This is a genomic window from Bacillus sp. A260 (genome assembly GCF_009861435.1).
Classification (GTDB): Bacteria; Bacillota; Bacilli; order Bacillales; family Bacillaceae_G; genus Bacillus_A; species Bacillus_A cereus.
The window spans coordinates 2,401,253-2,458,923 of sequence record NZ_CP046398.1; the positions used below are offsets into that span (position 1 = coordinate 2,401,253).

Consider the following 57,671-nt stretch of genomic DNA (forward strand, 5'->3'; position numbering starts at 1 on the left):
TATGTTTTGTCAAATGAACCTACTTACCATACTTTCTCACCTTGAACAGTCTGTTTATGAAGGGAAGGTATACTTAAATAGCTTTAGAGAGGATGAATTTAAAGTAAATCAAATTGAACTTGAATTGGGGAAGTATTCTTCTATATACAATGAAGTATTAGTAAACCATAAAAAGACCTCTCATAAGGTACCACCTGTAATGTATCAGGCTATAGACTTATTTTTAGAAATGTTAACAGAAGATAATGCAGTAATGAAATTCATCTCTAAAAATAAAGATTTATCAACTCGTGAATTATTAATAAAGTTGTTTTATCTTTTTCCAACAATCGGATATGGAGATACTCAGTACATAGAGCTGATTAATAAAATAAAGAAGAAAGCTACACCAAAAATATAGGTGCAGCTTTCTTCTTATAATTGCTCAAGTAATTCTAATTCTTTTTCTACAAATAGCATTAGTTCTTTAATTGTTTCACCAGAAAAATCAAAACGAATACCGGCTGCATCATACACTTCTTTTATAGATTGCGAGCTTCCTAGTGATAATGCCTTTTTATAATTTTCTAGCGCTTGCTTAGGATCCTCTTTATATTGTTTATACATTTGTAATGCACCAAGTTGGGCGATCGCATATTCAATATAATAAAATGGTACTTCAAAAATATGGAGTACAGGTAGCCAACTCGTTGCTATCCAGTTTTCGTAGCCATCAATATGTATGACGCTAGACTGATAATGTTTTTGAAGTTGTAAGTATTTTTCATTTCTTTCTTCAGAAGTATGACTTGGATTTTCATACAGCCAGTGTTGAAATTGATCGACAATAAGCATAATAGGTAAATATGAAATAACATCTTTAAAGAAGTTAATTTTTGCTTGTTTTAAATCTTTTTTGTCTGTATAGAAGGTATCCCAATAATTAAGCGAGAATAACTCCATTGTCATACTGGCTAGCTCAGCTGTTTCAGCTGGAATTTCTATATACTGTCGTAATTTTAATGGTTTTATGAGTTCGTTATGAATACTATGACCCATTTCATGTATAAAAGTGACAATATCATCTTGTGTATAATTTAAGTTCATAAAAATATAAGATAATTGTGAAGCTGGTAAGTACTCACAAAAGCCACCAGCTGCTTTTCCTTTGCGGCTTGTTAAATCAAGACAATTGTGTTTATACATTCGGGTTAAAAGTGCTGAAAATTCAACATCTAGTTTATTAAAGATATGAGTGCTCTTTTCAATTAAATCATTTTCATTTGCAATAGGTTTAAGTACTTTTTGATCTGGAGTTACAGCTGATACATCCCACGGGCGAAGTGTATCCAATTGCAGTTTATCTTTTTTCTCTAGCAATATTTTATCTTTAAGAGGCACAACATACTTACGTATGGATTCAGCTAGTTCATAGCAATCTATCGCTGAATAATCAAAACGCTCGTATTTTTTGAACATATAATCGCGATAATTCTCTAGTTGAATATTTTTTGCTTTTTGATGGCGAATTTCAATTAATTGATTTAATATGTTTTGGAGTTCTTTTTCAACAGATAAAAATTGTTCAGAAATAATGGTTTTTGCCTTTTTACGGGTGTCACGATTCGAATCTTGTAAATAGGATTGTAATTCTGTTATCGTTTTTTCTTCTCCGTCCCAAATTCCACTTAATCCTCCAGTGATTTCAAAGTACTCTGTGACTAATTTGTCTTCCTTTATTTCTAATTCGATATTTTCCTCACAAAATAACTTTTGAGCATTTTTTATTTTTGTATCTAATAAACCATATACGTTAGAATCTAATTCCATTCGAAAAGGTGACTCTAAATATTTATTATCCAATAAATTTTGGTACCGCTTTAAAAGTGGCTTTACAAATTGTTGATCATGTTCAAAAGTATCCTTTATTTCTTCATCATCCGTATTACATTGAAAGGCGATGTAATGTGATCTTAATTGTTCTTCGATGTCCCAAATTACTTTTGACTGCTCTTTTAACCAATTTTCAAGGTCTAGTTTTGAAGAAATCATTTTATTTAATAAAGTCGAAAGAGTTTTTTCCAATTGTAGTACATTACTAATATCAATCGTATTTACATGTTGCATTATATATCCCTCACTTTTTATTTATTCATAGAGATATTCTATTTAATAATTGTAATTCCCTTGTTAAGTGGGGTAAATGTGAAATAATGTTAAATTTAATAATTAAAGAAGGTATTTATATGTCAAAGTAAAAAGTTTATCGTAAATGAAAATATATGGAGGGGTGCTGCATGAGAAAGGGAAAGAAGTTACTTGTATTTTTATTTCCACTTGCTTTATTATGTGCCTGTGAGAATGACATTGAAGATGCTAAAAGTGAAGATTCTATAGTGATGGATATTGCCACAGCAGCGGTAAAGGAGGAATCTTTTTTTAGTGCTGCTATAAGAGATGAAAAAGAAAGAATATTAGATTTAGAGATTGCTGATAGCGAAGATAGTAACGAAATAAAAAATGATATTAATAAAAGATTGGTGATACAAGGTGTAACGTCTTATAAAATCAATATAACTCAAAGAAATAGAGAAGTTGTAAAGGCAGAGAGTAGATGGAATCAAGTTTTTGGACATATATTTGATGACGTATTCAGAAAAAATGGATATGAAGGGTTTGGTATTCAGCAAATAAATTATAAAAAGAATCAACCTGTTACCATTGATATAAAAACTAAGATTAGCGATGATGAAGTAGGGGCGAGAGAACTTGGACAGAAAATAGAAAAAGAAGTTGAAGTTGTACTTAAAACAGAAGCAGTAAAGAAATGGATTGAAAATGATTCATATGCTATTGGGATTTACGATATAGATGATCGGAAAATTAACTAATTGAGGAATGAATGCTATATGAATGAAAAATCGATATAATTAAATATGGAATTACTGAAGGAGGTGTAAGATGTATAAGTATTTACATATTTTAAACGACATAGAAAATATGATTCAAAATGGAGAAATAAGAGAAGGAAAGAAATTACCGTCTATACGGTCACTCGTTACGCAATATGAATGTAATAAGGCAACAGTTATACGTGCGCTTCATGAATTAGAAAAGCGTCACATTATATATTCTGTCCCTCAAAGTGGATACTACGTTGTTAAAAAATCAGAGAGTACTATAGAAAATAATGAGATAATTGATTTTGCCTCCTCAGCACCAGATCCAGATGTTTTTCCGTATTTAGATTTTCAACATTGTATTAATAAGGCTATTGATACGTATAAAAATGATTTGTTTGTATATGGAACGCCGAAAGGCTTACCATCTTTAATACCAGTTATTCAAAAACAACTAGCAAATTATCAAGTCTTTACAAAAGAAGAAAATATTTTTATAACATCAGGTGTTCAGCAGGCACTTGCTATATTAACTTCTATACCATTTCCGAATGGAAATGAAACTGTATTAATTGAACAACCAACATATCATCTATATATTGATTATCTAGAAATAAATAAAGTTCCTGTAATCGGTATTAAACGTACGAATGAAGGTATCGATTTGAATGAATTGGAGCAAATATTTCAAACCGGAAAAATAAAATTCTTCTATACGATACCGAGATATCATCATCCGCTTGGAACGTCTTATTCTAAAGATGAGAAAGAAAAAATCACACTATTGGCTAAGAGATACAATGTATTTATAGTGGAAGATGATTATTTAGCAGATTTAGAAACTGATTCAAAAGCAGATCCATTATATAGCTTGGATAATTGTAGTCATGTCATATATTTGAAAAGTTATTCGAAGATTATTTTTCCAGGTTTACGGGTTGGAGTTGCGGTCATTCCACCATCCATTGCAAATGCGTTCTATACATACAAAAAGATACTAGATATTGATAGTCCGATGATTTCTCAAGCGGCTTTAGAAATTTATATAAAGAGCGGTATGTTTGAACGTCATAAAAGTAAAATTAATTCTTCCTACTATAATAGATCAATAAAACTAGCAGAAACATTAGAAAAAGTGCAAAATGAAGATCCATCATTATTTACATATAATAGACAAAACACATTTGGAATACACACTTGTTTAGAAATGCAGAAAAACACAGTTACAGAAACACTTATACAAAAATTAGGTGACAGGCAAATAAGTGTCGATACTATTGATAAGAATTATATGAGGAATTTTCCTAAAGAAAAACTGTTAAAGTTAAATGTTTCGAATGTAAAAGAAGATAAGATTGAAGAAGGTATTCGTAAAGTAATTGAGGAAATCAAGCAATTAAGACAGTTTAATTTTCAGTTTAGAAAAGAATAATTTGAATTAGGAGGTTCGTTGTGAGGCGCAAAATCATTCTCTTGTTTGTATGTAGCGCTATAGTGGCAGGTGCAATTGTTGTGATTACATATTATAAAAAAGAGGATTAATGCATAGCAGTTGCAAAGTATTCAAGAGGTATTATCGTAGATTAAAATAACGAACCTATAACTAATGTGAAAATTTATGAAGATTCAATTGAAAGTAAGATGCGTAGTATTTCAAATGCACAAGGTGAATTTGAAATACCACATGGAGTTTGTGGTGAAATTGCATTAAAATTAGTTACTCAGAATGGGGAAGTCTATACGAGAAAATATGATAAGAATCATGTGTAAGAAGAAAACTAAAGGTGAATAAAATGAAACCATTACAGAGAAAAGTAGCAGTTGTGGACGGAGCAACTATATATGTAACTGAATAACTATATGTTTTTTAAGAGCGCTCTTAGAAAAGAGTGCTCTTTTTCATTAATGTAAATATTTACTTAGCATCTTTTTAAAATGATTTTTATCATAATTTACATATTGCGTAGCTGTATTTCGTATTGGATCTCCGGCATAAAATCTTTCATACAATTCGTGTCTAGATCCTAATGGACTTCCAATGATATCCCAGGCTAACTTAAATAATTTTGTGCGTTGTTCGGCATCTATATTCGTTCCTTTAAAGTGCTTTTTCAATAAATTAGCTATCGGACTTTGGAAGTCATTCGAGCTCGAAGGAAGTTGAATGAACCCACCTGCTCCAATTAATTGTAAAATTTCTATTGCACGGGGATAATATTTGGAACCAAGATTCCTTGCAGTTTCAATATATTTAAAATTCGGCAAATAAGTTTTCGTTTCATTTGTAGTACCTTCAACTTCTGCAGCAATTAAAAGTGCGCGAATTGTTTCGATTTGCATAATTAATTCCCCAAGCTTCTCTTGAACATGCAAATAAGTAGTAGCACCGATCGCTTCAGCAATTTCACAAGCAATTGCAGTTATAAATTCTAGCTTTACTACTAATCGTACAATTGCTTGGTGATAAGCTAAACTACTAGAAGCTACATCTGACTTTATTGCCCATAACGCTTCAGGGTTGTTATATAGTAAGACTCGTTCCCATGGTACAAATACATTATCAAAGATTAATAGTGCATCCATTTCATCGTACTGTGAGCTAAGAGGGGAATCAACTGTAATTGAATGTGTATTCGCAAATGGTTCTCTACAAACCATATGTAATCCAGGGGAATTGGCTGCCACGATGAGAAAGTGAGCTAAATCTTTTTGAGTATCAGTCAGTTTTGCTAATGGATAGATTAATAAATCATTTGAATAAGGAGAAGCAGTACCAATCATTTTAGCACCACTTAAATAAATTCCATCAGAAGTTTTTTTCGTAACTCTTAGTAATCCTAAGTCGTTTGTATTCAACATTGATTCTGTAGATCGATTTATTTGTGGATCACGTTGAACTACGCTTAAGAATAAGTGATTATCTCTTGCTTCTTCATAATAAGATGTAATTTTATCTGGAAACTGTGCATCGAATTTTTTATAAAAATATTTTGATACGTACCAGCCAGTAAGTCTCGATCTTGCGTAATCAGATAGTCTACTCATTACACCGTCTGTAGCATAACTCCACGTTTCAAAAGCGGTTCTCCTCATTAATAATTCGTTATAGGAATTCGGAACTAAAAAGGCTGTATGGACAAATTCTTTCGTTTTTGGACTAACATATCCAACAGAATCTCTTCGTATTGGATCATCAAACAATGTAAATAAATTAGAAATGGTACTTAATGTTCCTGCAAAATGTTTGTCTGTAGTTACATCTACTTTTTGTCCATAGAGCCAAACGTTACGACCATCTTGTAAGCTCTTTATATAGTAATCTTTCAAATTTTGCATATTTCCTCCTTCTAAAGACTATTCATATATTTGGACATCTTTTAATGGTGGGGAATATACGTGGAAAGTTATTACTGCTGAATCTGTAGCATTATACATTTTATGCACAGTATCTTTTTTTACTGTGAAAATATTTCCCTCTGTAAACTCTTCAATCCGCTCGCTATTATTTTCGTACGTTATATTTTGTAACGTACCATTGACTATTAGTATACATCCTACAGATATTCCATGATCGTGCACAAAGGTCTTTGCTTTGCTGGGGAAATTTAATACTAAAATCTCTACGAATTCAGACTGATAGATAACGTTCCTTCCGTATTCAAGATTAACTGCTGAAGTAATAAAAGGAGCTATTTTATGAAGTGAAATATTTAATGATTGAATAGTGTGTATTAAATTGAACGTATCGTAGTTACATAGGTTATTAAATGCCTTTCTTATGTTATGAATCAATTGCATGTACAACTTCCTCCTAAGCATTTGCAGTGAAAGAAAGTAATCTCCTATTATATCGTGTGTAGTCGATTACATAACATTGTATTGAATAAATTCAAAAAGGTGACTGGTTTTAATTTGGTAATATTTGCTCTGGACTACATGGTAATTAATTCCTTTTTTATGGTATGCTTGAACTATAGCCCGCTTTCTATTGGAAAGGTGATGAAATAAATGGCAGTTCTTTTAGTGGATAATCTATATCAAATGTCTATTGTTTTACTGATCTTATGTTCATTTTGTTTTTATAGATATTTAAAGAAAATAAAAAGGGAAAGAAAGCTTACAGGTTTTGAAATTACGATGTATATCGTGACGCAACTTGCGTATTTCATTTGGGCGGCAACGACTTTTCTTAAAATGTTATCAGAATAGTAATCTTGAAGTATTAGACGCTGAACAGAAAGGTACAGGAGCATTAAAGGTATAAACGTGGGCAAGGGTAATTTATCATCTATTAGGTAAATAAATTTAGTCGAAATTTAGATGGATAACAATATTACTTATAACATCTTTATAAAAAGAGAGGATATAAATGGAACAATATAAGTTAATTGTAAAAGGGCCTAAACAACTTGAGTGGGAAACAAATGAAATTAAGGACATACAGGACGATGAAATTATCGTTAAAACAATCGCAGGATCGATAAGCATTGGGGCCGAGTTACCACAGTATAATGGATCCGATGTTACAGATCCGCATCCTTTTTATCCAAGAAAAACTGGATATGAAAGTTATGGTGAAGTGATTGAAGTTGGTAATCAAGTAACACATGTAAACGTAGGTGATAAAGTAGTTTCTTTTTATGGACATGAAACGATAGGGATAGTTAAGGCGCATAAAGTAATTCGAGTGCCTAGTTCTATACAACCTAAAATTGCTTTATTATCTATTCTTTCATGTGATGCCGCTAAAGGAGTATTGAAACTAAACCCGCGACAGGATGAAAAAGTACTTATAATTGGAATGGGAGTTATTGGTTTACTCGCTTGTTATTTCTTAAAATACTATGTAGGCATTGAGCACGTGGATGTTGTTGAGCCTAATAAAAATAGAAGAGATTTTGCAAAGAAGTTTGGTACGAAAAACATATATGATTCAGAAGAGAAAATAATAGAAACATATGATTATGGTTTCGAATGTTCTGCTACAAATAGTGGGTTCCATACTTTGCAAAAAGCTCTTAAAACTAATGGTAAAATATGTATACTGTCTGATGGCAATATAGAAGAACTAACATTAACTGCTAACTTTTATCAGAAAGAATTGCAAATCATTGGATCAAGTGATGGATACGATTATCAAAAGCATGCAGATTGGTTTTTTGAAGAAATAGGAAAAACACCATTTATAGAAGAGATCTTTCAACATGAAATACATTATACTTCACTCATACAATGCTTTGATGAATTGAGTTTAGGGATAATTAAACCATTAAAAGTATATGTTTCATATGAATAACGAAAAAAATGAGAAAATATTTGTCACATACCTTACAAATGTTTCGTCACATTTATGATTACTAAATGAGGAGGAACATATATGAAAATATTTGTAGCAGGTGCAACGGGTGTAATAGGACGTTCTTTATTGCCAATGTTAATAAAAAATGGGCATACAGTTTTTGCGATGATCCGTAATACTTCGCAAGTAGAAGCAATGAAAAAGGTTGGTGCCATACCAGTAATAGCTGATGTATTTAATAGAAAGGCTGTATTTTCTGTATTAGAAGAAACAAATCCCGATGTAGTTATTCATCAATTAACGTCATTATCTTCATGGGATTTTGAGGATAATGCAAAAATTAGAACAAAAGGCACTCGTAACCTTGTCGATGCAGCTAAAAATGTAGGGGTACAGAAAATAATCGCTCAAAGTATTTCATGGGCGTATGAACCAGGGGATACATTTGCGACTGAAAAAGATTCACTACATATTACTGCTTCCATGCCTCGACAAGTCACTGTTAATGGCATATTGAAATTAGAAAAAGCTGTTACTGAATTATCTGAATCGGTAATACTTCGTTATGGCACATTATACGGACCAGGAACATGGTATGCGGAAAACGGATTAATAGCAAATCAAGTTCGTAATAATGAGATTATTGCATCAGACGGGATAATCTCGTTTATACATGTCGAAGATGCTGCAAGAGCTACTATGCTATCCCTTAATTGGCCTTCAGGAATCGTAAATATTGTAGATAATTATCCAGCAACTAGTAAAGAATGGTTACCAATATATGCAGCAGCGATAGGGGCACATAAGCCTAAAGTTCAAGATGGGAAAAATAGTTGGGAAAGAGGAGCTTCCAATAATAAAGCACGTAAAGAGTATGGTTGGATACCTTTATTTCCATCATGGTCTGAAGGATTTAACAACTTAATAGGTAAGTAAAACACACCTTTAATGGGAATGATAGTAAAATACACCATTAAAGGATTGGGTTATTATGAATATAATTTGGGAAAGTATTATATTAACTTTTACTGGAATAATTGTTTTGAAAATGACAGGTAGTACATCTGTGAGCCAAATGACAAGAGCTGAAATCATTATAGTTGTATCAATTGGCCGTATTATTGTAGAACCTGTATTAAGTAGAAAAGTAGTCCCATCTATATTCGCGGCTATCATATTTGCAAGCATATTACTTATCATTCATTTCTTTGAATTGAAATTAAGGAAGGTGGAACAATTTTTAAATGGAAGTAGCATTATAATTGTTGAAAACGGAGAGATTGTAAAAGAGAATTTGATGCAGGCAAAAATGTCGGAACAACAACTTTATATGCAATTAAGAGAAAAAGGGATTCATGACGTAAAGAGTTTACAGCAAGTTACAGCGGAACCGAATGGTCGTATTGGTTATCAATTAATAAAAGAAGCAGAACCAATAACTTTAGAAATGTTAGAAAAAGTATTAGATCGGTACAATATAAAAAGATAATTTCTCGTGAGAAAAAGCCAATACTATAACGGAAGTATTGGCTTTTTTATTTTTCTACAAACGTAAGGATTAATAAAATAGGGTGGATTTTAAACCAATCATTATAATAGATATAGGCTTATAATTGTGCTATATTCAATGGACTTATAGTGAATGTGGTAAAAAACTAATTTGGCATAGGTAGACGCAGCGTTAAAATTTATAAGTTTTTAATGTGATACTAAAAATGGATTGAAAATAAGGAGATAGATACATAATGGAATTTTGGGAATCAAGTTTTATCGAAAAACAAACGATGTGGGGATTTGAACCTACAGAATCTGCAATTTTGACAAAAGATTTTTTTCTTGAAAAGAACGTTAAGAATATATTAGTTCCGGGTATTGGATATGGAAGAAATGCAAAGGTTTTTATCGATAATGGTATAAATGTAACAGGTATTGAAATTTCGAAAACAGCGATCGATTTAGCAAGAGAAAACGGACTAGAAGATGTTAGTATGTATCACGGTTCAGTAAACGAAATGCCTTTTGATAATAAACTGTATGATGGGATATTTAGTCATGCACTTCTTCATTTGTTGAATGAACAGGAAAGAGAGAAATTTATTGAAGATTGTTATAATCAGTTAAAACCAGGCGGATATATGGTTTTTACAACTGTTTCTAAAAAAGCTCCCATGTACGGAAAAGGAAAACAATTGGATAAAGATTATTATGAGATAATGGAAGGTGTAAAAATGTTCTTTTATGATTCTGAATCTATAAAAAAAGATTTTAATCAATATAGATTAGTACAAGTTTCGGAAATTGATGAACCAAATAAGAACATGGCAAATAAACCTTCAATCAATTTCTTAATGATAAAATGTAAGAAAGAACGATAACTAAAAGTTATTAAGAATGATTAAAGATGTTTATATATTGATTATGCACAAATAAAAAGGACAAGCATATAATATAAATACCTTTTAACTTTAAGTAACCTTAACTTTCGTTAATAGGGTATCTCAAAATCCCCAAAAGAGCACTTGCGGAAACAAGTGCTCTTTTATTTTTTGTTTCATAAATATTTATAGTTGCAAATTTCGTGCAATAAAAATAAATCTGAGAGAAATAATCATATCTTTATTATACGATTATTTCTGAACTACAAACGATATAGCATTTGTTTTTAATTGAATGTGTCTTTCATTTCGAACAATATCATAAGCTAATTCTTTTATTTCAACTTTTAGTTCTTTCCATTCTTTATAAATGCTTTTTAAAGTACTTATCATTTCTTCGGTTGAAAGATTAATTTCAATTAAAGCTTCTAATTCTTCATTCGTTATTGAATCAATTTCTTGTATGTTAGAGTTAATAATTAAACAATTAATACCGTCGTTTTTTGTACCTCTTTTCATAGAGTGGAGTACATTTTTAAAATCTTCTTCTGATCTGACATGTTCTAAACTTGATACTGCAACGATATAATCATAAGCGTTAGAGTCAATATGATAGTTTTCAATTGCTGCTTCTTCTGTTTTTATAACCTCGAATACATCATGTTCTTTGCTATAAATTTGTAGCTTTGTTAAAGCGGAATTAAGTAAATCAACACATGTAACGGTGCCGCTAGTATTTTTTATTTTTTTTGCAATTGGAATGCTATTTCTCCCAACGCCAGAGCCAAGGTCAAGTACTTGCAAGTTGTTTTGTCCGTCAAAGTGGTTCATCAAGTCCATAACCGTTTTAACTGGTTTGAAAAGCCAAGAGCCAGCTTCAAACAGTTTATATTGTTCATAGCAAAGGTCGTGATATTTCTTTTCTTCTTGTCTTATGTAATCGATACGGTTCACATTGTTTCAGCTCCAATATTTTTATTGCAAAATGAATAGGTGGGACAGCCTTTAACATTTGTTTGAATTCGAAAAATACCACCAGCATGTGGATACTCTTTTAATTCGTTATCACTCATTCTTGTTCTGGCTGTTGTAACATATAAATCTGTTAAATTAGGCCCACCAAATGTACATGATGTTACATATAACGCGGGAATTGGAATGCTTAATATTTGTTCTCCAGTAGAGGGATTCCATCTAGTTATTTTTGAACCTCCCCAATGTGCAATCCATAAACAACCTTCTTCGTCAATTGTCATACCATCAGGTAGACCATCATTTTCAGAGAAATTGATTACATCACTTGGATTATGAATGTCTCCAGTACGTATATTATATTGATAGCGAACTACTTTTTTAGTAGGTGTATCTATAAAGTAAAAGTATGTATGATCAGGTGACCAAGCAATTCCATTTGATGTATTTACATGTGAAACTTTTTTCTCTACACTTAAATTATGATGTAAACAATACAAGGAACCTGCAGCATTCATACCGTATGTATCTGTAGAACCTGCCCAGAAACGACCAGCTGGATCACATTTTCCATCATTGAAACGATTTTCTATTAAATGTGGTTCAGGGTCAAAAATATGTGTCAGTTTTTCTGTATTTACATTAATAGAATAAAAGCCGTTTTCCATAGCTAAGAGTAGTACATCCTCTAAATATGGAACAACACAGCCAATTTGTTGATTGAGAACAATTACTCGGTTCGTATTAGCGGTAGGATTATATATGCATAATTTTCTCTCCATAATATCAACCCAATATAAAAGTTGCTTTTTTCCATTCCAACATGGTCCTTCAGCTAAACTTGCTTTAGCATCTAAAACTAATTCTATATTACTGAACAAGATGTTCACCTCGCGTTATAAGATATTAATATAATTCGATAAGAATAGAGGTAAACCTTTTAGTCAAAGGATATTAAAATTTATACTGTAGAAAAATGACCTTCTCAAGTGATTAAAAAAGTGTATAAACAAGGAGAGGAAAATGCATATGATGTTTTATGAGATTGTTTGCTTTTCTTGTAAGAATATATTTCGTGTTTACGAAGGCAGTGAAAAATATAAGCGATTTAAAGAGAAACCAAAAGGGGCATATTGTTGTGATGAGTGTAGCCACAAAATTCAATTAGAAGCGATAAAGAATTTTTTTAGATAATTTTACGATTTCGATTCGGAAAAGTTTGACAATAAAAGTGTTATAAATTATCATATTAAAAAACTAATATTTAAGGCATAGAAGAGAAGAGTAGTTAAGAAAGAATACGTACAGAGAGCTCTGGTAGCTGAGAAAGAGCGGTATACATCTTAATGAAAAAAGACTTGGAGCTGCGCAAGGAACTAATTTATTTAGGGATGGTGCGACGGGTTCTCCCGTTATAGAGATAGGGTATAAGCATATTTTGCCGTACCTGAAGAGGTTAATATGGTGACATATTAACAAACTGAGGTGGTACCGCGAAGCTAACAACTCTCGTCCTCAAGATGAATAATCTTGGGGGTGGGAGTTTTTTTGTTGCATAAAACTGGAAATGAGAAACAAAAAATAATTGAGGTGAGTAATATATGCATTGGGCGTATGAAGTAGCACATGAATTAATTAGGAAACATCCAAATAAAGAAATGTTTGTTTGTGCATCTGGAATTAGTCCGTCAGGTTCTGTTCATATTGGGAACTTTCGTGAAATCGTAACGACTTATTTCGTAGTAAGAGTACTTCAAGATTTAGGGAAAAAGACTCGTTTTATATTTTCGTGGGATGATTATGATAGGTTTAGAAAAGTTCCAAAAAATATTGATCCATCTTTTGCAAAGTATATTGGTATGCCATACTGTGATATTCCAGATCCGTATGGATGTCATAACTCGTATGCGGAGCATTTTGAAAAAGAGTTTGAAAAATCGCTTCAAGCATTTGGAATTGAAGTAGAATTTATTTATCAACATGATGAATATAGAAGCGGAAGGTATAACGAAAATATATTAGAGGCCTTGTATAAACGAAAAGAAATATATGATATTTTAATGGGTTTTAAAACTAGAGAGTGTAGTGAAGAAGAGCGAGAGAGCTTTTATCCAGCTACATTATATTGTGAGAGATGCGGAAAAGATACAACAACTATTACACATTTTGATGAAGTATTAAAAACAGTCCGGTATGAATGTGAATGCGGAAATGAAAAAGAGTTATCCGTATTAAATACAAATAAAATGAAACTAAACTGGAAAATCGATTGGCCGATGAGATGGATGATAGAGGATGTTATTTTTGAACCGGGCGGTAGAGATCATTCATCAGAAACGGGTAGTTATAATGTATCAAAAGAAATTGCAAGGAAAATATTCAATCGAGAAGCACCTCATTACGTTGCTTACGATTTTATTGGTATTAAAGGGAATCATGAAAAAATGTCTAGTTCTTCAGGGAATAGTATTACACCAAGCAATTTATTGAAAGTGTATATACCAGAAGTAATTCTCTTTATGTTTGCAAAATACAAACCAGGCGCTGCTTTTTATATTGGGTTGGATGAAGATGTGATTCGTAATTATACAGAGTATGAGCGATTGAAAGATAGTTATGAAAATAAAACGCTCAAAAATGAAGATTTATTTGATGCAATTAAAATCTCTAGAGTTGATAGTGAGATTAAAGAATATCCGAAATTTAATCAAGTAGCAGGAACGTTACCATTATTAAATTTTGATTCAACTATTTTACAGGGGATATTAAAGAAAATAGATAGGAGCTATGCATTAGATGAAATGAGAGCGATAAGTAATCGCGCAGAGTATTGGATAAGAAACTTTCAATCTGAAAAATTAATCGCGGTAAATGAGGAGAAAAATGCAGAGTTTTACTACACATTAGATGAAAGGCAGAAAGAATGGCTAGTAGAAGTTTGTAAAATACTTCGTTCTAATAAAGATTACTCTAACTTAATGGAGCAATTATATGCGATTTGTCATCATGAAAATAAAAAAATAATGAAAGAAAATCAAAAACAATTATTCACTATTATATATAAGCTCATTATGAATCAATCAAATGGTCCTCGTATACCATTATTAATACATGTAGTAGGCATAGAAAATTTCATCACACTATTAGATTTCTAAAACACAGTTAAAAGCAACGCAAGTACCAAAATTTCTAAGTACTTGCGTTGCAAATTTTACTATCGTGAATACATTTTCGGACATTCATCACCACTTGGTTCATAAAAACAATGGCTTTTAAACTGTCCTACAAATGGCTGATTATACCATTCAGGCGGACAAGCTCCAACTGGACGGAAATACCAAAGAGCCCATCGTGCAGGCCAGCGCCATTGACCTTGTAAAACTTTTCGTGCGATTTCTTTTTCTGATTCACGAGCACGTTGATAAAAATATCCATATTGTACTGCTTCAAATCCGCCGGGGCTTTGATATACAGCGTCTCGTACGGTACGGAGTTGTTTAAAATCTAAGCAATCACAAAATACACGGTTTACTACAACGCATCCAACTAACTCCTCACCTTGGCGACCTTCGCCTTCAGCTTCAGCACGAATTAATCGAGCTAGTAAATCAACATCACTTTCGTTGTATGGAATAAGGGGCATAGTGATACCACCTTTCTGTTATAGTAAAGAGTGTATGTTATAAAACAATCTGCGTGCTTTTTTACATAAAAATAACATTTAATTTTAAGAGGAGCTTGTATAAAAAAAGCTAATTAGTAATAGTAGATAAATATAAAAGGGAGAGGTATTATGTATCGAATTCATAAAGACCATATTATTTACGCGATGTCATCAGAGAATAAACCATGTATGGTGTAGTTTTGAAATAAAGTTGCGATGCTGTATCTCTTTAATCAAAGAATTGTAAATATATGATCAAACTTTTTTATAAAACATAAACCTGCTGGATAAGAAACCATTTGGATTAAACTTTTTTCAAAATGGTTTCTTTTTATTCAACATAGAATACGGTTTAACACAATATTTTTAATCAAACTTTATTTTAAAGCCACACATTGCTTTTTCTTATGGTGAATTTGTTTCTTAGTTATTTCCTGCATTTTATATCATTCACCAATCATGTAATGTTAAGGGAGATGACAAAAGAAAGGAAGGATGTACAAATGAGTATAGTAAAAAACGGAACATTGCAAGTAATTGGAGCAAGCATCTATTATGAGGTGCGTGGCTCGGGTCCAATTCTTCTTTTGATTCATGGTGGGGGTGGTGATGCCGACAAGTTCCATAATATTGCCGACCATCTTGCTAAATGGTATACCGTTGTTACTTACGATCGTCGTGGTCATTCCCGTAGCAATCTCGTCAATAAAACTGAGGATTACCATGTGCAAACACATAGTGAAGACGCTCACCGGCTGCTAGCCAATTTGACCAATGAACCGGCTTATATATTCGGAAGTAGTTCTGGTGCTGTCATCGGACTTGATTTGTGTATACGCCATCCTGGGCAGGTACAGTTACTAATCCCACACGAACCGGTTTTATTACAACTTTTACCTGAAAATGAGTTGAAGCAGGCTATAAATTTCATGGAAGACCTTAAAGGGAATCATAAAAGTGAGGTCATGAAGTTATTGTCAAATATCGATGATAGCAATTCCGGACTATCGAAGGATATGCTAACAAAGCGACTACTCGGCAATTCGTTTTATTTCACTGAGTATGAAATCCCGGGAATTCTCAGCTATACTTTAAACATCGATGCATTAAAGCGCTCATTAAAACCTGCATCGATACAGGTACGTCCAGCCGGTGGAAGTATTTCACGAGAATTTTTTCCTTACCATTGCGCATTCAACTTGGCAGAACACCTCGGAACAGAATTCGCAGAGTTTCCAGGAAACCATGTGGGCTATAACACAGTGCATCATAAAGAGTTTGCTGAGAGGTTACACGAAATTCTTGAGAATTAATCCGGAAACGTATCAATCGGTAGTGTATGAGCACACCAAAGAGTTATAAGACACTTCGTAATTTAGGGTTTTGTCTTTATGTCTAAATTATAATACGATGCATGTTGTTCAAGAAAAGGGCGCGTTTGTTGAAGAATAAAGATAGAAAATGACCAAACTTTTTATAGTATAGAAACTTAAATTTGTTAGATAAGAATTCATTTTGATCAATCTTTTTTCAAAATGAATTCTTCTTGTTTACCATAAATTACGAGTCTGTGAGGTATGTTTAATCAAAGTTTATTTCAAAGCAACATATGGAAGTAGAAATTGGGAGTCGTCTTATATTTGGAACATATGATTGCTTTGAGAATCAAATTGACTCTGAAGATGTTGCGTTTCAAGAATTTGATTGAAACCGAATTAATCCGACGACTGGACCTGTATATATCAGTGGTGCAGAACCTGGTGACATATTAGCTGTAACGATTGAAAAGATAAAAATTGCAGAGCAAGGTGTTTTAACTACAGGGGTGAACCTTGGCGTAATGGGTGAAGATCTACATGAAAATACAATAAAAATCGTCTTAATACATAATGAACATGTTTTGTTTTCAAATGAACTACAAATTCTGATTAATCAAATAATTGGTGTAATTGGTACTGCACCGAAAGAAGAGAGCATTTCATGTGCCACACATCAGCTGCCGGTGATTTAAAAGTTTGTCAAGTTGTGGATCCACTTAAAACGGCACGAATGGAACTAAGTATGGATTATGTGGAGAAGCTAGGTTTTAATTGCAGTAACTTTCATATTAAGTAAGAATAATAGAAGAAGGATACTTTTGTATAAAAGCATCCTTTTTTTAATTTACGGATTTTGTGAAAAGAGGTAGTATTTATTTTATATAAGTATATTTGAGATTGTGGATTAAAAAGGAGTTCAATAATGGTCAAAATTATGATTGTAGAAGACGATATGAAAATTGCAGAACTATTATCAACATATGTTGCGAAATATGGTTATCAAGGAGTTATTGTATCGGACTTTCAAAATGTATTAGACATTTTTTTAGATGAACAACCAGAGTTAGTTTTATTAGATATTAATTTACCGAGTTTTGATGGTTACTTTTGGTGTCGTCAAATTCGTAGTGTTTCTACATGTCCGATACTATTCATTTCGGCTCGTGAAGGTACGATGGATCAAGTTATGGCGTTAGAAAACGGTGGCGATGATTTTATTCCGAAGCCTTTTCATTATGAAGTTGTAGTGGCGAAAATTCGTAGTCATTTAAGACGTGCATATGGAGATTATGCACCGAAACTAGAAGAGCGAATGATTGAGCAACAAGGCCTTTGTTTATATCCTGAAAGACTTGTATTGAAACTTAGAAACGAAGAGATTGATATAACGAGAAACGAAGCTATTTTATTAGAGACATTAATGAAAAATTATCCGCGTGTTGTGAGTAGGGAAGTGTTGTTAAATAAATTATGGGATAGCGAATCTTATGTTGATGATAATACATTAAGTGTAAATACAACACGTGTGCGTAAAAAGTTACAAACGTTACATATAGAAGGTGCGATTGAAACGATTCGTAGTGTTGGATATAGATTGCATATTACTTGGGATACTGGTATAGAAAAATGATAAGGTTGTTTATACGTGATCATATACCACTTATTTGCTTTACTATAATTCAACTACTAGCTATATTTCTCGTATATTGGTTTGATGGGCATAATCATATTACAACGGCGTTATATGCAATGTTTCTAGGTGTTTTCTTTATGGGAAGTTATTTAGTGTTTCGTTATTTTACACATCGTTCTTTTTATGAGCGCTTAGCAAACCCGATGCAATCTTTGGATGAATCTGTTCAAAAATCTGATTTTGCAGCTGTATCGGCTGCTCTTCAAGAACTACTTGAGGTGCAATATCGACATTATCAAAATCAGCTGCAAATGCAAGAGAGAAAAAATAATGACCATTTAACCTTTATGAATCAGTGGATTCATCAAATGAAAACACCTTTATCTGTAATAGAATTAATTACACAGGATGAAGTAGATTCACGTTTTGAAAGTATAAATGAGGAAACTGATCGATTAAAAAAGGGATTAGAAATGGCTCTGTATGTCGCACGTTTAGAAGCATTTACACAAGATTTTTATGTAGAAAGAGTACAACTATATAAAATAGTGAATGATTCGGTACATGAGCATAAACGGTTCTTTATCCGGAATTTTGTATATCCAGAGCTTGAAATTGATAAGGACATTACAGTAGAAAGTGATGCGAAATGGTTACAATTTTTAATTGGACAAATACTATCGAATGCGATTAAATATTCATCTGGTAGTAGAGAGAAGATTAAAGTGAAAGCTTGTAAGGAAGGTAATAATGTTATACTTGAAATTGCTGATAATGGTGTAGGAATACCGAAGCAAGATTTACCAAGAGTGTTTAAACCTTTCTTTACAGGAGAAAATGGTAGAGATTTTAAAGAATCAACTGGAATGGGGCTATATCTCGTACATGAAATTACGAAGCAATTAGGACATAGTGTAGAAATCCATTCAGAAGTTGGTAAAGGTACCGTTGTACGTATTAAATTTTAAATGTGTAAAAATGACTCAGGCTAAAGAACTTTTGAAATAAGTTTTTTAGCCTTACTTTATATGGATTAAATAAAATGATATAAAAGACTGGTATGATCCTAATAAAAGGTCGTGTAAGTATGTGTAATGACACAATAATAAATAAGGCTGTTAAATGAGAGGTTTTTAATAATTTATTAATATTTAAATAGTTTTTTGTAAGAAAAAAGCTCGCCCTTTGATAGAGCTAGCTTCATGAATTTTAATTAAGTAAACAAACTTAATAATTTATATCCAATTAATCCTAAAATAGTGATAGGAACCATCATTAAGAAAGAAGAAATTCGATTAGCATTAGAGCGTTCTAATACAAGAATCAAGATAATCCCGACTATGACTTCGGTATATCCAACAGGTAACATGTGACTATAGTCTTCAAAATTTAAAAGAATATGAAGTCCATCCGTTACAAAAACGCCACTAATAAGCGCGCTTCCGAATTTATGAAGTGGATCCGTAGTATCTTTCCATAGAAAACCTGCAACTCCAAAGATAGTTCCTCCTATACATGCACATACAATCCATACGGATATAAAATAAATAGAGTGAGCTACATTTTTAATAACTATTGCATAACCATAGTAGCCTAATACCATACCGAGTAGTGCAAGGATACCAGAAAGTATAGCTGTACGCTTAGAATAACTAAAGCTAGCCACAAAAAAGGATGGAACTAACCAAACGCTTCCTAGATTAGCTAATGAATTCCAATGTCCAGGAAGTATACCTTGCCCCAATTTAGTTAGTATACCAACAATTATCCCTACTATAATCGGGACGAGAAAAATCCTTAAAAACATATTTAACTTTGTGATTTTTAATGTCCTGTCCATAAATTCAATCCTTACATTAATATTTTCTGTAAAAATATAATAGCTTATTATAAGGGAATAATCAATAAAAATTTATCGAAAAACAATAAGTGATTATTGGATAATGAATAACATTTTGTTTTTATACAAAATTTATCCCGCTTTAATGGGCAGTAAGACCCCCACCTCAAAATTCAGCGAAAGCAAAGAAATTAGGTGGGGGTCGGGCTGCCCATTAAAGTCCGATTGGTTCAACTAATAATCAGTGGGGATGAAGAAAACCCCCACTGATTAAAGTTTCACTTTATATAATAGAGAGTGCTTAGAAGTTTACTACTGGGGAAATCTAAAGGACGTATTACAATCAATGTAACTTGTGCTTATTCAACATGAAGTTAAGGAATGATAAATAAACCTAAAAGAAAGCAATCTTTTTAACAGCACATATAATTGCATTTACTCATACAGTACTAGTATGGTACAATATGGTTATTAACGACGGAAAGGAATGATGGGTGGACGATGATTAACTAATCTTATTTTTAAATGTTGAAATTCAATAAATTTCAATTTCTAAAAAATAGGATTAGTCTGCCCAATTTCCATACAACGGTATTGCTATTTATATTGCGCAATAGCTTATTTGGGTATAAATAATGTAATGACTAATCCTGCCAAATTTATTTGGGAGGATTTTTTATTCTCCCTTAATGAAAGGGATCGGTATTTATGAAAGAACTATTAAAATTAAATGATGTTTATGTTGAAATAAAAGAAAATATGTTGTTAGAGAAAATGAATGTGACAGTAAAACAAGGGGATGTTATCGGATTAATCGGTAAAAATGGTGCTGGTAAATCAACGTTACTTCAATTAATAAATGGGAAGATTGAACCTTCAAAAGGTACTGTTGAATGGATGCAAATGAATATGACAACAGCATATGTTGAGCAAGAAATAGAATCTTTTATTAGTAATGATGTAATTGCAAAAGAAGCAGAACTTCTTGCAAAATGGGGCGTGCCAACGAACGATTTTCATACTTTAAGTGGTGGTGAAAAGCTGAAAATTCGATTAGCAAAAGGATTTGCTGAAAATCCTAATGTCTTAATATTAGACGAACCGACAAATCATTTAGATGAGATCAGTACGGGATTTCTCATTAAACAAATAAAAAACATGAAAGGTACAGTTATCGTTGTATCGCATGATCGATATTTTTTAGATGTTGTCGCAACAAAAATATGGTCAATTGAGGACAAAAAATTAATTGAGCATAGTGGTAATTATACGAGCTACATGAAAGCACGTGAGCAAAAAAGAAAGTCGCAGCAGCGTGAATATGAAAAGCAGCAAAAAAAGATAGAACAAGTAGAAACACATATAAAAGAATTGAGTTCATGGTCACAAAAGGCACACGCACAGTCTACAAAACAAGAAGGTGTGAAAGAATTCTATCGTGTAAAAGCGAAGCGAATGGATGCACAAGTGAAGTCAAAACGAAAACGACTTGAAAAAGAGCTGGAGAAAGCGAAAGTAGAACGTGTGAAAGAAGAGTATTCAGTTGAGTTTTCTATTCAAGCGAACAAAAAAGTAGGAAAACGTTTTTTAGAAGTGAAGCAATTAAAAAAAGACTTTCATGGGAAAGTATTATTTGAAAACGTTAATTTTACAATTCAGCACGGTGAGAAAGTTGCGATTGTTGGACCAAACGGTAGTGGGAAAACAACATTACTGAAGATGATTATGGGAACGGAAACTGCTGAAGGAGAAATATGGATTTCACCATCTGCGAACATCGGCTATTTAACACAAGAAGTTTTTGATTTACCGCTTGATAAAACACCAGAAAATTTATTTTTTAAAGAGACGTTTGAAGAAAGAGGAAAAGTCCAAAATTTAATGAAACATTTAGGGTTCCAAGCTTCTCAATGGAAAGAGCCGATTGAGCATATGAGTATGGGAGAAAGAGTAAAATGTAAGCTAATGGCTTATATTTTAGATGAAAAAGATGTACTCATTTTAGACGAACCGACGAATCACTTGGATCTACCTTCACGTGAACAACTTGAAAATACATTAGCTGAGTATAACGGAACATTAGTAATTGTATCTCACGATCGATATTTTTTGGAGAAAACAACTAACACAAAACTCGTGTTTTCAAACAATACGATACAAAAGCAGCTAGAAGAACCTACGAAAACAAGAGATGATATTGAAGAGCTACGTTTAACGTTAGAAACAGAGAGACAAGAAGTACTAGGGAAATTAAGCTTTTTAACTTCTAACGACAAAGAATATAAAGCACTGGATGAACGGTTTATGGAACTTACGAAGCAGATTAAGGCACTATAATGTATTTGTAAACGTGATTAAGGGGGATGGTTACATTCCCATCAAGCTAATCAAGTAAATTACTAGATACGAAATGCTTCTTGTTTCAAAACTAGTAAGTGATAAAAAAGTAGGCATGCTAAAGAAGCCTATTAAAAAGTGATTTTTCGCTAGGCAGCTTGTCTATGCTTCACCGTCGTGTTATACACAATCCCTAGAATATCAAAGACGTTCATATTCTTATGTCTATGATATTTACGACCGTTCTTTTTGAGCAGTTGATAAAGGCGATGCAGAATTTTTAAAAGTTCTTCTGTGCCAACGGCTATCGCTTGAAACAGTAAAGGAAAGTAATCTTTAATCATATAAATCGCTTTGTATTCACTCAGTTCCTGCTTTTTCTTTTCAAGCAGAAACTGTCGCATTTGAAACATTGTAGAAGAACAAAGGAGAATACCTATGAGTTGCCCATATAAATGACACTCTAGGTGTTCTCTTTTTATATTTTTACATTCATCAATTTCAAAGAATGACTTCCGCGTTTTAAACAAAATTTCAATCTGCCAACGAAGTGAATATAATGAATGCACGTAGTTCGTCGGTACTTCTTCTAGCGACGTGTTCGTGATATATACATTCATGCTCATTAAACGTTTACTTTTATCCTTCATGACAATGCCTTTCTTCTTTTCACGTATTGCTTGGTTTTTCAGACGTATTTGCGTTTGATCATCGGTTAAACGATGGATAATAACACGTGCTGGAAGTTTCTGATTTTGACCAATGTATGCCTCGGGGATTTCCATCGTTTCACCAGGGATTAGACCAGACAGCATTTGTGTCATATCAAGCTGGATGTATTCCGTTTGCTTTTTTAACGTACCATTGTTGTAATATTGGCTTACGTTAAGCTTGTGAAAAAAACATATTCATGTATAATACAATTGATGTATGATACATTAGTTGTAGGAGGGTGACCTATTTGAAAAGAGAAGATGCCTTAAAACTAAGAACAGATATTAAGAAAATGATTATAATAACTGGGGTTTTTGAATCTCAAAATTTGCCCAATGGGCTATTTGAAAAACCTTTACCAACTTCTCAAATGATGGCGTTAGAGGAACTAGAGGTGGAAAAATTAACTGTTTGGCAACTATCCAATAAACTTAGATTAGAGACTTCAACTGTAAGTAGATTGGTAGATAAGTTAGTAAAAAAGGGGCTTATTTATCGTGAAGTAAATGAAAAAAATAGAAGAGAACTTTTTCTGCACCTCACAGAAAAAGGTCACATAACTGTTAATTGCTTAAGAGAGCAATCCATTACATTTTATCAAAGTATTCTCAATAATTTATCAGAATCAGAACAAAAAATAGTTGTGGATGGTTTTGAATTATTTATTGATTCTATTTCTAAGTCTTTTGATTAGAGTGAGGTAAATCATAACATTTGGAGGGTAAAATGAGTTTGGATTTTGAACGTCCTATTATTGAATTAAAAGAGAAATTTGATGAATTAAAGAAAATTATGAAAGAAAATAATGTAGATTTATCGCCAGAAATTCATGTATTAGAAAAACGTTTAAATAAAATGCAAGATAAAATTCATTCTAATATTACACCTTTTCAACGAGTTCAAATTGCAAGGCTACGTAACCGGCCCACGACATTGGACTATATACCTTTATTGTTTACAAACTTTCTCGAACTTCATGGTGATCGATTATATGGTGATGATAAAGCAATGATAGGTGGTATTGCAAAATTTAAAGGGATGCCCGTTACGGTTATTGGTCATCAAAGAGGTAGAAATACAAAGGAAAATATAGAAAGAAATTTTGGAATGGCACATCCAGAAGGTTATAGAAAAGCGCTAAGACTTATGAAACAAGCTGATAATTTTAATCGCCCTATTATTACATTTATTGATACAATAGGCGCCTATCCAGGGAAAGGGTCTGAAGAACGTGGAATTTCTGAAGCGATAGCTCGAAATCTATTTGAAATGGCTACACTTAAAGTGCCAATTGTTTGTATTGTAATTGGAGAGGCATCAAGTGGTGGAGCTCTTGGCATTAGTGTCGGTAACCATATCCATATGTTAGAGTATTCATGGTACTCGGTAATTTCGCCAGAAGGAGCAGCATCTATCCTATGGAAGGACGCTAAGTATGCTCCAGAAGCTGCTGAACATATGAAAATTTCAGCAAAAGATTTAAAACATTTAGGAATTATTGATGAAATCATTCCTGAAATTAAAGGTGGAGCACAAAATGATATAAAATCACAGGCAAAAGTGATTGAATCTGTAATCGAATCATCTCTGAAAAAATTGATACTATTATCCTCGGAAGAGCTTATACAACAGCGGTATGAAAAGTATAGACAAATAGAGAATTATAAATGAAAATATTTAAAGTCCGTATTACATTTCGGAGGATTCTCGCGAAAAAATTCTAAATATTTCGTAATCAGCTTCTTAAACTGGGATATGCTGATACTATTACTCTACAAAAGGTGTGTGATTGGTATGGAAAAGGAAAATTTGTTCAAATGGATGCATTATCACATACCCATCAACTTAAGAAATTGATTGTTCCCGAAAACGAAAAAATGAGCTGAATTCTCATAAATAACTGTAAAAAGGTGAAAATTTCGGTATGGGGGTATCTCAAAAGCTTAGGTTGATGGCAATGGGGGATGGTCATGGAAATAGAAAATTCCGCTAAGTTATTTAGGCTAGATTGTGGTGAAATTTACTTACAAGAGTTTTCCACTAAAGATGCAGAGAGTATTTATAACATATCCAATCAACCGGAAATAGAAAAGTTTTTACCGGACTGGAAATCGACGAAAGAACAAAGGGTTAATTGGGTTGTAAATTATGAAATACCAGAAAATAAAGCGTTTCTTCATGCAGTGAGAACTACGACTAACATAGATGATCACATATTAAGACTAGGAATATTTAAGAAAACCACAAATGAATTTATTGGATGGTGCTGCACAGGTATGAAAGAAGAACTCCCTTCACCAAACAGAGAGATAATGTATGCTATCTCAAATGAACATCAAAATCATGGCTATGCTACAAAAGCGACTAAAGGTTTAATTGACTTTTTGTTTAAAGAAACAAATTTAAATGTCCTTAACGCAATTGCTTTAATTAACAATGTAGCATCAAATAAAGTTATTGAAAAATGTGGGTTTATTTATAAGAGCCAACAGAGGATAGAAAATCAAATATATAATCATTATATATTGAGAAGATCTGAGTGGATAAAAATATAACGTTGGGTAGTAAAAGACCAATAAAGCAATCGGTCTTTTCTCATTTATATAATAAAGGTTTCATATACTTTGTATTTCCTGCTACTATACAATTATTATAAGATAGTTATGCGTTAATTTCAGTTTAAAAAAAGTTTTATTATCAGTTTTTTTAGAAATCTTACAAGCGTGTAAGATAAATGAAAGACGAATCAATATGAGCTGTAAGACAATTCATTTACACTCTGTTATGAGACGTGCAAATGAAGGGAGAATATACATGGAAATTTTACATGCAAAAAGTATTAGTAAAGTATATAAAGGGAAAGTACCTTATAAAGCATTAGTTGATATTGATTTATCAATTCAAGAAGGTGAATTTGTAGGGATTATGGGGCCATCTGGTAGTGGAAAAACAACGTTATTAAATATGGTATCTACTATTGATTCTCCATCATCGGGAGAAATTTTAATAAATGGCACAAATCCTTTCCAATTATCATCAGAAGATTTAGCGTTATTCCGCAGAAAACAATTAGGATTTGTTTTTCAATCATTTAATCTTCTTAGCACACTTACTGTAAAAGAAAACATCGTATTGCCGATGACTTTAGATGGTGTTTCCGTGCAAGAAATGAACAAGCGATTGGAAGAGATTGCAGAGAAGTTAAATATTACAGATATCTTGAATAAAAGAACATTTGAAATATCAGGGGGACAAGCTCAAAGAACAGCAATCGCTCGTGCGATCGTTCATAAGCCGCAATTATTACTTGCAGATGAACCAACAGGGAACTTGGACTCTAAATCTTCAAATGATGTAATGGAGATGCTTGATACTCTAAATAAAGAAGAAAAAGCAACGATGATGTTAGTTACACATGATCCGTATGCAGCGAGCTTTTGCAGCCGAGTAATCTTTATTAAAGATGGTCAACTATATAACGAAATTTATTGTGGTGAAAGTAGGCAAACTTTTTATCAAAAGATTATGGATGTCCTTTCTTTGTTAGGAGGAAAAAGGCATGACTTTTCGTCAGTTCGCATTTAATAATATTTTTCGCAATAAGCGTACATATGCTGCTCATTTTTTAAGTAGTGCATTTTCTATTATGATTTTCTTTACGTATGCTCTTTTATTATTTCATCCTGATTTACAAGGTGAGTTGAAATCGACAAGTGCAACAATAAGTGCATTTGGTACATTGGGATTTTCAGTTTCGCAAGGATTGATTTTTGTATTTTCATTTTTCTTCATTTTATATTCAGTTAGTTCGTTTTTAAAAACGCGTAAGAAAGAATTTGGCGTTTTAATGATGCAAGGTATGTCAATGAGACAGCTTAAAAAGTTATTGTTAATTGAAAATATGTTAATTGGTTTTGGTTCAATATGTATAGGTATTCTTATTGGACTCATATTTTCTAAACTAGTTTTATTAATAAGCGCAAGTGTATTAATGATTAGTAACGGCTTGCCTTTTTATATACCAGTACAGGCTGTATTATTAACAATCATTACATTTCTGTTCTTATTTTTAATTGTTTCGCTAGTAACATTTAAAATGATAAAAGTTACAGAGCTTGTGGAACTGATTCAAGCAGGAGAAAAGCCAAAACCTGAACCAAAATCGTCAATTTTATTATCAATTTTTTCTTTATTTAGTATAGGGTATGGCTATATTTTAGTATTTCGCTTTATCCCAAATCATAGTTTTATTGTGCTAGGAATAGGAGTATTCCTGGTGATTATTGGAACGTACTTTTTATATACACAGTGTAGCGTTTATATATTGCATCTTGCTAAAAGGAGAGAAACTTTCTTTTTAAAGAGAACAAATATACTAACATTTTCAGAATTAATTTATCGTATGAAAGATAATGCAACAATGTTTTTTATAGTATCTATTATATCAGCAGTTGCTTTTACAGCAATTGGCACGACAGCTGCTCTTGGAAATAAAGATTTAGTAAGGATGACGAATCCGTATACATTACTATACATGGCTCCTGAAAACAACAAAATAGCGGATAAACATCTCTCTATTATAAAAAACCATCTGGCTGATGCTAATATTCCGTATCGAATGGCTTCATCTTCATATATATATACAGAAAGTAATGTATATGTAATGAAATTAAGTGAATATAACGAACTTGCGAGAGCGCTAGGGTATCAACAAGAAACGATTGAAAAAGAAGATGAAATGTTATTAATTCCTGGAATGGTATCACAAAAACAAGAATTTAAAAATGGTGATTATAAGAAGAATATTGAAGTCATTCAAGGCGATTGGACAAAGACATTTCATGTGAAAAAAACTGTCGATAATTTAGTTTTGCCACATGATACGAAAGGGATATATATTGCTATTCAAGATCATGTATATGATGGAATTCCACTTAATAGTGGTCCAGATAATGAAGATATTATTCAATATCGTACTTACGGATTTGTTGTAGATGATTGGATAAAAACGAAAGAGGTTTCAAACCAATTAAATAATATATTTGATCAAGAACCTAGAGATATACATTTTGAATTTAGAGCACTAACAATAGAGTTGTTAAGTGCAAAACAAACGAATGGGTTATTACTTATGGCTAGTGTTTTAGTCGGAATCGTTTTCTTCACATTTGCTGCTAGTTTTATTTATTTCCGATTATATACTGATTTGAATCGTGATCAACAGCAGTATAAAATGATTTCGAAAATGGGGTTAAGTAAACGGGAGCTAAAGAAAGTTGTAACGAGACAGTTATTATTAATGTTTTTCTTACCAATTGTCGTTGCAGTAATACATACTGTAGTCGCTTATATGGCATTACAACAATTAGTCGATTTTTCTATTCTAAATAGCTCTATCGTCATTTTAATTTCATTTATATGTATACAAGTTTTATATTTCTTTATAACTCGTTGGCGTTATTTACAAAAGCTTCATAAGACAATGGAACAATAGAGAAAATCAGCAAGTAAGATTGCAGAAAAGCATGTAAAAAAACAATTTGAAGTTATGGAAGGAACTGTGATGAAAAAACAATTATCTATTTTCATATTAAGTATATTATTGTTATTAAGTGTAAGTGCATGCTCTAAAAACGAAAACAGATTTCCAGCTAACGGTGTGTTAATCATTGGAGATGAGAATCATACTGGAGCAATTATGAATCGTTATAAGGAAAACACGAAAGAACAGGAAGCTTTTGCAGTGAAAACAGGTAGATTTGACCAAAAAAGGGTTCTGATAATAAATGAATCTACTGCACAAGCGATGATGAATGCAAAGCTTTTTCGTAAACGTGATCAAGCATCCCTTTCTAAAACGTTAGATACGTTGCCGAATTTTCCAAAAGAAAGTTCCCTATTATTTATAAATGAAGAAGAAAAGAATATAAAAAGTATTGAAATAGAAGGAAACAAGATACCTGTTACATATGGTAGTGATGCTTGGCTTGGCAATAAACGTGACTATGGAGCACTATGGTATATCGTTGTGGCGAAAAATAGTGTGTATAAAGAAATAAAAGCAAATGAAACGAATATGCAACTTCTACACTTGAAAAAGTCATTAGGTGATGAAAACCCTAAAATATCGACAGATAATACGTTGATTAATGAAAAAGTAAAAGTAAGAAAGTTAATTGAAGGTTATAGAGATGAGGTATCAATTCAGTTTGTAACGATTGGAGAAAAATCTTAAAAAAGAGCTCGAGGTTGATGGATACTTTATCAACCTCGAGCTCTTTTTAATACCGTTTAAATAACTTACATTACTTCATTTAATCGAGTCTCACTCGTTTCTTCAATCGCATTTGAATTTTGAACTGAATTATTTTGTGCTTCTTTTTCTTTACGAGCCTTTTGTAGCATTTCAAGTATAATCCATAAAGGAACACCTTTATCTTTTAGCATCTTCCATAAATCTAATTCATTAAATTTATGCTCAGGTTGTTTCATTTCTTTTTCAGATAAACGAATATCAAATTTGATGGAATCATTTGATTTTTTATCTTCAAGTTTAGTAGAAGAGATAGTATTATGCTCAAGATGAGATGGAGTTATTTTAGTAGGTTGAGATAATGTATGAATATTGAATCCGATTTGCATGCCTTTTCCTCCTTTTCAAGCAATGAGATTAGTTTTCTTATGGTTTTTAAATCTTTTTAACATGAGGAAACTATATCTAATTATAAATCTAAATAAATAGATTTACAAGTTATATTGTAAAAAGTAAATATTTGCTTGAATTAATATTTATCAACAGTTGTATATGTTTTCTATATATACAATGTATATAAAATACTTTACATTATGTTTAAGTTGTTAAATTATTCTGTTGATTTTTTCAGGAAGAAAAATGTAAACGTTTTATTAGGGGGGAGAAAGTATGGGGAAGTTATTTTTAAAAATATGTTTTTTTGCATTAGTGACCGTATGTTCATTCGCAGCGAAAATATCATACGCTGAAGAGAGGCAACAAAATAATTATCCTATCATATTGGTGAATGGATTTGCTGGATGGGGTAGAGAAGAAATGCTTGGCGTAAAATATTGGGGTGGTGTTCATGATATACAGGAAGATTTGAAACGAAATGGTTATACGGTACATACCGCAGCTGTTGGACCTGTTTCTAGTAACTGGGATCGTGCATGTGAATTGTATGCACAAATTAGCGGTGGGACAGTAGACTATGGTGCAGTCCATGCTGAGAAACATGGACATAATCGTTTTGGCAGAACTTATAGTGGTTTTGCGCCGAATTGGAGTGAAACAAATAAAGTTCATTTAGTTGGACATAGCATGGGTGGACAAACGATTAGAACATTAGTACAGCTATTAAAAGAAGGTAGTTTTGAAGAAAAGAATTATGTGAAAAATCACCCAGACACCAAAATATCACCACTATTTGAAGGCGGAAAATCATACGTTCATAGTGTTACAACATTAGCAACCCCTCACAACGGTACAACACTTGCGGATGGTAGTCTTCTACTTCCGTTCGTTAAAGATTTACTCATTACAGCTGCAAGCTTTGGAGGAAACAATAATTTATCATTATATGATTTTAAATTGGATCAATGGGGTATAAAGAAGAATGCTGGAGAGTCCTTTTTCCAATATAGTAATCGTATTCTAAATAGTTCACTTTGGAAAAATACAAAAGATATAAGTCAATGGGATTTAAGTACAGATGGTGCAAAGGAGTTAAATAATTGGGTAAAGACGCAACCAGATGTGTATTATTTATCCTATAGTGGACATGCATCACAAGCAGCACCTATAACAGGTTTACATTTGCCTCATATAACGATGAATAAAGTGTTAATGGGAAATGCATTTTTCTTAGGTTCTTATGCGAGATATGAAGAAAACCGTCCGCTAGTTGATACTTCTTGGTGGCAAAATGATGGTGTAGTAAATACAAATTCTATGATTGCACCATCTTCTAATGTTACTGTAAATAATAATGAGTCATTACAGATTGGAAAATGGAATCATATCGAAACGAAAGCGAATTGGGACCATCTCGACATGATAGGGTTAAGTGTTTCAGACTCGTTAGGTTTTTCTAGCATTCAAGAGTTTTATAGAACAATTGCTGAAAAGCTATCACGTTTACCGAAATAGGTAATAATAAAGCGCTCTCGATGGAATTCGAGAGCGCTTTATATTATATTGAAAGAGGGATTTGGTAGAAAAATATGGGGGGATATTATGAAAATTCAAGTTGTATTATCAGGATACGGAACAGTAGGTAGAGAGTTTATAAAATTATTAAATGAAAAATATTCATATATATATGAAACATATGGGATTCAATTAGTTGTAAGCGGCGTATTAGGGAGAAATATTGCAATACATAATGAAGACGGCTTATCACTTCATCATTTATTAATGTATGGTGGCGGTACCGCTGCAATTGAAAAATATTTAGAGTATCATCCGAAGGAACGTGCAACAACTAGCATAAGTGGTACTGTATTGGTAGAATCAACAGTTACAAATCTTAAAGATGGAAATCCAGGGAAACAATATATGAAACAAGCGATTGAAAAACAGATGGATATAGTAGCAATTTCTAAAGGTGCGCTCGTTACAAACTGGAGAGAAATAAATGAAGCAGCAAAAGGCGCAAATATACGAATTCGATATAGCGGTGCAACAGCCGCTGCACTACCGACACTAGATATTGGACAAGTTAGTTTAGCCGGTTGCAGTATTGAAAAAATAGAAGGAATATTAAATGGAACAACTAATTATATTCTTACGAAAATGTATGAGGAAGATATGACATTTGAAGAAGCACTGAAAGAAGCACAAAATAAAGGAATTGCTGAGACAAACCCTATATTAGATATAAGTGGTTCAGATAGTGCGTGTAAATTGTTACTTTTGACAAACAGCTTAATAGAAACAGAGAAAACACTTACTGATATACATATAAAAGGAATCGAGCACGTTACAAAACAGCAAATTCGAAATGCTAAGGAACAACATAAAATTATTAAATTAATAGCATCAACATATAAGGATGAGGGAGGCAATGTGAATTTAAATGTTGAACCGTGCCAAATAGAAAAAGATCATCCGTTAGCAAAAGTAAATGGAACCGAAAAAGGAATTACGTTCTTTACAGATACGATGGGACAAGTTACTACAATTGGTGGGGCTTCTAATCCAAGAGGTGCTGCAGCTGCAGCTTTAAAAGATGTAATAAACTTATATCGAAAAGATTTGTAAGACCGTACCGCCCTTTATAAAAAATACATATGCCGTGGACCTTTTGAGAATGAAATAAATATGCAAAAATGATTGCAGGGGGTAAGAAATTGTTTAAGGATTTTAAAGTTGTTAAAGAACGTCCCGTTTATATTCAATTGAAAGATTATTTGAAGAAAATGATTATGAAAGGGCATTTGCTCGGGGATCAAAAAATCCCATCAACAAGGGAACTAAGTGAATTACTAAGTGTGAGTAGAAACACTGTACTCGCTGCTTATGCAGATTTAGAGCAAGAAGGACTCATTTATGCAGTTAAAGGAAAAGGGAACTTTGTTGCCAAGGTGGATATATCTAACACTTCGTCTGTTGAAATAGATTGGAAAAATAAACTTAATACAGTGACCGCATTAGCGGACGAATTAGATTTAATGAAACATGGTGTTCGTTGGGAAAAGGGAATGATTGTTTTTAATAGTATAGCCCCGGATGAGAAGCTATTTGATGTTGAAAATTTCAAAAGAGCTTTTCTTACTCGTATGTCCATTGAAGGGGACATCGTATTGAACTACGGATATGCAAAGGGATATAGACCGTTAATGAATTATTTACTTCATTACATGGAAATGAAAGGTGTAGACATTTCGAATAAAGATATTCTAATTACAAATGGATTTACAGAAGGATTGGATATTGTACTCTCTTCTTTATCAAAAAAATCCGGTCGTGTCATTTGTGAGAATCCAACTCACCATGCTGCACTTAAGCTTTTCCGTTTACATGGACTTGAAGTTCATGGGATTGATATGCATGAGGATGGTATTGATACGAATGAAGTTGAAAAAAGTTTGCGTGAAAAAGATTTTGATTTTGCTTATTTAATTCCTTCTTATCATAATCCAACCGGTATTGTTACGAGTTCAGAGAAAAGAACGGAATTGATGAGGTTATTCTCAAAATACAACGTTCCTATTATAGAGGACGGATTTAATGAAGAATTACGTTATTCAGGTTCACATTTAGCTCCATTATTAACTTTTGCGGGAGCTGGCAATAATGTGATTTATATTAGTAGCTTTTCAAAGGTGCTTTTCCCTGGTTTACGTGTAGGCTGGATTATTGCAGATAAAGAGCTGATTCATTATTTAGAAAGCGTAAAAAGAGCAAGAACGATTCACACATCTACGCTAGATCAAGCTGTTCTGTTTCAATATTTACATGAGGGATATTTTGAAAAATATTTAAAAAAGGCAAGGTCTGTTTATAAGAAAAAATATGAGTTAGCTGTCGGGGCATGTAACCAGTACATTCCTTTTAAAAGAATGACTGGAGATGGTGGACTTCATTTATTTATAGAGCTAGAAGAGCATATGAATGCCCGCACACTTTTACAAAAGTGTTATGAGAAAGGCGTTACGTTTTCACCTGGAGATGTTTTTTACTCTGATGGAGAAGGAGCAAACACTTTCCGATTAGGGTTTTCGCGCTTGAAAGAAGAAGAAATAGTTCGTGGAATTAAAATAATTGGTGATACATTAAAAAATGAAATTTGGAGTTGAGAAAATGAAAATCGGTGTTATTATGGGCGGGGTATCGTCTGAAAAACAAGTTTCAATTATGACGGGGAATGAAATGATTGCTCATTTAGATAAAAATAAGTATGAAATAGTTCCAATTACATTAAACGAAAAAATGGATTTAATTGAAAAAGCGAAAGACATTGACTTTGCATTGCTCGCATTACACGGAAAATACGGAGAAGATGGGACAGTTCAAGGAACACTGGAGAGTTTAGGGATTCCTTATAGCGGAAGTAATATGTTATCTAGCAGTATATGTATGGATAAAAATATTTCGAAAAAGATTTTACGTTATGAAGGTGTAGAAACACCAGATTGGATTGAACTTACAAAAATGGAGGATCTAAATCTTGATGAGTTAGATAAGTTAGGATTTCCATTAGTGGTAAAACCAAACTCTGGCGGATCGAGTGTCGGGGTGAAAATCGTTTACAATAAAAATGAATTGATCTCAATGCTAGAAACTGTATTCGAATGGGATTCTGAAGTAGTAATTGAGAAGTATATAAAAGGTGATGAAATTACATGTTCTATTCTGGATGGAAAACAGTTACCTATAGTTTCAATTCGACATGCAGCCGAGTTCTTTGATTACAATGCAAAATATGATGATACTAGTACGGTTGAGGAAGTTATCGAACTTCCAGCAGAAATTAAGGAACGTGTAAATAAAGCTTCACTTGCTTGTTATAAAGCATTAAAATGTAGTGTTTATGCAAGAGTTGATATGATGGTGAAGGACGGAATTCCATATGTAATGGAAATTAATACATTACCAGGGATGACACAATCAAGCCTATTGCCCAAAAGTGCAGAAGCAGCGGGAATTAGTTATAGCAAACTATTAGATATGATTATTGAAACATCATTAAAAGTTAGAAAAGAAGAAGGGTTTTAAGGGAATTATATAACGAATTTTTTTGACAGTTTCACGAAGTATGCTATGATGAATACATTATAAAAACAAAATATTTATCCACTAGGGGGGCCTTTTATAGGCTGAGATCAAATGTGATTTTGAGACTCTTAGTACCTGATCTGGTTAATGCCAGCGTAGGGAAGTGGGAAAGACGTTGCTATTTAATGAGTAAATAAATACTGTCAATTTCACTTTCTTTACGCCTGTAAAGAAAGTTTTTTTATTTTACAGCTTTAATAATTGTGGATAAATACTTATATTTTATACATTATTGGAGGGATTTAAATGACTTTTTCACAATCATTACGTAAAGAAGTAGATTCAATTTGGGAAGCGAGTTTTAACCATCCTTTTGTAAAAAAACTTGGTGAAGGAACATTAGATTTAGCTAGTTTTCGCTATTATGTGCTTCAAGATTCATATTATTTGAGTCATTTTGCTAGAGTACAAACTTTAGGAGCTGCAAAAGCTCTTGAATTAGAGACGACAGCTCGTATGGCACATCATGCTCAAAATACATATGAGGCCGAGTTATCTTTACATGAGAATTTTGCTAAAAAACTAGGGATAACGAAAGAAGAAAAAGATAATTTTATTCCTGCGCCAACTGCATATGCGTATACTTCACATATGTATCGTGCTGCGTATGAAGGGCATTTAGGAGATACCATTGCAGCAATTTTACCTTGCTATTGGTTGTATTATGAAATTGGCGAACGCTTAAAAGAGTGCCAGCCGGAAGAGCCAATTTATAACGAATGGATTTCTGCTTATGGATCTGATTGGTTCCGTACGCTAGTTGAAGAACAAATTACACGTTTAGATATTATCGCTGAAAAAGTAACAGAGGCAGATCGCAAACGTATGAAACAGCATTTTATTATTAGCAGTCAATATGAATATTCATTTTGGGAAATGGCTTATACATTAGAAAAGTGGCCAGTGGATACAGACGTAAAAGACGTAATTGGATAAAGAATAGAAGTAATGTTATAGATAGGTATGGATCATACCTATCTATATATTTTTTCTTGTCAAATTTGCGTAAAGTCATTAGTGCTACGGAAATGGCGAAATAGAATATCGATAATTTAGCTCATTTACTTGTCTACGCATTAACTGGATAAACTTCTGTCACATTTATTTTACAATCAAAGAACGTAAATGTTGGTGGTATGAAGTTAAATAAGAAAAGAAACCCGAGCTGTTAGCTGTAACGGAGTTGTTTTTTCTTTGCAGGAATTTCTATATTATCATGGAGTGTTGTTAATACGATATGCAAATATGCATATCGTATTTTTTTGAGTTCCTTATGTGTTAAAATTAGATATAAAGATATAAAAATATAAAGAAGCAAAAGCAGGAATATCCAATGAATTTTGAGAGGTGTTATATGTTTACAAATAAGAAATTAATTCGATTTGGTTTATCGTTGTTTGTATTTTTAGGAATCATTAATTTTACAATCAGCTATTTCCAAACATATCTTGAAACAGCAGCAGATATCAAATGGGTAATTCCAGAAATTTGGAAAACTATTTTGCTAGATGTTCCTCAAGGTATACTTGTTCTTTTAGGCGCAATTGCTTTATATGATTTCACAAAAGAGGCATCACAAAAAGACGCATCAATCTAAGTTTGTCTTTTTTCAATTAGCAATTTCATAGAGAGTTTTGCTGGAGAAATAGAATGAAAAGCCCTAATTAGGGTTTTTTTTGTTGGAATTTCATATCCGTCATAGAAACCGGTCACTTGGAGGTGTTATAGCGAAAGCCATTTACAGTACAGAAAAATCTAAGCAGCAGACGGAAATATATAGGACATGGCATCATAATTATTGAGAAATTAATTGAACTTAGTAAGTATGAAGATATGACGCTAGAATTCATATTTTTTAATTTTTATTTATCCCGCTATTTGCCGGGCAGTAAGCCCCCCACCTCAAAATTCAGCGGAAGCAAAGAAGTTAGGTAGGGGATGAACAAAACCCCACTGATTAAAGTTTCACTTTATAAAAATGAGCCCATAGTAAAAATAGGTATATGAACAAGGTGCATCATCTAGTGATAAGTCATACTTTGTTGGTGTACGTATTGAACTTAGTTTATAGCGCTATTTCTACTTAGATGTAACGAACAGGAATATAGGGAAGTATCGATGAGGTTGTATTTTATAAACGGAGGTTATGAAAATGAATCAGTTTCAACAAGAACTACAAGCGTTAAGCCTTAATGATTACCGGTCTGGAAATATTGTCTATTGGGACCAGCAAAACCAATATCCATATTACTATATTGAAGATGCTGCTCGTCGCTGTGGCGGTTGTGGTCGTTGTGGCGGTTGTGGTGGAGGTCGTTGTGGCGGCTTCCGTTGTGGTGGCTTCCGTTGTATTGGTTGCTTCGGTTGTTTTGGTTGCGGAGGCTGTGGCGGCTGTGGTGGTTGCTCTAACTGTTTTGATGGTTTTACTGATACTACCGGTACTATTGTAACGTATGAATATTGATAACATCTATCTTGCTAGTTGCGGGCAGTAACATCCCCCAAAAAATTCAGCGAGAGCAAAGAGAAGTTAGGTGGCGGACTGCCCATAAAAGCCCGATTGGTGAGAGCTGATTAAAGTTTCACTTTATCAATAAAAAAACATTAGTTATATGTACGTGCCGACAAAGAATATAGCCATTATTAATGGACATATTCAATCATTCAAGTGAAAGAGTAACAATAAGATATATAGATGTAATCAAGATGTGATGGATAAAGCAATGACTAGATTTAAAATCTAATCATTGTTTTTTTCTTATGGTTTTGTCATTAAATATCTGTCTAGTTTGGGCATTGCTTCCTTCTAGCTAACGAATTTATTACAACTTTGTAAGGTTAATGTAATGTTAATCGATAGTAAATGAAGATGCTTGAGTGTAATTTAAATAAGATTAAAAAGTACTGTTTATCTATAAAATAATCGGGTAAATAATATGTAATTAGGAAGTGTATGAATATGATTGAACTAAAATCTATTATCCATTCGTATAAACTAAAGAGAAAAATAGCTAAAGATTTATACGGAAAAAGAGATGAATTGACACTGTTATTAAATGAATTTAATAAAATGAAATGTACAGTAACATCTGAAAAGAAGAAAAACAATATATTATCTCGTTTGCAACTAATTTATCAAAATATGAAATTAGATAAGCAGTATCCTCTATCAGTTGCTTTTGATAGTAAATTATTGGAGCGATTAGAAAAAGAACCTCTACATACTATTGAGGATGGTGTAACATGTTTACATCTAATGTTAGATGTGAATTATGAGAAAATAAAACAATATGGTTCGAGTACAAGTAGGTCATTTGTTCCATTATCACAGTCTTCTATTTGTCTTGCTGATTGTATTTGTTTAACAGGAGTTGTAGTAGGTTTACTAGGAGCAATTTCATTTGGGGGATTACTGTTATCTATATGTTCAATTACATAAAGGTTGATATTTGTAAAAAGGGCACCGAATTAAGGTGTTCTTTTTTGGTTTTTTTGTAAAGATATTGTAAATGATAAGTACAATGCATTAATTATAATGTATAATTTGAATGTATCGAAATTCAAATATAGTAGAGGTGTTATACATGATAATTACTTTGAATTTTTAAAAGAGTCGGTTTGATAATAATTTATGTAGATAAACAGTTTTTACGTTTCTTTTAAATACTTGGTTTAAATGGATTAGATTAAGTAACTATTGTTCTAGCTTTTTGATAATCAAGACAACTGAAGAAAGGAAGCAATCATTTTATGAAAAAATTAAGGCTGCTAACATTTGAAAATATAGTAGAACCCCTTTTAAATGAAAAGGTATCATTTATATACTTTCCTATTGAATGGCTGGACATCGTAGAGATACATTATAAGACATTTTTATTAACGAGTAAGTTGAAACGTTTGAATGAAAGATTGTATGATATGTTTTCGGATATATTGTTTATTCAGCATAACCCGTACGTATTAAATGAAAATACACCATGGATTGTATCGAAAGAACCTATTAGACAAGAGCAGCTCGATTATATTTTTCAAAGTTGGTATGAGATTATTCATGATTGGAAACCAAATAGATTAGTAGAACCACCAAAATATGAATGGCAATCCGATTTGATTTCTCATTTGCCAGTACTACATGATAATGAAACGTATTCTAAGTGGGTGCCCGCTTTAATCTCACATATTTTTTGTGAGCGTCCTATATATTTAGAAAATACAAATGCAGAAGAAATCTATTTTTCCCCTCTTAGATCACAAAATATTTGTGAGGCGATGTCAGGGCCGATAAAAGATGAAAAAACACAAGATTTTTTCTCCTATGTATATCGATTCGAATGCATAACCCGCGGTGGTGAGAACGCTCCATTATTAAATATTTCAATAGGGATTCGGAGATTTTATCAAGAATATAATCATCCAGATATTCCTTTACTTTTAAGACGGAAACGAGGCATGATATTGATTTCTACCTCAGAGTTTGCGTCAAATAATAAAAAAATACGGTTTGTAAAACTAAAAATACAACAAGCTACAACCGGCATGAAATGGATTAAGATATTTAGAAATTTAAAAGATGATTTTCAAATAGGGGGAGAGGTGGATTTAGACCATATTCTCCAATATCCGAAAGATTATATTGTAGGAGAAAATAAAAGGGTGTTATTTCCATACAATGAGAGAATTTATAAAGTTCAAGGTACTAAAATAGAACCGGGTATAACAGTAAAGGAAAGAGAGTATTTATTTAAAGAATTTCAGCGTAAATTCTCTTATTTCACAATACTTCCAGAATGTAAAAAGGTAGCTACAAATAACAAAAATGAATTATTTCCTTTATTTGCCCCAAAAGGATTAGAGACATTAACATTAGAAGTTTGGTCTGAAGATATAGTGCTGGAAATAGAACAAACATTACTTGAGAGTCAAATTGTTTTGACTAAAGTTGGTGAAAATTCTTATGTATTGAATACAGATTTTCCAGTGTTATTAAAGATTGTGAGATACAATATTGAAAAGGTGTTACAAAATCCATATAAAATGCAATATTGCCAAAAATATAAAACAAATCTTGTAGATGATGTTACGAAAGCTGTCTATGCTACCGCGGGCGAGCGCAGTGATGCGACATTAGCATTAATCGCATTGAAAAATTGTGATGGACGAGAAAAAATTGATCCAAAACAAATCATTAGAGAGGGATTTGCACGAGCAAACCGTATTTCAACATTTATTAATTTATTTATAGGCCAAAGTGTATCTCGTAAAACAATTGTAAATAGTGTTTTTAGTTTATTAGAGCAAAAAGGATTTTTGAAGCGTAGTTGGAATAAGATAAATTTACCTTGTATATATGTTAATTTATCAATTGAACGAATATCGAAATTTGATTTCTTACCTATTCTTTCAAAAATAAAAGGAAAAGAAATTTTATATAAATTATATGGGAATACAGAATGGCAAACGATTGATTACGTATTATTAAATATAAATAAACATAATGCATTTTTACCACAACCATCAAAGAGAAATGATATGGGAGCTCTTTTTAAACAATATGTTTCCGAAACATTAATGGAAATTGTACAATATGCAAAAGAACAAAATGAACAAGTTTATTTCATTGTAGATGCAAATTTGAGAAGGTATTGGATAAAAGAGTTACAAAATAAAGAAATTAATACAGATATTTTACCTGATATTGTTCCAGAGGTGTTAAAGGTTCCAAATTTAAATATTATTAGAATAAATACAGGTTTTGATGTACCAAGTTACGGTGTAATAGAATCTGATGATGCTCTAGATAGCATTGGCTTATATACAGATCAAAAAGGGATGTATTATAGCACTGGTGAATATTCACTTAATTGTAGTGGGATTTTTCAGCGATATATACTTGAAATTTTACCATTGGGTGTAAAACCTGTAGAAAGGGATTATATCGCTAAAATGATACATTACATGTGCTGTAATTCTAGTATGCTTTCGAAAAAGAATGTACACATTACATATTCCATGCATATGGAAAAAGTAATAAAGAGTTATATTACTGACATAGATGCAAGAGAGTTTAAAGAATTTGATGATGAATTGGATGTAGATGTAGTAAAAGTAGAAAAGAAAGATTCAATTATTCTACTTTAAATACTAGTAAACAAATCCTGCTCGTTATATCGATCAGGATTTGTCATTTTTTTATGTAAATAAGGATATCCTTTGTCAAGTATCTTTTCGTTTACATATTTACTTTATGTGCAGACAGGATTAATATGTTTTTTAGAAATACAAAAACTATTTCATATGGAAAAACGATTTTTATTAATTGAAAAAATTTGAAAGGAATGGGGAATTGTGAAGAAATTAGATGTGCTCTTAATGCTATTGAGCGGCCTCTTTCCAATTGCAGGACTTACAAAGCAAATCCCTCTAGAACAATCTATATATATTGGAGGGCTTTTATTTTTTACTAGTTTCGGTAGTTATTTTGCTAAAAAGATGTATTCACGTATATGCAGTTGGATAGCTTATGCGCCATTTATAACACTACTGTTAGTTATTTGGCATCAAGATATTGCAACAAGCTCAATCATAGCAAATGCGAAAATTGCTGCATGTGTCGCGTTAATTCCATGTTTATTCCGTTTTCGTACATATGGACTTACTTTGGGCTTATTCTCATTATGGGCCGCTTTACTATGGGATATAAAAGAAGTACAGTCGTTAGTCATACTTGAACGCATAACGAGTTTAATGACAAGCCATTATGTATATATATTACTATTAATTGGAGGACTTGTATTAGGAGGATTACTTGCGATGTTCATTCACCGCAAAGAGAAAGATAATCAAGAAAATATAAATCTACTTGGACCAAAAAAGAAACGCAAAAGATTATCAATTAAGATTCGACTTCCAAGATTGCCGAAATTAAAGATGAAACTATTTAAGTTTGGTGGGAAAGAATCTAAAAGTAAAATGCCAGAAAAGATCCATGAGTATAAGTACGAAGAACCAGTTGCAACATATGAAATGACAGAGCAAATAGATCCATACAAAGAAAATGCAGTTCAAGGTCAAACAAGGATGGAACGCCGAAGAAATAGGTATAATGCATAATGAGGTTTAATAACCCCGTAATGACTTATCTTAATATTGATAAATCATTACGGTTTTTTTATGTAATGAAATGAAGGTTGCTAATGTGGGGGGAACAGCATATTTTATAGGTGGGAACCAAAATGAAATAAGGGGAGGATAAAATGCTTATCATTACATATATATCTGCTTGTATATTATTCTTAGTTAGTTTTTTACATGTATATTGGGCTTTCGGAGGTAATTGGGGGACAAATAGTGTTATTCCAACTAAAGCAGGGGAAAAGGCGTTTACACCTCGTGCCGGAATGACATTGGTCATTGCATTATTATTAAGTATGGCAGCAATAATTTTGTTGCAACAAGCAAATATTGTTCATTTTGCAGTTCCTAATGTTATTATTCAAGTCGGTTCCTGGATTTGTATGATCGTCTTTTCTATTAGAGTAATTGGTGAATTTAACTATTTTGGTATCTTTAAACGACAAAAAGATACGCACTTTGCAAGAATGGATACCGGTTTATATATTCCACTTTGTGCATTTTTATCTTTATCTTTCTTATTAGCAATAATTTTGTGAGTGAATAATAGTAGTTTCCGTGCTCAAAATATATATAAACGTGAGAAATCTAAGAGGTAAATAAAAAGGATGTAAGCGCCTTCTTGTCGAAATGTAAATTATTATGAAAGGCGGTGACACTATGAAGTATGTAAAAGTTAGTATGAATGGCGGAAGTGAACATAAATTCTCAATGACTTTAGATCGGTTTGAAGAACTTATTACTACAGAGAATGGGATATTAGAAAATAAATTAGTATGTATTGAAAATGTAATGATTAATCCTACTAATATATCTTCTGTAGTTGAAAAAATTGGTGTACCGGCTAAGTTTATGGAAGCTTAAAATCTTTAGATAAAAAACATCCATTGAGGATGTTTTTTAATTTATAAATATGAAATTGTGCAGTGAAATTTTGAGTAGATTTTTTAGCAATGACTGTGCATATATTAAGTACCTGAACATGTTGCTTAATACATGCACGAAATAATAAGCACAAGCATATATTATGTAGTAGGACAAGATCTTCGTGTCCTACTTAATACTCAGAAAAAACCTCTAATCACATAAGAGCAGCTAATTGCAGGGTGCTCTTATTTTTTATGAAAATCTACTATGAGCCTTATTTTATAGTAGGATGCAATAATAAAGGGCTATTTTGAAATAGTGTTTTTTAGCCTTTAATTTTAAATTTATCTTTAACGTTAATAAATATTAAAAATAATATGATAGCAGAAATTAAGTTAGATAAGTAGAAATTTTGATGAAACAGTAGTTCAAAGATGACATCGAAAGTAACGAATAAGGCAATAGCAGGTAGTATGCAAATAAATATAAATCTCCAATTTTTTAAGTAATGTTTATAATTTGTAAGTACTTTATCCATAAATATAGCTCCTATATTTTTGTTTTTATATAATTATACATTTAGATACAAGGATTTTCAAAGTAAAAATATTTAGCAATTCAAAAATATAAGGAGAGCTTTTGTTGAAAATCCAGATTGCTGTAGTAATCTGGATTTGACTTTAAAGAACTATACTAAAATGATACACTATAATCTACGTTATTTTTGAAATGAATAGAGGGATTTGTGTGATAGATAAAATTAAAAATGCTGTAGAGGATATGTACGAAGATGAGGCTAAAGATTTACTTCAAAGTATTCTCATACAGTTAAACTTATTAGAAGAAAACTATAGTGAAGATACAATTAAAAATTTGATGGATATTCCGAAACAATTAACAAGTAATCCTACTTATAAAAGGAATGTAAAAGACAGTACGCACGTACATATTGCTTTTGATGATTCAACGGCTGGTTGCTTAAAATATATGTTAAGTCAAGAAGAATTATTTGAAGAGAGTGTTGTTGCTTTTTCGGAATTTTTTTCAATTGGACCGATATATAGGTTGCATACGAATGAGGGGCAACTAGCAAGACAGGAGTGGTTAATAAATAACTTAACTGCTTATGATAGTTATTTTGAAGAAGAATATTTATCAAGATTTATAGCAACTATAGAAGAACTACATACTATTCCTGTTGAAACACCTATTACAATTTGGAAGGCTGATAATGCACATGAACATGTAGGCCTAAGTTTTGTAATAACACAATTAAAGGATAAGAAAAACATTCGAGTTATTAATACGTCTGAAGCAAGTAGAGAAATATTAAAACAAGAGTATGATATTCGTGGAACGGGAGAATTACCACCTGAAAGTTTAGCTCTATTCCAAAAAAGTTTTATAAAGTTACCTTATTTAACTGAAGAGAAGCGAATGAAGTTTGAACATGAGTGGGATAGATTATCGGAAAGCATAGAATGTTTAAGAGTGTGGAAAGAAAATGAAGTGCATTTTGTACAAGAAGATTATTTTGATCAATTTATAATTGAATGCGCGAAAAGTGTGGGTGCTGATCGAGAGTTCCTCAAAGCTCCTAGAGTAATTGGTGAAGCACTTGGTCTTGTTGAACAATTGGTTGGAGATACATTCTTAGAATATCGCTTGAAACAATTAATTAAACAAGAAGTATTTGAATTTGAAGGTTCGTTAGATGAAATGCGTTTTTATAGTGTGAAGTTAAGGAAATAATAAACACATTCTATTTTTGAAAGGCTCGTATTTTTAATAATACGAGCTTTTTAAGTTGAATTTGGGCTATACATAAGCTTCCTAGAGAGGGCATATCACATATGAATGATAAAGGTAATGAATGAAAAGAAGGTGATTTGTTAATATGTATAACCAACAAAATTATCCATATGATCAAGCGATGTATTATAATCCACAAAACTACGGGTATGAACCTACAAATGAAGTGAGAGATATTGAACAAGAAGATTACAGACCAGATGATGCGGAGGATGCTCCAACGTCACCACCACCGTCACAAGCGCCATCGTTACCGTCTACATTTGCTTCTCCGGCACAACCAGGCAATATGAAATCATGGATGTGTAACTGTTTAGGAAGATGGGGCTATTTACGTTTACATCGTCCTGGGCCTTTTGGAAGAGATTTATGGTTCTTTCCGACTGAAGTGAGAAGAAACGGAGTATCAGGTTACACTTGGCAGGGTGGTCGTCGTCGTAAAGTAAGTTATCGCTATCAACAAATTAGTAATTTTATGTGCTTCGCATAAAGAGAGGTGGGAGAGTAAAACGATTGTACTCTCTCACTTTTTTATTTTTCAATATACGAAGTAAGATTTTGATTAAAAATTTACAATTTTCACGTTTTTATTAGAGTATAATGCATATGTTGGTTGGTTTTCAAAAACAAATGAGAGTGAGGGAATACAATGTCAATGAAAAACAAAGTTGGGTTAAGCATAGAGGATGGCATTAATTTAGCTTCAGCTCAGTTTAAAGAAGATGCGTATGAAATTTATAAAGAATCGCGAAAAAAACAACCTATATTATTTGTAAACCAAGTTGAAATCGGTAAAGAATGGCTCATTACTAGATATGAAGATGCTCTGCCACTTTTAAAAGATAATCGTTTAAAAAAAGATTGGACAAATGTATTTTCTCAAGATACAAAGAACATGTATCTTTCCGTTGATAATAGTGACCACTTAACAACACATATGCTAAATTCAGATCCACCTAACCACAGTCGTTTACGATCTTTAGTTCAAAAAGCTTTTACACCGAAGATGATTGCACAATTAGACGGAAGAATTCAGAGAATAGCAGATGATTTGATAAGTGATATAGAGCGAAAAGGTACATTAAATCTTGTGGATGATTATTCATTTCAATTACCAATTATTGTAATAAGTGAGATGCTCGGTATTCCAAAAGAAGATCAAGCGAAATTTAGGATTTGGTCTCATGCTGTTATTGCATCACCAGAAACACCTGAAGAAATAAAAGAGACTGAAAAACAACTATCTGAATTTATTACATATCTTCAATATTTAGTTGATATTAAAAGAAAAGAGCCAAAAGAAGACTTGGTGAGTGCTTTAATACTTGCAGAGAGTGAAGGGCATAAACTTAGCGCTCGGGAACTATATTCAATGATAATGCTATTAATTGTCGCAGGACATGAGACGACAGTGAATTTAATTACAAATACGGTATTAGCACTTCTTGAAAATCCAAATCAATTACAGTTATTAAAAGATAATCCAAAACTAATTGATTCGGCTATTGAGGAAGGATTGCGTTATTATTCTCCAGTTGAGGTTACAACTGCAAGGTGGGCAGCGGAACCTTTTCAAATTCACGACCGAACAATTGAAAAAGGAGATATGGTTGTCATTGCCTTAGCTTCTGCAAACCGTGATGAAACTGTATTTGAAAACCCAGAAGTATTCGATATTACTCGAGAAAATAATCGTCATATTGCCTTTGGTCATGGTAGCCATTTCTGTTTAGGCGCTCCACTTGCGAGGTTAGAAGCAAAGATTGCTATTACTACTTTGTTTAATCGAATGCCTGAACTACAAATAAAAGGGAATCGTGAAGAAATTAAATGGCAAGGGAACTATTTAATGCGTTCTTTAGAGGAATTGCCTTTAACTTTCTAGAATAGTTAAAAGGAGACATGCATACATCGAAAATGATTTACATAGAGTATGTATGTGTTATTTAAATTCGAAACGGAAGGGTGAAGACATCCCAATGATCAACTAATTCTATTTGTAAGAGATCTTCGTTAAAAAACGAAATATTCTTCTGAATAGGGTTAGTCTGTACATTTATAGAAAAGGGATGTATTTCGCTCTGCGAATATATTGTCTTTTTATATGATTTGTGCTGCCTCCTGTTCAGAACATGAAATAGGAGGCTTTTTTATGTCGACAAATGTAGTAACGAAACAAAACAATGGGGTATCACAAGTATTAAAAAATCGGTTTGTACAAGGGATTTTAGCATCAGCATTATTTTTACAAATAGGAATATGGGTTCGAAACTTTGCGGTATTACTATATGTAATGGAAATGACAAAAGGTGATGCTTTTGCTATTTCTATGATTTCAGTTGCTGAATTCGCTCCAATTTTTATTTTTTCATTTATTGGCGGTACCTTTGCTGATAGGTGGAAGCCAAAGAAGACAATGATATGGTGTGAAACGTTAAGTTCCATTTCAGTATTCGCTGTATTAATTACGCTTATGTTTGGAACGTGGAAAATTGTGTTTTTTGTGACACTCATCTCTGCAATCCTTTCACAGTTTTCACAACCATCTGGAATGAAGTTGTTTAAACAACATTTATCAACGGAACAAATTCAATTAGCGATGTCTATATATCAAACGATATTTGCAATATTTATGGTATTAGGACCAATTCTAGGGACATTTATCTTTCATAGTTTTGGAATTTATATTTCAATCATCATAACAGGTATCTCGTTTTTACTTGCGGCAGTTGTATTGTTATTTCTTCCGAAAGATCTTGAAAACGACGTAGAAAAGAAAGATATCACTCTGCTGCAGGAGATGAAGGATGGTATTAAGTATGTCAAAAAGAAAAAAACATTAACTTTGCTAGGGCTTTGCTTTATGGCTGCAGGACTAGGTATAGGATTAATTCAACCATTAGGTATATTTATTGTGACTGAGCAGCTAGGATTATCAAAAGAGAGTTTACAGTGGCTACTAACAGTAAATGGTGCGGGAATGATTGTTGGCGGAGCATTAGCAATGGTATTTGCGAAAAACGTTGCTCCGCAAAAGATGTTAATTATCGGTATGCTTGGTCAAGCAATTGGTATTGGCATTATAGGATATTCTACAAATTTATGGGTGACACTTACAGCTCAGCTTTTTAGTGGCTTAGCTCTTCCTTGTATCCAAATTGGTATTAATACGCTTATTATTCAAAATAGCGATACCGATTTTATAGGTCGTGTAAATGGTATTTTAAGTCCGCTATTTACCGGTTCAATGGTAGTAACGATGAGTATAGCTGGCTCATTAAAAGAGATGTTTTCATTAAGTATGATGTATGAAGGGACGGCTTTACTTTTTATAATTGGATTATTGTTTATTTTACCTATATACAATTTAAAGCCAGTAATAGCGGTAGAAAGTGAAATAAGTGGTAAAGGAAGTGCTGTACAAAATGAATCCTAATCCAAATATTAAATACCCTATTGAAGGAAATCAAAACGTTCAATTTATAAAAAATACAATAACAAAACCTAATATACTTGTTGGTGACTATTCTTATTATGATGCGAAAGATGGAGAAACATTTGAAAATCGAGTATTACATCATTATGAATTTCTTGGGGATCGCCTTACTATTGGAAAGTTTTGTTGTATTGCATCTGGAGTTAACTTTATTATGAACGGAGCGAATCATCGGATGGATGGATTTTCGGCATATCCATTTAATATCTTTGGAAATGGGTGGGAGAAGTATACACCTAGTTTGTCTGATTTACCTTACAAAGGCGATACAGTTATAGGAAATGACGTTTGGATTGGTATGGACACAACTATTATGCCCGGAATAAAAATAGGAGATGGTGCAATCATTGCAGCTAAATCTGTTGTGACTAGAGACGTCGCACCATATACAATTGTTGGTGGAAATCCAGCAAATAAAATAAAAGAGAGATTTTCAAATGAAATAATAGAAGAATTATTACAAATTCAATGGTGGCATTTTGACATTGAAAAAATAACTGAAAATATAGATGTGATTGTACGAGGAGATATTGAACCATTAAGAAAGCTAAAAAGGGAATAAAAAATGCATGACAAAGAGTATCATACCTCCGAATTTTGTTAATGATAATAGAACAAGGAGGTGTGATACTATGGCACAAGACGTTTTATGTGAAGTAAATAACTGTAAATTTTGGGCGAACGGTAATAAATGTAGTGCAGAGGCAATTTACGTAGTAAGTCATAAAGGTAAACATGCATCTACAACGGAAGAAACAGATTGCAAAACTTTCGATCCAGAAGTATAAATGTTTGAAGGGTAGCCAAATCGTGGTTGCCCTTTTATTAATTATAGTATTGATAATAAATATCATTTTCATTCATTGTTTTTAACTTTTCTTGTTATTTTTTCATATTTTTTTCATAAGTGATGTAATCCAACTCAATTCATGTTCAATTCGTGATTTACTAAATTCAATGACTTCAGTAATAAAAGATGAGGTAACATCTAGAGACTGAATAGCAGTAAGCTGATTATATAGTACGTTTTGACGTACAGTCAAAATCTCTTTTCTATCCTCATAGTCAAGTTTTTCAAATAGCGCAATACGAACAAGAAATTCTGTATTGTTTGTCGCAAGTTTTTCGGGAAACTCTCGTAACATTTCAGAAAAAATTTCTTCTCCTGTTTCTGTTATATCGTACATATTTCGGTTTGGTTTTCCGACTTGTTTATGTATTTTTTTCGTTATAGCACCCATATTTTCAAAGCGCCGAAGGGCAGGATAAAGCATGTTGTGATTTAATTCGAAATTTTCACCTAAACGATTTTGAACATTTTTTTTAATTTCATATCCATGTTTTGGTCCTGTCGTTAATTCTGCTAGTAGTAAAATGTCAACGTACATAAAAATCCCCCTTATATATTTCTCAAGTTCTCTAATGAAAAATCCCCTTTGGTATATGTTAAAATAACATATGATAGTTTATACAACTTTGGACTGCCGACCTATCACTTTTATTGTAAAAGAAAAGGGAGGAAAGAACTATGGCTTCACCTGAAAATGTTATTTTAGTTCATGAAATTTCAAAGCTGAAAACAAAAGAAGAATTATGGAATCCATATGAATGGTATCGTTTGATGAGGGATAATCACCCAGTTCATTATGATGAAGAGCAGGATGTATGGAATGTTTTTTTATATGATGATGTAAATCGTGTTTTATCAGATTATCGCTTATTTTCAAGTAGAAGGGAGCGCAGACAATTCTCAATCCCTCCTTTAGAAACTAGAATAAATATAAACTCTACAGATCCACCAGAACATCGCAATGTACGTTCCATTGTTTCTAAGGCATTTACTCCAAGAAGTTTAGAACAGTGGAAACCTCGAATACAGGCTATCGCAGATGAACTTGTACAACATATCGAAAAATGTAGTGAAGTTAATATCGTTGAACAGTTTGCTGCACCTTTACCTGTTACCGTTATTTCCGATTTATTAGGAGTCCCAACAACAGATCGTAAAAAAATGAAAGAATGGTCTGATATTTTATTTATGCCGTATAGTAAAGAAAAGTTTAATGATCTGGATGCCGAGAAAGGGATAGCATTACATGAATTCAAAGCATACCTTCTACCGATTGTTCAGGAAAAGAGATATCATTTAACCGATGATATCATTTCTGATTTAATTCGAGCTGAATATGAAGACGAAAGATTAACCGATGAAGAAATTGTAACCTTTTCATTAGGTTTACTAGCGGCTGGGAATGAAACCACTACAAATTTAATTGTTAATAGCTTTTATTGCTTTTTAGTAGATTCACCTGGAATTTATGAAGAGTTAAGAAAAGAACCTAACTTAATTTTAAAAGCGATTGAGGAAGTATTACGCTATCGCTTTCCTGTTACATTGGCCCGGAGGATTACAGAGGATACAAATATATTTGGTCCTTTCATGAAAAAGAATCAGATGATTGTTGCGTGGGTTAGTGCAGCGAATTTAGATGAGAAAAAATTTTCACAAGCCTCTCAATTTAATGTACATCGAACAGGAAATGAAAAGCATTTAACCTTTGGGAAAGGTCCTCACTTTTGCTTAGGAGCACCACTTGCACGTTTAGAAGCTGAGATTGCATTAACTACCTTTATAAATGCTTTTGAAAAAATAGAGCTATCTCCATCTTTCTGTTTAGAAAAATGTATATTGGAAAATGAACAAACATTAAAATACTTACCTATTCGATTGAAAGCCAAATAAAAATCTTAACAAGGTGCATACATTTGCATCTTGTTTTTTTGTTTCTCAATTGTGAGTTTTCGGCAATTACCTTAATATGGAATTGTATAAAACGTAGAGGAGGATTCTTATGTTGACTTGTAATGGAAGTAAATCATTTCAAAAGTTTATTAAAGGTGTTACAAATCTTATGGAAAACGGTTTATTTGAAGAAGAAATAGTGTGTGGCATTGAAAAGTTACTAGAAGAACTTTTAGAAAAGAAAACATGGCTTCCGTTAGATAAACAGAAGGCCAATTTGACTCAATATGCACGACATTTATTGTATGAAGATCCGCTCAAACGTTTTGAAGTACTAGCTCTCGTATGGAAAGATGGACAATCTACACCTTTACATGACCATGACGGCACATGGGGAGTAGAAGGCGTTTTTTCAGGAAGGATTATGGTGAAGAACTTTATACAAACGAAACAACTTGGAAATTCACTTGTTTATTTAACACATACAGGAAATCTTTATTTGGGAGAAGGAGAAACAGATAAAGTAATTCCACCAGCGGATTGTCATATTCTTGAAATTAGCAAAAATGAAAGCGTTATTACGATTCATGTCTATGGAAAACGGCTAGAAAAGTTTAAAGTATATATCCCAACTGAAGAAAAAAATGTGTACATGTGTGAGACAAAATACATTAGTTATAATTCATAGTTTAAAATCCAAAGCTTTTTTAAAAAGAAAAGCTTTGGATTTTATTTTTAATTATTTCTTGACCTGAAACGCTTTTCATAAATTATAAATAAGAAGTACCTCACGAGGATTGTATGAAAACGATACCTAATAATTAATTAGAACTCGTGTATTTATAGAAAGTGGTGAAGAAATAATGAAATTAATCGCAATTGATTTAGATGGAACTCTTCTTTCGGGGAATAAAATGATAAGTAAAGAAAATGCAGAAGCAATTCGAACATGTCAAGAAGCTGGCCATGTTGTAGCAATTTGTACAGGACGTTCTATTGTTGACATTGAGCGATTATTGTTAGAAGTTAATTTAGAGTGTCCAATCATTGCGGAAAATGGGGCTCTTATATATAAAGATAAAAAAATGATGAAGAGATATCCAATTCAAAATATGCAGGCACTTGAAATTGTAGAATATCTTGAAGAGAATGGTTTATATTATCAGCTTTATACTGATAAAGGTGTGTATGTACCGGATTATGGAGTAGAGAGTGTACGTAATGAAATTGAGTATATGAAGAATTCAAAAGAAAATTTCGACTTGAAAGAGTTAGAAACAATCGCAGCATTATATCTTGAGCATACAGCGTTTCATAGTGCGGAAAGTTGTAAACCAATTGTAGAAACAGATATACATGTGCATAAACTATTACCATTTTCTTATGATATTGAGAAATTAAAAAAACTAAAAGAAACATTTCTTCATAATACAGATTTAGCAATTACATCTTCATATTGGCACAATTTAGAGATTAATCATCGAGATGCTCAAAAAGGGAATGGATTATATACTTTAGCAGAACATCTTAATATTCCGGTTGAAAATACTGTAGCGATAGGTGATGGACTAAACGATGTTTCTATGATGGAAAAAGCGAACATATCAATTGCAATGGGGAATGCAGTAGAAGAAATAAAAGCAATGTGTAAATACGAAACGTTATCAAATGAAGAACATGGTGTGGCACATGCTTTATATAAATATGTAATGTAAATAAAAAAGAAAAAAGAATCCATTTGGATTCTTTTTTCTTTTTTATTAGGGGTAAGGTATTCTATGAGATTCATAGAAGCCTTATTACATTTTATTATATAGAATATATTGGAATAAATGTTTATATTTTTCATAAAAATTGTGAATATTTTATGAACTTTATACTTATTGCATGTTTATATCGCTATTAGTAACGTGTATGACTCTCGAGTAAAAATTCAGTGAATGTAAGAAGGAATTCAAGTTATCTAGATAATAAGTGAGGAATCAACGAAATATATACTAATTAAAGGTATATTCAGTATATATATTCTTTTCTTGTTTTAATTGAAAAATAAAATTTGTTCGAATAATTATTCTACAGCTATATACCTACACTAGCTTTCTTCGTATAATGGAGAAGTATGAATTTTAGATTTGTATTAATTTTACATATTGAGGTGAAAAAGGAATGAATTCGCGGCTAATGGAACTTATTGATGTGAGTACAATAGAAACCATGGCAGAACAATTTTATAAATTAACTAACATATCACATCAACTTCTTGATGCTGAAAAAGAGTGTGTTTTTTCATTCGGAATGAATGAGATAAAAAAGAGTAAACTTCCAAAGATTGAAATCCCCATTTTCTTATACAATCAACATTTAGGATCTTTTGTTGTATGGTCCAAAAAAAGTGAAATTTTCAGTTGTCAAAAATACTTTGAAATGCTCTCAAGTTTAATTTTAGATGGTGCAATAAAAGTATTTCAAAGTAAAAATACAACGTTGCTTTCTCGGAAAGAAGAGGAACTACATACGATTTTACAAAACATGCCTGTTATGGTCGATGCGCTTGATTATAATGGAGATTTTGTTTTGTGGAATCGAGAATGCGAAATTGTAACAGGTTATACCGCTGAAGAAATAATTGGAAATCCCAATGCACTGCAATTATTGTATCCTGATCATAATTATCGCCATCAAATACAAAAGAAATTTTTAACTTGTGGAAAAAATTTCAGAGATTGGGAAATGCACTTAACATGTAAAAATGGTGAAATCAAAACAATAATGTGGTCGAATATATCAGAACAGTTTCCTGTAACAGGATATAGTTATTGGGCTGTTGGTGTAGATATTACACATTTAAAAGCGATAGAAGAGCAGTTAAAACAACAAACATCTGAACTGGAATTAATTTTTAAAGCTTTACCAGATTTATGTTTCTTAACAGAAGATGATGGCACAATTATAGATTACAAGGCAGGATCTCCTACAAAGTTTTACGTACCCGCAGAAACTTTTATGGGAAAAAAGTTTTATGAAGTATTACCAACGTCAGTAGCACAGCAGTTTCAGGAAGCCATTAATCAAGTGAAGGAAAAAGGAACGAATGTAATTGTAGAATATCCACTCACACTTAATGGAAGTATTGATTTCTTTGAGGCTAGGTGCTTACCATTATTACATGATAAAATTATGATTATTGTACGCGACATTACAGAGCGAAAAAAGACAGAAGAATTGCTAAATAAATCAGATACGCTTGCAGCAATTGGTCAATTAGCAGCTGGCGTGGCTCATGAAGTAAGAAATCCTTTAACTGTAATTAAAGGTTTTATACAGTTATTCCAAATTAATAAAGAAGATCAAGAAAGATATTTTGATCTTATGCTTTCTGAAATTGAAAGGATAGAAGCAATCCTGCAAGAATTTCTATCAATCGCTAAAACAGATGAGATAAATACAGAAAAGAAAAATATTTATCGAATTTTTAAAAATGTCGTATCGTTAATGAATACAAAGGCAATTATGAAAAATATTCAAGTTGAACTATTTACGGATGACAAAGATATAATTATTGAATGCTCAGAAAATCAATTGAAACAAGTATTTATTAATATTTTGCAAAATTCAATCGAAGCTATGCCAAATGGTGGGGAAATTTCAATTCACATAAAAGAAATAAATGATGATGGTGTCATCATTCATGTAATAGATGAAGGAATAGGAATACCTGAAGAAAGAATTAAGAGATTAGGTGAACCTTTTTATAGTACGAAAGAAAAAGGGACTGGTATTGGATTAATGTTAAGTTATAAAATTATTGAAAGTCATCGAGGGACAATTAGTATCATGAGCGAGGTTGGTGTCGGGACAACAGTAACTATTTACTTACCGAAAGTACTAAGTAAACAATCTCTTTCTAATTGTGACGACAAATGTATAGCAATACGCACTAGTAGTAATTCTTAAATCAATTAATACCCAATAACAAAGCGATTAGTGAAAACTAAGCTTTTTGTTATTGGGTATTTTTTATATTTAATTTAGTAAACTTTACCTTTTCTTTACCTTTGTTTTAATTTCTATTAAGTTTTAAACATTATATTAATATTTGTACAAAGCAATGTATAGAAATTGTACATTACTTTTAATATAGAAATGTGATTATTATTTGAAATATTGTAAGGAGGAGATTATGACAAGGTGAAAAAGCAAGAGAAGAAAAGTGGTAGAGTAGTACCTCTCCGGTTAAATATTTTATTCCTTTGTGTATTTTTATTATTTTCTGGCATTATTATTCAGTTAGGGAAAGTGCAAATTTTTGATGGAGAAACATATAAAAATGAAGTAGAGAAGAGAGAAAATGCAACCGTGGGCCTTTCTGTACCACGTGGGAAAATATTTGATCGTGAAGGAAATCCAGTAGTTGATAATAAGTCTTTACGTACGATTACATATACAAAGGTGAAAGGTGTAAAACAAGAAGAAATATTAAAATCAGCAAGACAACTTGCAGATATTATTGAAATGCCACAAGAAGATATAGATAAGTTAACTGAGACTGATAAGAAAGACTTTTGGATGCAATTAAATCCAGAACTTGCTCAAGACTTAGTATCAAAAACAGAAATAGATAAGTTCCGAGATAAGGATATTACCGGAAAAGAGCTAGACAAAAAAATAGAAGATTTAAAAAGGAAACGCGTTACAGATAAAAATCTTCAAGAACTAACGGCTAAAGATATAGAAGTGTTAGCTATTAAAAGTAAAATGACCTCAGGTTTTCAAATGGCACCTCAAATTATTAAAAAGGACGTTAGTGAACAGGAATATGCGGTGATTAGTGAAAATTTAGCGAACCTTCCAGGAGTAGACGCATCAGTTGATTGGGAGAGAATCTATGTAAATGATGGATTATTCCGTTCTGTCCTTGGTAACGTTTCAAATGCTGATGAAGGATTGCCACGTGAACGATTAGATTATTATTTAGTGCGTGATTATAGCCGAAATGATAGGGTCGGCAAAAGTTATATCGAACAGCAATACGAAGATGTACTTCATGGTACAAAAAAAGAAGTAAGAAGCATTGCTGATAAACAAGGAAATACTATTAGAACGGAAACGGTTTCGGAAGGGAAAAGCGGTAAAAATTTAACTTTAACAATAGATATGGAATTGCAAAAAAAAGTAGAGGAGAGCATAGAAAAAATATTAAAACAATATAAAGGATCAGAATCAATGTTAGACCGTGCTTTCGTAGTAATGATGAATCCGAAAAATGGCCAAGTATTATCGATGGCTGGGAAAAGGCTTGTAGAAAAAGACGGGAAAATGGAAGTTGAAGATTATGCTTTAGGCACGCTGACAAGTTCATATGAGCTTGGATCAACGGTTAAAGGTGCGACAGTGTTAACAGGGTTTGAAACAAATGCAATAACTCCTGGAACACATTTTTATGATGCACCTATGAAATTTAAAGGAACTAAGGAAAAGAAGTCTTGGAAAAATTTTGGTGATATAGACGATCTAAGAGCGTTACAAGTTTCTTCAAACGTTTATATGTTTAATATAGCATTAAAAATTGCTGGCGTGGGTTATGTGAAAAATAGTTCACTAGATATTAAACAAGAATATTTTGATAAAATGAGGTATTATTTCAGGCAATTTGGACTAGGCGTACAAACTGGTATTGATTTACCAAATGAAACCGCAGGGCAAATTGGAAGAAAAGATAATCAGCCTGGTTTCTTATTAGATTATTCTATTGGACAATATGATACGTATACACCACTTCAGCTTGCACAATATATTTCGACTATCGCAAATGGAGGGTATCGAATGAAACCACAAATTGTTCAAGAGATTAGAGAACAAACCGTTCAAAAAGATGAGGTTGGTAAAGTAGTACAATCAATAGAACCCGTTGTTTTAAATAGAATCGATATGAAACAAGAATATATTAATCAAGTAAAAGAAGGATTTAGAAAAGTATTTCAAGAGGGAGATGGAACGGGAGTAAGAGCATTCCAAAAAGCACCATATAAACCAGCTGGTAAAACAGGGACCGCACAAACTGTATATGGTGGAGAAAATGAAATTGGGCGAAATGCGAAAGGTGATCGTAGAGAATGTTATAACTTAACATTGGCTGGATATGCGCCATATGATGATCCAGAAGTAGCATTTTCTGTTGTAGTACCATGGGTTGAAAATGATAAATCGGGCATTAACTCCGATATTGGAAAAGAAGTTTTAGATGCTTATTTTGATTTGAAAAATAAGAGATTAACTGGTGAAGCGCCAAAAACAGATGCCTCTAAAGAGAATTAAAATGTACGAAACGTCTCTAGCATTCCTGTAAACTAGAGGCGTTTTTATCTGGGAATAGATTAGAAATGGGGTATATATGAAGCTGTTTATTCTAAAATATTGGAGGAACATATGTAGCTACATATTCATTATAATAGGGGTTATTTTTATTAATAAGTCCTTTTTATTTTGTATGGTAGAAGGAATTTCGATGCAACCTACTTTGAATGAAAAAGATTATATACTTGTTAATAAGGTAAACGTCTGTTTATCGTCTTTTCATCATGGAGATGTTGTCATTATAAAAAAAGAAGACGCGCCTACTTACTATGTGAAACGAATTATTGGATTATCGGGGGATAACATACAACTAAAAGAGGATGAGGTATTTATTAACGGTAAAAAGCGTGATGAGTCGTATATACATTTAGATATGTCACAAGTATCCAATCGTTTTTCAAATTTTAGAGAAATAAAAGTTCCTACGCATAAATTATTTGTG

At 32.3% G+C, this 57,671-nt stretch carries 54 protein-coding genes, 4 pseudogenes, 1 riboswitch and 1 other annotated feature (2 of these 60 running past the window's edge); of the genes and pseudogenes, 47 read left to right on the forward strand and 11 right to left on the reverse strand.

The features are described from left to right. Positions 1–400: the 3' end of a hypothetical protein gene (locus GD442_RS12095; RefSeq protein WP_001069557.1), read on the forward strand. 413 nt of this gene lie to the left of the window's left edge; only the last 400 of its 813 coding nucleotides appear in the window; its start codon lies beyond the left edge, outside the window; its stop codon occupies positions 398–400. A gap of 14 nt (positions 401–414) precedes the next feature. On the opposite strand, the gene GD442_RS12100 is transcribed toward GD442_RS12095, so the two are convergent. Next, positions 415–2,106 carry a M3 family oligoendopeptidase gene (locus GD442_RS12100; RefSeq protein WP_001164954.1) on the reverse strand — a complete coding sequence of 564 codons (1,692 nt, stop codon included), beginning with the start codon at positions 2,104–2,106 and terminating at the stop codon, positions 415–417. Positions 2,107–2,276: 170 nt separating this feature from the next. Here GD442_RS12100 and GD442_RS12105 point away from each other — a divergent pair, with 170 nt between their 5' ends. The 3 genes and pseudogenes from GD442_RS12105 (at position 2,277) to GD442_RS28085 (ending at position 4,649) form a co-directional block, all read left to right on the forward strand. Beyond that, complete coding sequence (locus GD442_RS12105) at positions 2,277–2,870, forward strand: DUF4030 domain-containing protein (protein ID WP_001225383.1); 594 nt, start codon at positions 2,277–2,279, stop codon at positions 2,868–2,870. 70 nt (positions 2,871–2,940) lie between these two features. Then, a complete protein-coding gene (locus GD442_RS12110) occupies positions 2,941–4,311 on the forward strand; it encodes an aminotransferase-like domain-containing protein (protein WP_000280124.1) in 1,371 nt (456 codons plus the stop codon). A 113-nt stretch (positions 4,312–4,424) separates the two neighbouring features. After that, positions 4,425–4,649 (forward strand): annotated as a pseudogene (locus tag GD442_RS28085) (hypothetical protein). Between the two features lie 132 nt (positions 4,650–4,781). Here the strand turns inward: GD442_RS28085 and GD442_RS12115 are convergent. After that, positions 4,782–6,215 carry a 4-hydroxyphenylacetate 3-hydroxylase family protein gene (locus GD442_RS12115; RefSeq protein ID WP_001180384.1) on the reverse strand — a complete coding sequence of 478 codons (1,434 nt, stop codon included), beginning with the start codon at positions 6,213–6,215 and terminating at the stop codon, positions 4,782–4,784. 18 nt (positions 6,216–6,233) lie between these two features. Next, positions 6,234–6,677 (reverse strand): cysteine dioxygenase, encoded by a 444-nt coding sequence (locus GD442_RS12120; RefSeq protein ID WP_001176007.1) that lies wholly within the window; start codon positions 6,675–6,677, stop codon positions 6,234–6,236. A gap of 210 nt (positions 6,678–6,887) precedes the next feature. On the opposite strand from GD442_RS12120, the gene GD442_RS12125 reads away from it, so the two are divergent. From GD442_RS12125 to GD442_RS12145, 5 genes are all read left to right on the forward strand, one after another. Beyond that, positions 6,888–7,088: a hypothetical protein gene (locus tag GD442_RS12125; RefSeq protein ID WP_000279689.1), complete on the forward strand. Its 201-nt coding sequence runs from the start codon at positions 6,888–6,890 to the stop codon at positions 7,086–7,088. 160 nt (positions 7,089–7,248) lie between these two features. Next, positions 7,249–8,175 (forward strand): zinc-dependent alcohol dehydrogenase, encoded by a 927-nt coding sequence (locus GD442_RS12130; protein ID WP_000438848.1) that lies wholly within the window; start codon positions 7,249–7,251, stop codon positions 8,173–8,175. Positions 8,176–8,256: 81 nt separating this feature from the next. Beyond that, positions 8,257–9,114, forward strand: coding sequence for an NAD-dependent epimerase/dehydratase family protein (locus tag GD442_RS12135; protein WP_000689434.1), 858 nt, complete (start codon positions 8,257–8,259; stop codon positions 9,112–9,114). A 55-nt stretch (positions 9,115–9,169) separates the two neighbouring features. Then, complete coding sequence (locus GD442_RS12140; protein WP_001021700.1) at positions 9,170–9,667, forward strand: DUF421 domain-containing protein; 498 nt, start codon at positions 9,170–9,172, stop codon at positions 9,665–9,667. 256 nt (positions 9,668–9,923) lie between these two features. After that, positions 9,924–10,553, forward strand: coding sequence for a class I SAM-dependent methyltransferase (locus GD442_RS12145; RefSeq protein WP_000397612.1), 630 nt, complete (start codon positions 9,924–9,926; stop codon positions 10,551–10,553). 252 nt (positions 10,554–10,805) lie between these two features. Here the strand turns inward: GD442_RS12145 and GD442_RS12150 are convergent, their stop codons facing one another. Beyond that, positions 10,806–11,507: a class I SAM-dependent methyltransferase gene (locus GD442_RS12150; protein WP_001079453.1), complete on the reverse strand. Its 702-nt coding sequence runs from the start codon at positions 11,505–11,507 to the stop codon at positions 10,806–10,808. After that, on the reverse strand, positions 11,504–12,406 hold the full coding sequence (locus tag GD442_RS12155) for an SMP-30/gluconolactonase/LRE family protein (protein ID WP_000492433.1): 903 nt from the start codon (positions 12,404–12,406) through the stop codon (positions 11,504–11,506). Before GD442_RS12155 ends, GD442_RS12150 begins: the two co-directional genes overlap by 4 nt. A gap of 142 nt (positions 12,407–12,548) precedes the next feature. Here GD442_RS12155 and GD442_RS12160 point away from each other — a divergent pair, with 142 nt between their 5' ends. Both GD442_RS12160 and lysS read left to right on the forward strand, forming a co-directional pair. Continuing rightward, positions 12,549–12,719 carry a DUF2197 domain-containing protein gene (locus tag GD442_RS12160; RefSeq protein ID WP_000551042.1) on the forward strand — a complete coding sequence of 57 codons (171 nt, stop codon included), beginning with the start codon at positions 12,549–12,551 and terminating at the stop codon, positions 12,717–12,719. Between the two features lie 69 nt (positions 12,720–12,788). Continuing rightward, positions 12,789–13,045, forward strand: a binding site (T-box leader). A gap of 81 nt (positions 13,046–13,126) precedes the next feature. After that, positions 13,127–14,680 (forward strand): lysine--tRNA ligase, encoded by a 1,554-nt coding sequence (lysS, locus tag GD442_RS12165; protein WP_000558600.1) that lies wholly within the window; start codon positions 13,127–13,129, stop codon positions 14,678–14,680. A gap of 59 nt (positions 14,681–14,739) precedes the next feature. Here lysS and GD442_RS12170 read toward each other — a convergent pair whose 3' ends face one another. Next, positions 14,740–15,168 (reverse strand): cell wall hydrolase, encoded by a 429-nt coding sequence (locus tag GD442_RS12170; protein ID WP_001128402.1) that lies wholly within the window; start codon positions 15,166–15,168, stop codon positions 14,740–14,742. A 524-nt stretch (positions 15,169–15,692) separates the two neighbouring features. Here GD442_RS12170 and GD442_RS12175 point away from each other — a divergent pair. The 4 genes and pseudogenes from GD442_RS12175 (at position 15,693) to GD442_RS12190 (ending at position 19,109) form a co-directional block, all read left to right on the forward strand. Further along, the gene (locus GD442_RS12175; RefSeq protein WP_000029414.1) at positions 15,693–16,502 is read left to right on the forward strand and encodes an alpha/beta fold hydrolase; all 810 of its coding nucleotides are present in this window, start codon (positions 15,693–15,695) and stop codon (positions 16,500–16,502) included. Between the two features lie 296 nt (positions 16,503–16,798). Then, positions 16,799–17,304 (forward strand): annotated as a pseudogene (locus tag GD442_RS12180) (acetamidase/formamidase family protein). Positions 17,305–17,430: 126 nt separating this feature from the next. Then, positions 17,431–18,138 (forward strand): response regulator transcription factor, encoded by a 708-nt coding sequence (locus GD442_RS12185; RefSeq protein ID WP_000239008.1) that lies wholly within the window; start codon positions 17,431–17,433, stop codon positions 18,136–18,138. Further along, on the forward strand, positions 18,135–19,109 hold the full coding sequence (locus tag GD442_RS12190) for a sensor histidine kinase (protein ID WP_002164532.1): 975 nt from the start codon (positions 18,135–18,137) through the stop codon (positions 19,107–19,109). The genes GD442_RS12185 and GD442_RS12190 overlap by 4 nt, the downstream gene beginning before the upstream one ends. A gap of 245 nt (positions 19,110–19,354) precedes the next feature. Here GD442_RS12190 and GD442_RS12195 read toward each other — a convergent pair whose 3' ends face one another. Continuing rightward, complete coding sequence (locus GD442_RS12195) at positions 19,355–19,981, reverse strand: DUF6518 family protein (protein WP_000376271.1); 627 nt, start codon at positions 19,979–19,981, stop codon at positions 19,355–19,357. Positions 19,982–20,689: 708 nt separating this feature from the next. On the opposite strand from GD442_RS12195, the gene abc-f reads away from it, so the two are divergent. Further along, complete coding sequence (gene abc-f / locus GD442_RS12200; protein WP_000661372.1) at positions 20,690–22,318, forward strand: ribosomal protection-like ABC-F family protein; 1,629 nt, start codon at positions 20,690–20,692, stop codon at positions 22,316–22,318. A gap of 149 nt (positions 22,319–22,467) precedes the next feature. Here abc-f and GD442_RS12205 read toward each other — a convergent pair. Continuing rightward, positions 22,468–23,196, reverse strand: a pseudogene (locus tag GD442_RS12205) (IS4 family transposase); the annotation flags it as partial. Between the two features lie 83 nt (positions 23,197–23,279). Here GD442_RS12205 and GD442_RS12210 point away from each other — a divergent pair. The 6 genes from GD442_RS12210 (at position 23,280) to GD442_RS12235 (ending at position 29,267) form a co-directional block, all read left to right on the forward strand. Then, positions 23,280–23,726 (forward strand): MarR family winged helix-turn-helix transcriptional regulator, encoded by a 447-nt coding sequence (locus GD442_RS12210; RefSeq protein ID WP_000817658.1) that lies wholly within the window; start codon positions 23,280–23,282, stop codon positions 23,724–23,726. A gap of 32 nt (positions 23,727–23,758) precedes the next feature. Further along, on the forward strand, positions 23,759–24,703 hold the full coding sequence (locus GD442_RS12215) for an acetyl-CoA carboxylase carboxyltransferase subunit alpha (RefSeq protein ID WP_000050724.1): 945 nt from the start codon (positions 23,759–23,761) through the stop codon (positions 24,701–24,703). Between the two features lie 299 nt (positions 24,704–25,002). Continuing rightward, complete coding sequence (locus GD442_RS12220) at positions 25,003–25,587, forward strand: GNAT family N-acetyltransferase (protein ID WP_000402112.1); 585 nt, start codon at positions 25,003–25,005, stop codon at positions 25,585–25,587. 259 nt (positions 25,588–25,846) lie between these two features. Continuing rightward, positions 25,847–26,617, forward strand: a complete 771-nt coding sequence (locus GD442_RS12225) for an ABC transporter ATP-binding protein (RefSeq protein WP_000404283.1) — start codon at positions 25,847–25,849, stop codon at positions 26,615–26,617. Continuing rightward, positions 26,592–28,526, forward strand: a complete 1,935-nt coding sequence (locus GD442_RS12230) for an ABC transporter permease (RefSeq protein WP_000144159.1) — start codon at positions 26,592–26,594, stop codon at positions 28,524–28,526. The genes GD442_RS12225 and GD442_RS12230 overlap by 26 nt, the downstream gene beginning before the upstream one ends. A gap of 69 nt (positions 28,527–28,595) precedes the next feature. Beyond that, positions 28,596–29,267 carry a lipoprotein BA_5634 family protein gene (locus GD442_RS12235; RefSeq protein ID WP_000744467.1) on the forward strand — a complete coding sequence of 224 codons (672 nt, stop codon included), beginning with the start codon at positions 28,596–28,598 and terminating at the stop codon, positions 29,265–29,267. A 65-nt stretch (positions 29,268–29,332) separates the two neighbouring features. On the opposite strand, the gene GD442_RS12240 is transcribed toward GD442_RS12235, so the two are convergent. Continuing rightward, positions 29,333–29,674: a DUF3914 domain-containing protein gene (locus tag GD442_RS12240; RefSeq protein WP_001165456.1), complete on the reverse strand. Its 342-nt coding sequence runs from the start codon at positions 29,672–29,674 to the stop codon at positions 29,333–29,335. A 280-nt stretch (positions 29,675–29,954) separates the two neighbouring features. Between GD442_RS12240 and GD442_RS12245 the strand changes: the two genes are divergently transcribed. The 13 genes and pseudogenes from GD442_RS12245 (at position 29,955) to GD442_RS12300 (ending at position 42,821) form a co-directional block, all read left to right on the forward strand. Further along, positions 29,955–31,196 carry an esterase/lipase family protein gene (locus tag GD442_RS12245; RefSeq protein WP_000517070.1) on the forward strand — a complete coding sequence of 414 codons (1,242 nt, stop codon included), beginning with the start codon at positions 29,955–29,957 and terminating at the stop codon, positions 31,194–31,196. 87 nt (positions 31,197–31,283) lie between these two features. After that, positions 31,284–32,309 carry a homoserine dehydrogenase gene (locus GD442_RS12250; protein ID WP_000701758.1) on the forward strand — a complete coding sequence of 342 codons (1,026 nt, stop codon included), beginning with the start codon at positions 31,284–31,286 and terminating at the stop codon, positions 32,307–32,309. An 89-nt stretch (positions 32,310–32,398) separates the two neighbouring features. Further along, positions 32,399–33,847 (forward strand): MocR-like pyridoxine biosynthesis transcription factor PdxR, encoded by a 1,449-nt coding sequence (gene pdxR, locus GD442_RS12255; RefSeq protein WP_000471644.1) that lies wholly within the window; start codon positions 32,399–32,401, stop codon positions 33,845–33,847. A 4-nt stretch (positions 33,848–33,851) separates the two neighbouring features. Further along, a complete protein-coding gene (ddlB, locus tag GD442_RS12260) occupies positions 33,852–34,766 on the forward strand; it encodes a D-alanine--D-alanine ligase (protein ID WP_002041179.1) in 915 nt (304 codons plus the stop codon). Positions 34,767–34,839: 73 nt separating this feature from the next. After that, positions 34,840–34,945, forward strand: a riboswitch (TPP riboswitch). 127 nt (positions 34,946–35,072) lie between these two features. Then, a complete protein-coding gene (gene tenA, locus GD442_RS12265) occupies positions 35,073–35,762 on the forward strand; it encodes a thiaminase II (protein WP_000144517.1) in 690 nt (229 codons plus the stop codon). A 397-nt stretch (positions 35,763–36,159) separates the two neighbouring features. Continuing rightward, entirely contained in the window at positions 36,160–36,423 is a 264-nt protein-coding gene (locus tag GD442_RS12270) for a DUF3937 domain-containing protein (RefSeq protein WP_002082716.1), read from the forward strand. Positions 36,424–36,978: 555 nt separating this feature from the next. Continuing rightward, positions 36,979–37,290, forward strand: a complete 312-nt coding sequence (locus GD442_RS12275) for a heterocycloanthracin/sonorensin family bacteriocin (RefSeq protein WP_001071365.1) — start codon at positions 36,979–36,981, stop codon at positions 37,288–37,290. Positions 37,291–37,435: 145 nt separating this feature from the next. Beyond that, positions 37,436–37,570 (forward strand): annotated as a pseudogene (locus GD442_RS27745) (site-specific integrase); the annotation flags it as partial. A 209-nt stretch (positions 37,571–37,779) separates the two neighbouring features. Then, positions 37,780–38,265, forward strand: a complete 486-nt coding sequence (locus GD442_RS12280) for a hypothetical protein (RefSeq protein WP_002041181.1) — start codon at positions 37,780–37,782, stop codon at positions 38,263–38,265. A 311-nt stretch (positions 38,266–38,576) separates the two neighbouring features. Then, on the forward strand, positions 38,577–40,964 hold the full coding sequence (locus tag GD442_RS12285) for an RNaseH domain-containing protein (RefSeq protein WP_086408045.1): 2,388 nt from the start codon (positions 38,577–38,579) through the stop codon (positions 40,962–40,964). A 207-nt stretch (positions 40,965–41,171) separates the two neighbouring features. Beyond that, complete coding sequence (locus GD442_RS12290) at positions 41,172–41,936, forward strand: DUF3959 family protein (protein ID WP_000732180.1); 765 nt, start codon at positions 41,172–41,174, stop codon at positions 41,934–41,936. 143 nt (positions 41,937–42,079) lie between these two features. After that, positions 42,080–42,496: a DUF3995 domain-containing protein gene (locus GD442_RS12295; protein WP_000905568.1), complete on the forward strand. Its 417-nt coding sequence runs from the start codon at positions 42,080–42,082 to the stop codon at positions 42,494–42,496. A 121-nt stretch (positions 42,497–42,617) separates the two neighbouring features. Then, positions 42,618–42,821, forward strand: coding sequence for a hypothetical protein (locus tag GD442_RS12300; RefSeq protein ID WP_000878369.1), 204 nt, complete (start codon positions 42,618–42,620; stop codon positions 42,819–42,821). 328 nt (positions 42,822–43,149) lie between these two features. Here GD442_RS12300 and GD442_RS12305 read toward each other — a convergent pair whose 3' ends face one another. Further along, a complete protein-coding gene (locus GD442_RS12305; RefSeq protein WP_000362067.1) occupies positions 43,150–43,362 on the reverse strand; it encodes a hypothetical protein in 213 nt (70 codons plus the stop codon). Between the two features lie 209 nt (positions 43,363–43,571). Here GD442_RS12305 and GD442_RS12310 point away from each other — a divergent pair, with 209 nt between their 5' ends. The 6 genes from GD442_RS12310 (at position 43,572) to GD442_RS12335 (ending at position 48,920) form a co-directional block, all read left to right on the forward strand. Next, positions 43,572–44,576 carry a DUF1835 domain-containing protein gene (locus tag GD442_RS12310; protein ID WP_000565682.1) on the forward strand — a complete coding sequence of 335 codons (1,005 nt, stop codon included), beginning with the start codon at positions 43,572–43,574 and terminating at the stop codon, positions 44,574–44,576. A 145-nt stretch (positions 44,577–44,721) separates the two neighbouring features. Continuing rightward, complete coding sequence (locus tag GD442_RS12315) at positions 44,722–45,126, forward strand: hypothetical protein (protein ID WP_000282687.1); 405 nt, start codon at positions 44,722–44,724, stop codon at positions 45,124–45,126. Between the two features lie 159 nt (positions 45,127–45,285). Then, the gene (locus tag GD442_RS12320; RefSeq protein ID WP_000062131.1) at positions 45,286–46,521 is read left to right on the forward strand and encodes a cytochrome P450 family protein; all 1,236 of its coding nucleotides are present in this window, start codon (positions 45,286–45,288) and stop codon (positions 46,519–46,521) included. Positions 46,522–46,788: 267 nt separating this feature from the next. Then, entirely contained in the window at positions 46,789–48,072 is a 1,284-nt protein-coding gene (locus GD442_RS12325) for an MFS transporter (RefSeq protein WP_000106401.1), read from the forward strand. Next, on the forward strand, positions 48,062–48,694 hold the full coding sequence (locus tag GD442_RS12330) for a Vat family streptogramin A O-acetyltransferase (RefSeq protein WP_001069204.1): 633 nt from the start codon (positions 48,062–48,064) through the stop codon (positions 48,692–48,694). The genes GD442_RS12325 and GD442_RS12330 overlap by 11 nt, the downstream gene beginning before the upstream one ends. Positions 48,695–48,764: 70 nt before the next feature. Further along, a complete protein-coding gene (locus GD442_RS12335) occupies positions 48,765–48,920 on the forward strand; it encodes a DUF1540 domain-containing protein (RefSeq protein ID WP_000046095.1) in 156 nt (51 codons plus the stop codon). A 102-nt stretch (positions 48,921–49,022) separates the two neighbouring features. Here the strand turns inward: GD442_RS12335 and GD442_RS12340 are convergent, their stop codons facing one another. Continuing rightward, the gene (locus GD442_RS12340) at positions 49,023–49,520 is read right to left on the reverse strand and encodes a PadR family transcriptional regulator (protein ID WP_000289127.1); all 498 of its coding nucleotides are present in this window, start codon (positions 49,518–49,520) and stop codon (positions 49,023–49,025) included. Positions 49,521–49,660: 140 nt separating this feature from the next. On the opposite strand from GD442_RS12340, the gene GD442_RS12345 reads away from it, so the two are divergent. The 6 genes from GD442_RS12345 to lepB all read left to right on the forward strand — a co-directional run. Further along, the gene (locus tag GD442_RS12345; RefSeq protein ID WP_086408046.1) at positions 49,661–50,875 is read left to right on the forward strand and encodes a cytochrome P450; all 1,215 of its coding nucleotides are present in this window, start codon (positions 49,661–49,663) and stop codon (positions 50,873–50,875) included. 109 nt (positions 50,876–50,984) lie between these two features. Next, a complete protein-coding gene (locus GD442_RS12350) occupies positions 50,985–51,563 on the forward strand; it encodes a cysteine dioxygenase family protein (protein ID WP_000954442.1) in 579 nt (192 codons plus the stop codon). A gap of 175 nt (positions 51,564–51,738) precedes the next feature. After that, complete coding sequence (locus GD442_RS12355; protein WP_159365100.1) at positions 51,739–52,590, forward strand: Cof-type HAD-IIB family hydrolase; 852 nt, start codon at positions 51,739–51,741, stop codon at positions 52,588–52,590. Positions 52,591–53,041: 451 nt separating this feature from the next. Beyond that, entirely contained in the window at positions 53,042–54,829 is a 1,788-nt protein-coding gene (locus tag GD442_RS12360; RefSeq protein ID WP_001088555.1) for an ATP-binding protein, read from the forward strand. A gap of 234 nt (positions 54,830–55,063) precedes the next feature. Continuing rightward, positions 55,064–57,190: a peptidoglycan D,D-transpeptidase FtsI family protein gene (locus tag GD442_RS12365; protein ID WP_000743775.1), complete on the forward strand. Its 2,127-nt coding sequence runs from the start codon at positions 55,064–55,066 to the stop codon at positions 57,188–57,190. A 76-nt stretch (positions 57,191–57,266) separates the two neighbouring features. Continuing rightward, positions 57,267–57,671, forward strand: the 5' portion of a protein-coding gene (gene lepB, locus GD442_RS12370) for a signal peptidase I (protein ID WP_033666239.1). Its footprint extends 126 nt past the window's final position; the window shows 405 of its 531 coding nt (coding positions 1–405); it begins with the start codon at positions 57,267–57,269; its stop codon lies beyond the right edge, outside the window.

Excerpts from the sequence above, each read along its gene's own strand:
- GD442_RS12340 (WP_000289127.1), bottom strand. The coding sequence starts at position 49,520 with ATGTACGTTGACATTTTACTACTAGCAGAATTAACGACAGGACCAAAA.
- GD442_RS12215 (WP_000050724.1), top strand. The coding sequence starts at position 23,759 with ATGAGTTTGGATTTTGAACGTCCTATTATTGAATTAAAAGAGAAATTT.
- GD442_RS12130 (WP_000438848.1), top strand. The coding sequence starts at position 7,249 with ATGGAACAATATAAGTTAATTGTAAAAGGGCCTAAACAACTTGAGTGG.
- GD442_RS12320 (WP_000062131.1), top strand. The coding sequence starts at position 45,286 with ATGTCAATGAAAAACAAAGTTGGGTTAAGCATAGAGGATGGCATTAAT.
- GD442_RS12345 (WP_086408046.1), top strand. The coding sequence starts at position 49,661 with ATGGCTTCACCTGAAAATGTTATTTTAGTTCATGAAATTTCAAAGCTG.
- GD442_RS12325 (WP_000106401.1), top strand. The coding sequence starts at position 46,789 with ATGTCGACAAATGTAGTAACGAAACAAAACAATGGGGTATCACAAGTA.
- GD442_RS12360 (WP_001088555.1), top strand. The coding sequence starts at position 53,042 with ATGAATTCGCGGCTAATGGAACTTATTGATGTGAGTACAATAGAAACC.
- GD442_RS12240 (WP_001165456.1), bottom strand. The coding sequence starts at position 29,674 with ATGCAAATCGGATTCAATATTCATACATTATCTCAACCTACTAAAATA.
- GD442_RS12280 (WP_002041181.1), top strand. The coding sequence starts at position 37,780 with ATGAATATGATTGAACTAAAATCTATTATCCATTCGTATAAACTAAAG.
- GD442_RS12225 (WP_000404283.1), top strand. The coding sequence starts at position 25,847 with ATGGAAATTTTACATGCAAAAAGTATTAGTAAAGTATATAAAGGGAAA.
- GD442_RS12270 (WP_002082716.1), top strand. The coding sequence starts at position 36,160 with ATGAATTTTGAGAGGTGTTATATGTTTACAAATAAGAAATTAATTCGA.
- GD442_RS12315 (WP_000282687.1), top strand. The coding sequence starts at position 44,722 with ATGTATAACCAACAAAATTATCCATATGATCAAGCGATGTATTATAAT.
- abc-f (WP_000661372.1), top strand. The coding sequence starts at position 20,690 with ATGAAAGAACTATTAAAATTAAATGATGTTTATGTTGAAATAAAAGAA.
- GD442_RS12335 (WP_000046095.1), top strand. The coding sequence starts at position 48,765 with ATGGCACAAGACGTTTTATGTGAAGTAAATAACTGTAAATTTTGGGCG.
- GD442_RS12115 (WP_001180384.1), bottom strand. The coding sequence starts at position 6,215 with ATGCAAAATTTGAAAGATTACTATATAAAGAGCTTACAAGATGGTCGT.
- GD442_RS12355 (WP_159365100.1), top strand. The coding sequence starts at position 51,739 with ATGAAATTAATCGCAATTGATTTAGATGGAACTCTTCTTTCGGGGAAT.
- GD442_RS12105 (WP_001225383.1), top strand. The coding sequence starts at position 2,277 with ATGAGAAAGGGAAAGAAGTTACTTGTATTTTTATTTCCACTTGCTTTA.
- GD442_RS12185 (WP_000239008.1), top strand. The coding sequence starts at position 17,431 with ATGGTCAAAATTATGATTGTAGAAGACGATATGAAAATTGCAGAACTA.
- GD442_RS12295 (WP_000905568.1), top strand. The coding sequence starts at position 42,080 with ATGCTTATCATTACATATATATCTGCTTGTATATTATTCTTAGTTAGT.
- GD442_RS12245 (WP_000517070.1), top strand. The coding sequence starts at position 29,955 with ATGGGGAAGTTATTTTTAAAAATATGTTTTTTTGCATTAGTGACCGTA.
- GD442_RS12330 (WP_001069204.1), top strand. The coding sequence starts at position 48,062 with ATGAATCCTAATCCAAATATTAAATACCCTATTGAAGGAAATCAAAAC.
- GD442_RS12250 (WP_000701758.1), top strand. The coding sequence starts at position 31,284 with ATGAAAATTCAAGTTGTATTATCAGGATACGGAACAGTAGGTAGAGAG.
- GD442_RS12145 (WP_000397612.1), top strand. The coding sequence starts at position 9,924 with ATGGAATTTTGGGAATCAAGTTTTATCGAAAAACAAACGATGTGGGGA.
- GD442_RS12120 (WP_001176007.1), bottom strand. The coding sequence starts at position 6,677 with ATGCAATTGATTCATAACATAAGAAAGGCATTTAATAACCTATGTAAC.
- GD442_RS12235 (WP_000744467.1), top strand. The coding sequence starts at position 28,596 with ATGAAAAAACAATTATCTATTTTCATATTAAGTATATTATTGTTATTA.
- GD442_RS12100 (WP_001164954.1), bottom strand. The coding sequence starts at position 2,106 with ATGCAACATGTAAATACGATTGATATTAGTAATGTACTACAATTGGAA.
- GD442_RS12305 (WP_000362067.1), bottom strand. The coding sequence starts at position 43,362 with ATGGATAAAGTACTTACAAATTATAAACATTACTTAAAAAATTGGAGA.
- GD442_RS12220 (WP_000402112.1), top strand. The coding sequence starts at position 25,003 with ATGGAAATAGAAAATTCCGCTAAGTTATTTAGGCTAGATTGTGGTGAA.
- GD442_RS12135 (WP_000689434.1), top strand. The coding sequence starts at position 8,257 with ATGAAAATATTTGTAGCAGGTGCAACGGGTGTAATAGGACGTTCTTTA.
- GD442_RS12160 (WP_000551042.1), top strand. The coding sequence starts at position 12,549 with ATGCATATGATGTTTTATGAGATTGTTTGCTTTTCTTGTAAGAATATA.
- GD442_RS12285 (WP_086408045.1), top strand. The coding sequence starts at position 38,577 with ATGAAAAAATTAAGGCTGCTAACATTTGAAAATATAGTAGAACCCCTT.
- GD442_RS12175 (WP_000029414.1), top strand. The coding sequence starts at position 15,693 with ATGAGTATAGTAAAAAACGGAACATTGCAAGTAATTGGAGCAAGCATC.
- ddlB (WP_002041179.1), top strand. The coding sequence starts at position 33,852 with ATGAAAATCGGTGTTATTATGGGCGGGGTATCGTCTGAAAAACAAGTT.
- GD442_RS12275 (WP_001071365.1), top strand. The coding sequence starts at position 36,979 with ATGAATCAGTTTCAACAAGAACTACAAGCGTTAAGCCTTAATGATTAC.
- GD442_RS12140 (WP_001021700.1), top strand. The coding sequence starts at position 9,170 with ATGAATATAATTTGGGAAAGTATTATATTAACTTTTACTGGAATAATT.
- GD442_RS12170 (WP_001128402.1), bottom strand. The coding sequence starts at position 15,168 with ATGCCCCTTATTCCATACAACGAAAGTGATGTTGATTTACTAGCTCGA.
- GD442_RS12195 (WP_000376271.1), bottom strand. The coding sequence starts at position 19,981 with ATGGACAGGACATTAAAAATCACAAAGTTAAATATGTTTTTAAGGATT.
- GD442_RS12300 (WP_000878369.1), top strand. The coding sequence starts at position 42,618 with ATGAAGTATGTAAAAGTTAGTATGAATGGCGGAAGTGAACATAAATTC.
- GD442_RS12230 (WP_000144159.1), top strand. The coding sequence starts at position 26,592 with ATGACTTTTCGTCAGTTCGCATTTAATAATATTTTTCGCAATAAGCGT.
- tenA (WP_000144517.1), top strand. The coding sequence starts at position 35,073 with ATGACTTTTTCACAATCATTACGTAAAGAAGTAGATTCAATTTGGGAA.
- lysS (WP_000558600.1), top strand. The coding sequence starts at position 13,127 with ATGCATTGGGCGTATGAAGTAGCACATGAATTAATTAGGAAACATCCA.
- GD442_RS12125 (WP_000279689.1), top strand. The coding sequence starts at position 6,888 with ATGGCAGTTCTTTTAGTGGATAATCTATATCAAATGTCTATTGTTTTA.
- GD442_RS12350 (WP_000954442.1), top strand. The coding sequence starts at position 50,985 with ATGTTGACTTGTAATGGAAGTAAATCATTTCAAAAGTTTATTAAAGGT.
- GD442_RS12110 (WP_000280124.1), top strand. The coding sequence starts at position 2,941 with ATGTATAAGTATTTACATATTTTAAACGACATAGAAAATATGATTCAA.
- GD442_RS12190 (WP_002164532.1), top strand. The coding sequence starts at position 18,135 with ATGATAAGGTTGTTTATACGTGATCATATACCACTTATTTGCTTTACT.